At 64.3% G+C, this 53,495-nt stretch carries 62 protein-coding genes and 3 pseudogenes (2 of these 65 cut by a window edge); 34 read left to right on the top strand and 31 right to left on the bottom strand.

Going from position 1 to position 53,495, the window contains the following annotated elements:
• The 4 genes and pseudogenes from I6F24_RS09350 to I6F24_RS09340 all read left to right on the top strand — a co-directional run.
• A protein-coding gene (locus I6F24_RS09350) for an epoxide hydrolase family protein (protein ID WP_225149522.1) crosses the window boundary here: on the top strand, positions 1-1,250 show its 3' portion. Its footprint begins 64 nt before the window's first position; 1,250 of the gene's 1,314 nt are visible here — the last part of the coding sequence; the start codon falls outside the window, past its left edge; the stop codon is at positions 1,248-1,250.
• Positions 1,251-1,360: 110 nt separating this feature from the next.
• Positions 1,361-2,029: pseudogene (locus I6F24_RS37450) on the top strand (type 1 glutamine amidotransferase domain-containing protein); the annotation flags it as partial.
• Positions 2,015-2,863, top strand: coding sequence for an enoyl-CoA hydratase/isomerase family protein (locus I6F24_RS37445; RefSeq protein ID WP_050995869.1), 849 nt, complete (start codon positions 2,015-2,017; stop codon positions 2,861-2,863). The pseudogene I6F24_RS37450 and the gene I6F24_RS37445, both read left to right, overlap by 15 nt.
• A gap of 75 nt (positions 2,864-2,938) precedes the next feature.
• Positions 2,939-3,517 (top strand): cupin domain-containing protein, encoded by a 579-nt coding sequence (locus tag I6F24_RS09340; RefSeq protein WP_225149523.1) that lies wholly within the window; start codon positions 2,939-2,941, stop codon positions 3,515-3,517.
• A 157-nt stretch (positions 3,518-3,674) separates the two neighbouring features.
• Here I6F24_RS09340 and I6F24_RS09335 read toward each other — a convergent pair whose 3' ends face one another.
• Positions 3,675-4,427, bottom strand: a complete 753-nt coding sequence (locus I6F24_RS09335) for a hypothetical protein (protein WP_050995868.1) — start codon at positions 4,425-4,427, stop codon at positions 3,675-3,677.
• Between the two features lie 433 nt (positions 4,428-4,860).
• On the opposite strand from I6F24_RS09335, the gene I6F24_RS09330 reads away from it, so the two are divergent.
• A complete protein-coding gene (locus I6F24_RS09330; RefSeq protein WP_225149524.1) occupies positions 4,861-6,264 on the top strand; it encodes a DUF305 domain-containing protein in 1,404 nt (467 codons plus the stop codon).
• Between the two features lie 179 nt (positions 6,265-6,443).
• Here I6F24_RS09330 and I6F24_RS09325 read toward each other — a convergent pair whose 3' ends face one another.
• Positions 6,444-7,178 (bottom strand): DUF3750 domain-containing protein, encoded by a 735-nt coding sequence (locus I6F24_RS09325; protein ID WP_225149525.1) that lies wholly within the window; start codon positions 7,176-7,178, stop codon positions 6,444-6,446.
• A gap of 163 nt (positions 7,179-7,341) precedes the next feature.
• On the opposite strand from I6F24_RS09325, the gene I6F24_RS09320 reads away from it, so the two are divergent.
• Positions 7,342-7,596, top strand: coding sequence for a hypothetical protein (locus I6F24_RS09320; RefSeq protein ID WP_036022803.1), 255 nt, complete (start codon positions 7,342-7,344; stop codon positions 7,594-7,596).
• Positions 7,597-8,171: 575 nt separating this feature from the next.
• Here the strand turns inward: I6F24_RS09320 and I6F24_RS37760 are convergent.
• The 3 genes and pseudogenes from I6F24_RS37760 to I6F24_RS09310 all read right to left on the bottom strand — a co-directional run bounded on the left by I6F24_RS37760 (position 8,172) and on the right by I6F24_RS09310 (position 10,458).
• Entirely contained in the window at positions 8,172-8,927 is a 756-nt protein-coding gene (locus I6F24_RS37760) for a glycosyltransferase (RefSeq protein WP_346656904.1), read from the bottom strand.
• 289 nt (positions 8,928-9,216) lie between these two features.
• A pseudogene (locus tag I6F24_RS37755) lies at positions 9,217-9,420 on the bottom strand (glycosyltransferase); the annotation flags it as partial.
• Between the two features lie 258 nt (positions 9,421-9,678).
• Complete coding sequence (locus tag I6F24_RS09310) at positions 9,679-10,458, bottom strand: class I SAM-dependent methyltransferase (RefSeq protein WP_225125631.1); 780 nt, start codon at positions 10,456-10,458, stop codon at positions 9,679-9,681.
• 87 nt (positions 10,459-10,545) lie between these two features.
• Between I6F24_RS09310 and I6F24_RS09305 the strand changes: the two genes are divergently transcribed.
• A complete protein-coding gene (locus I6F24_RS09305) occupies positions 10,546-11,004 on the top strand; it encodes an Rrf2 family transcriptional regulator (RefSeq protein WP_036022809.1) in 459 nt (152 codons plus the stop codon).
• Between the two features lie 74 nt (positions 11,005-11,078).
• Here I6F24_RS09305 and I6F24_RS09300 read toward each other — a convergent pair whose 3' ends face one another.
• From I6F24_RS09300 to I6F24_RS09280, 5 genes are all read right to left on the bottom strand, one after another.
• Positions 11,079-11,249 carry a hypothetical protein gene (locus tag I6F24_RS09300; protein ID WP_157284651.1) on the bottom strand — a complete coding sequence of 57 codons (171 nt, stop codon included), beginning with the start codon at positions 11,247-11,249 and terminating at the stop codon, positions 11,079-11,081.
• Positions 11,246-12,646, bottom strand: a complete 1,401-nt coding sequence (locus tag I6F24_RS09295) for an amidase (RefSeq protein WP_036022810.1) — start codon at positions 12,644-12,646, stop codon at positions 11,246-11,248. The genes I6F24_RS09300 and I6F24_RS09295 overlap by 4 nt, the downstream gene beginning before the upstream one ends.
• A gap of 31 nt (positions 12,647-12,677) precedes the next feature.
• Positions 12,678-14,027, bottom strand: a complete 1,350-nt coding sequence (locus I6F24_RS09290; RefSeq protein ID WP_036000352.1) for a TRAP transporter large permease subunit — start codon at positions 14,025-14,027, stop codon at positions 12,678-12,680.
• Complete coding sequence (locus I6F24_RS09285; RefSeq protein ID WP_025035930.1) at positions 14,024-14,626, bottom strand: TRAP transporter small permease subunit; 603 nt, start codon at positions 14,624-14,626, stop codon at positions 14,024-14,026. The genes I6F24_RS09290 and I6F24_RS09285 overlap by 4 nt, the downstream gene beginning before the upstream one ends.
• A gap of 114 nt (positions 14,627-14,740) precedes the next feature.
• Positions 14,741-15,868: a TRAP transporter substrate-binding protein gene (locus I6F24_RS09280; RefSeq protein WP_036000349.1), complete on the bottom strand. Its 1,128-nt coding sequence runs from the start codon at positions 15,866-15,868 to the stop codon at positions 14,741-14,743.
• Between the two features lie 415 nt (positions 15,869-16,283).
• Between I6F24_RS09280 and I6F24_RS09275 the strand changes: the two genes are divergently transcribed.
• Positions 16,284-17,564: an amidohydrolase/deacetylase family metallohydrolase gene (locus I6F24_RS09275; protein ID WP_225149526.1), complete on the top strand. Its 1,281-nt coding sequence runs from the start codon at positions 16,284-16,286 to the stop codon at positions 17,562-17,564.
• Positions 17,565-17,624: 60 nt separating this feature from the next.
• Here I6F24_RS09275 and I6F24_RS09270 read toward each other — a convergent pair.
• A pseudogene (locus I6F24_RS09270) lies at positions 17,625-17,729 on the bottom strand (DUF3750 domain-containing protein); the annotation flags it as partial.
• A gap of 117 nt (positions 17,730-17,846) precedes the next feature.
• On the opposite strand from I6F24_RS09270, the gene I6F24_RS09265 reads away from it, so the two are divergent.
• A complete protein-coding gene (locus I6F24_RS09265; RefSeq protein ID WP_225149527.1) occupies positions 17,847-19,469 on the top strand; it encodes an ABC-F family ATP-binding cassette domain-containing protein in 1,623 nt (540 codons plus the stop codon).
• Between the two features lie 70 nt (positions 19,470-19,539).
• Here I6F24_RS09265 and I6F24_RS09260 read toward each other — a convergent pair whose 3' ends face one another.
• From I6F24_RS09260 to I6F24_RS09250, 3 genes are all read right to left on the bottom strand, one after another.
• The gene (locus I6F24_RS09260) at positions 19,540-19,950 is read right to left on the bottom strand and encodes a hypothetical protein (protein ID WP_225149528.1); all 411 of its coding nucleotides are present in this window, start codon (positions 19,948-19,950) and stop codon (positions 19,540-19,542) included.
• A gap of 24 nt (positions 19,951-19,974) precedes the next feature.
• Positions 19,975-21,027, bottom strand: coding sequence for a type II asparaginase (locus tag I6F24_RS09255; protein ID WP_225149529.1), 1,053 nt, complete (start codon positions 21,025-21,027; stop codon positions 19,975-19,977).
• A gap of 292 nt (positions 21,028-21,319) precedes the next feature.
• Complete coding sequence (locus I6F24_RS09250) at positions 21,320-21,568, bottom strand: hypothetical protein (protein WP_036000331.1); 249 nt, start codon at positions 21,566-21,568, stop codon at positions 21,320-21,322.
• Between the two features lie 202 nt (positions 21,569-21,770).
• On the opposite strand from I6F24_RS09250, the gene I6F24_RS09245 reads away from it, so the two are divergent.
• Positions 21,771-22,232 carry a cupin domain-containing protein gene (locus I6F24_RS09245; protein ID WP_036000328.1) on the top strand — a complete coding sequence of 154 codons (462 nt, stop codon included), beginning with the start codon at positions 21,771-21,773 and terminating at the stop codon, positions 22,230-22,232.
• Between the two features lie 6 nt (positions 22,233-22,238).
• On the opposite strand, the gene I6F24_RS09240 is transcribed toward I6F24_RS09245, so the two are convergent.
• A complete protein-coding gene (locus I6F24_RS09240; RefSeq protein WP_225114114.1) occupies positions 22,239-23,201 on the bottom strand; it encodes an alpha/beta hydrolase in 963 nt (320 codons plus the stop codon).
• Between the two features lie 115 nt (positions 23,202-23,316).
• Here I6F24_RS09240 and I6F24_RS09235 point away from each other — a divergent pair, with 115 nt between their 5' ends.
• Together I6F24_RS09235 and I6F24_RS09230 are read left to right on the top strand one after the other, a co-directional pair.
• Positions 23,317-23,994, top strand: coding sequence for a nitroreductase (locus I6F24_RS09235; RefSeq protein WP_225114113.1), 678 nt, complete (start codon positions 23,317-23,319; stop codon positions 23,992-23,994).
• A gap of 133 nt (positions 23,995-24,127) precedes the next feature.
• Complete coding sequence (locus I6F24_RS09230) at positions 24,128-24,331, top strand: hypothetical protein (protein ID WP_036000317.1); 204 nt, start codon at positions 24,128-24,130, stop codon at positions 24,329-24,331.
• Between the two features lie 26 nt (positions 24,332-24,357).
• Here the strand turns inward: I6F24_RS09230 and I6F24_RS09225 are convergent, their stop codons facing one another.
• The 3 genes from I6F24_RS09225 to I6F24_RS09215 are packed head-to-tail and all read right to left on the bottom strand — an operon-like array spanning position 24,358 to position 26,969.
• The gene (locus tag I6F24_RS09225; protein WP_225114112.1) at positions 24,358-25,476 is read right to left on the bottom strand and encodes an HD domain-containing phosphohydrolase; all 1,119 of its coding nucleotides are present in this window, start codon (positions 25,474-25,476) and stop codon (positions 24,358-24,360) included.
• Positions 25,477-25,527: 51 nt separating this feature from the next.
• Positions 25,528-25,860 (bottom strand): PilZ domain-containing protein, encoded by a 333-nt coding sequence (locus tag I6F24_RS09220; RefSeq protein WP_036000311.1) that lies wholly within the window; start codon positions 25,858-25,860, stop codon positions 25,528-25,530.
• On the bottom strand, positions 25,857-26,969 hold the full coding sequence (locus I6F24_RS09215; protein ID WP_225149741.1) for a DUF2336 domain-containing protein: 1,113 nt from the start codon (positions 26,967-26,969) through the stop codon (positions 25,857-25,859). The genes I6F24_RS09220 and I6F24_RS09215 overlap by 4 nt, the downstream gene beginning before the upstream one ends.
• Before the next feature lie 296 nt (positions 26,970-27,265).
• Between I6F24_RS09215 and I6F24_RS09210 the strand changes: the two genes are divergently transcribed.
• Together I6F24_RS09210 and I6F24_RS09205 are read left to right on the top strand one after the other, a co-directional pair.
• Positions 27,266-28,213: an AraC family transcriptional regulator gene (locus I6F24_RS09210; RefSeq protein ID WP_225149530.1), complete on the top strand. Its 948-nt coding sequence runs from the start codon at positions 27,266-27,268 to the stop codon at positions 28,211-28,213.
• Positions 28,214-28,263: 50 nt separating this feature from the next.
• Entirely contained in the window at positions 28,264-28,854 is a 591-nt protein-coding gene (locus I6F24_RS09205) for an NAD(P)H-dependent oxidoreductase (protein ID WP_036022824.1), read from the top strand.
• 103 nt (positions 28,855-28,957) lie between these two features.
• On the opposite strand, the gene I6F24_RS09200 is transcribed toward I6F24_RS09205, so the two are convergent.
• The 3 genes from I6F24_RS09200 to I6F24_RS09190 form a co-directional block, all read right to left on the bottom strand.
• Positions 28,958-31,039, bottom strand: a complete 2,082-nt coding sequence (locus I6F24_RS09200) for a HAMP domain-containing methyl-accepting chemotaxis protein (protein ID WP_225149531.1) — start codon at positions 31,037-31,039, stop codon at positions 28,958-28,960.
• A gap of 85 nt (positions 31,040-31,124) precedes the next feature.
• A complete protein-coding gene (locus I6F24_RS09195; protein WP_225128566.1) occupies positions 31,125-31,910 on the bottom strand; it encodes a fumarylacetoacetate hydrolase family protein in 786 nt (261 codons plus the stop codon).
• A gap of 14 nt (positions 31,911-31,924) precedes the next feature.
• Complete coding sequence (locus I6F24_RS09190; RefSeq protein WP_225149532.1) at positions 31,925-32,512, bottom strand: helix-turn-helix domain-containing protein; 588 nt, start codon at positions 32,510-32,512, stop codon at positions 31,925-31,927.
• Between the two features lie 135 nt (positions 32,513-32,647).
• Here I6F24_RS09190 and I6F24_RS09185 point away from each other — a divergent pair, with 135 nt between their 5' ends.
• Positions 32,648-33,121: a tautomerase enzyme gene (locus I6F24_RS09185; protein WP_225149742.1), complete on the top strand. Its 474-nt coding sequence runs from the start codon at positions 32,648-32,650 to the stop codon at positions 33,119-33,121.
• 35 nt (positions 33,122-33,156) lie between these two features.
• On the top strand, positions 33,157-33,933 hold the full coding sequence (locus I6F24_RS09180) for a crotonase/enoyl-CoA hydratase family protein (RefSeq protein WP_225149533.1): 777 nt from the start codon (positions 33,157-33,159) through the stop codon (positions 33,931-33,933).
• A gap of 10 nt (positions 33,934-33,943) precedes the next feature.
• Here the strand turns inward: I6F24_RS09180 and I6F24_RS09175 are convergent, their stop codons facing one another.
• A complete protein-coding gene (locus I6F24_RS09175) occupies positions 33,944-34,384 on the bottom strand; it encodes a DUF1810 domain-containing protein (protein ID WP_036000275.1) in 441 nt (146 codons plus the stop codon).
• Positions 34,385-34,589: 205 nt separating this feature from the next.
• Between I6F24_RS09175 and I6F24_RS09170 the strand changes: the two genes are divergently transcribed.
• From I6F24_RS09170 to I6F24_RS09135, 8 genes are all read left to right on the top strand, one after another.
• Entirely contained in the window at positions 34,590-35,540 is a 951-nt protein-coding gene (locus I6F24_RS09170) for a DUF2778 domain-containing protein (protein ID WP_225149743.1), read from the top strand.
• Between the two features lie 66 nt (positions 35,541-35,606).
• Positions 35,607-35,864, top strand: a complete 258-nt coding sequence (locus tag I6F24_RS09165; protein WP_036000273.1) for a hypothetical protein — start codon at positions 35,607-35,609, stop codon at positions 35,862-35,864.
• 94 nt (positions 35,865-35,958) lie between these two features.
• A complete protein-coding gene (locus tag I6F24_RS09160; protein WP_225149534.1) occupies positions 35,959-36,459 on the top strand; it encodes an SMI1/KNR4 family protein in 501 nt (166 codons plus the stop codon).
• Between the two features lie 185 nt (positions 36,460-36,644).
• Positions 36,645-37,736, top strand: coding sequence for a substrate-binding domain-containing protein (locus I6F24_RS09155; protein WP_036000267.1), 1,092 nt, complete (start codon positions 36,645-36,647; stop codon positions 37,734-37,736).
• A gap of 259 nt (positions 37,737-37,995) precedes the next feature.
• Positions 37,996-38,694 (top strand): septum site-determining protein MinC, encoded by a 699-nt coding sequence (gene minC / locus I6F24_RS09150; protein ID WP_036022835.1) that lies wholly within the window; start codon positions 37,996-37,998, stop codon positions 38,692-38,694.
• A 21-nt stretch (positions 38,695-38,715) separates the two neighbouring features.
• Positions 38,716-39,531: a septum site-determining protein MinD gene (minD, locus tag I6F24_RS09145; protein WP_036022837.1), complete on the top strand. Its 816-nt coding sequence runs from the start codon at positions 38,716-38,718 to the stop codon at positions 39,529-39,531.
• Positions 39,528-39,809 (top strand): cell division topological specificity factor MinE, encoded by a 282-nt coding sequence (minE, locus tag I6F24_RS09140; RefSeq protein ID WP_036033781.1) that lies wholly within the window; start codon positions 39,528-39,530, stop codon positions 39,807-39,809. The genes minD and minE overlap by 4 nt, the downstream gene beginning before the upstream one ends.
• 177 nt (positions 39,810-39,986) lie before the next feature.
• The gene (locus I6F24_RS09135; protein WP_036000257.1) at positions 39,987-40,172 is read left to right on the top strand and encodes a hypothetical protein; all 186 of its coding nucleotides are present in this window, start codon (positions 39,987-39,989) and stop codon (positions 40,170-40,172) included.
• Positions 40,173-40,193: 21 nt separating this feature from the next.
• Here I6F24_RS09135 and I6F24_RS09130 read toward each other — a convergent pair whose 3' ends face one another.
• Together I6F24_RS09130 and I6F24_RS09125 are read right to left on the bottom strand one after the other, a co-directional pair.
• The gene (locus I6F24_RS09130) at positions 40,194-40,442 is read right to left on the bottom strand and encodes a hypothetical protein (protein WP_057029327.1); all 249 of its coding nucleotides are present in this window, start codon (positions 40,440-40,442) and stop codon (positions 40,194-40,196) included.
• Positions 40,443-40,549: 107 nt separating this feature from the next.
• Positions 40,550-40,942, bottom strand: coding sequence for a hypothetical protein (locus tag I6F24_RS09125; protein ID WP_036000295.1), 393 nt, complete (start codon positions 40,940-40,942; stop codon positions 40,550-40,552).
• A 127-nt stretch (positions 40,943-41,069) separates the two neighbouring features.
• On the opposite strand from I6F24_RS09125, the gene I6F24_RS09120 reads away from it, so the two are divergent.
• A complete protein-coding gene (locus tag I6F24_RS09120) occupies positions 41,070-41,852 on the top strand; it encodes an SDR family oxidoreductase (protein ID WP_036000254.1) in 783 nt (260 codons plus the stop codon).
• A gap of 1 nt (position 41,853) precedes the next feature.
• Here the strand turns inward: I6F24_RS09120 and I6F24_RS09115 are convergent, their stop codons facing one another.
• Positions 41,854-42,084, bottom strand: coding sequence for a hypothetical protein (locus I6F24_RS09115; protein ID WP_057029028.1), 231 nt, complete (start codon positions 42,082-42,084; stop codon positions 41,854-41,856).
• A 489-nt stretch (positions 42,085-42,573) separates the two neighbouring features.
• Entirely contained in the window at positions 42,574-43,647 is a 1,074-nt protein-coding gene (locus I6F24_RS09110) for a hypothetical protein (RefSeq protein ID WP_225149535.1), read from the bottom strand.
• Between the two features lie 343 nt (positions 43,648-43,990).
• Here I6F24_RS09110 and I6F24_RS09105 point away from each other — a divergent pair, with 343 nt between their 5' ends.
• Positions 43,991-44,587: a L,D-transpeptidase gene (locus I6F24_RS09105; RefSeq protein ID WP_167361659.1), complete on the top strand. Its 597-nt coding sequence runs from the start codon at positions 43,991-43,993 to the stop codon at positions 44,585-44,587.
• Positions 44,588-44,629: 42 nt separating this feature from the next.
• Here I6F24_RS09105 and I6F24_RS09100 read toward each other — a convergent pair whose 3' ends face one another.
• Both I6F24_RS09100 and I6F24_RS09095 read right to left on the bottom strand, forming a co-directional pair.
• A complete protein-coding gene (locus tag I6F24_RS09100) occupies positions 44,630-45,061 on the bottom strand; it encodes a hypothetical protein (protein ID WP_036000243.1) in 432 nt (143 codons plus the stop codon).
• Between the two features lie 118 nt (positions 45,062-45,179).
• Positions 45,180-45,644 carry a MarR family transcriptional regulator gene (locus I6F24_RS09095; protein WP_225125612.1) on the bottom strand — a complete coding sequence of 155 codons (465 nt, stop codon included), beginning with the start codon at positions 45,642-45,644 and terminating at the stop codon, positions 45,180-45,182.
• A gap of 101 nt (positions 45,645-45,745) precedes the next feature.
• On the opposite strand from I6F24_RS09095, the gene I6F24_RS09090 reads away from it, so the two are divergent.
• The 3 genes from I6F24_RS09090 to I6F24_RS09080 all read left to right on the top strand — a co-directional run bounded on the left by I6F24_RS09090 (position 45,746) and on the right by I6F24_RS09080 (position 48,511).
• On the top strand, positions 45,746-47,668 hold the full coding sequence (locus I6F24_RS09090) for an FAD-binding monooxygenase (protein ID WP_225149536.1): 1,923 nt from the start codon (positions 45,746-45,748) through the stop codon (positions 47,666-47,668).
• A gap of 225 nt (positions 47,669-47,893) precedes the next feature.
• Positions 47,894-48,175: a hypothetical protein gene (locus I6F24_RS09085; RefSeq protein WP_036000293.1), complete on the top strand. Its 282-nt coding sequence runs from the start codon at positions 47,894-47,896 to the stop codon at positions 48,173-48,175.
• Positions 48,176-48,304: 129 nt separating this feature from the next.
• Complete coding sequence (locus I6F24_RS09080; protein WP_036000235.1) at positions 48,305-48,511, top strand: hypothetical protein; 207 nt, start codon at positions 48,305-48,307, stop codon at positions 48,509-48,511.
• Between the two features lie 42 nt (positions 48,512-48,553).
• Here the strand turns inward: I6F24_RS09080 and I6F24_RS09075 are convergent, their stop codons facing one another.
• Positions 48,554-48,898, bottom strand: coding sequence for a multidrug efflux SMR transporter (locus I6F24_RS09075; protein WP_036000232.1), 345 nt, complete (start codon positions 48,896-48,898; stop codon positions 48,554-48,556).
• Between the two features lie 124 nt (positions 48,899-49,022).
• On the opposite strand from I6F24_RS09075, the gene pdxY reads away from it, so the two are divergent.
• Positions 49,023-49,838 (top strand): pyridoxal kinase, encoded by an 816-nt coding sequence (pdxY, locus tag I6F24_RS09070; RefSeq protein ID WP_225149537.1) that lies wholly within the window; start codon positions 49,023-49,025, stop codon positions 49,836-49,838.
• A 4-nt stretch (positions 49,839-49,842) separates the two neighbouring features.
• On the opposite strand, the gene I6F24_RS09065 is transcribed toward pdxY, so the two are convergent.
• Entirely contained in the window at positions 49,843-51,174 is a 1,332-nt protein-coding gene (locus I6F24_RS09065) for a hypothetical protein (RefSeq protein ID WP_225141739.1), read from the bottom strand.
• Between the two features lie 241 nt (positions 51,175-51,415).
• Between I6F24_RS09065 and I6F24_RS09060 the strand changes: the two genes are divergently transcribed.
• Positions 51,416-51,619 (top strand): hypothetical protein, encoded by a 204-nt coding sequence (locus I6F24_RS09060; RefSeq protein WP_025035973.1) that lies wholly within the window; start codon positions 51,416-51,418, stop codon positions 51,617-51,619.
• Positions 51,620-51,790: 171 nt separating this feature from the next.
• Complete coding sequence (locus I6F24_RS09055) at positions 51,791-52,042, top strand: hypothetical protein (protein ID WP_036000218.1); 252 nt, start codon at positions 51,791-51,793, stop codon at positions 52,040-52,042.
• On the opposite strand, the gene I6F24_RS09050 is transcribed toward I6F24_RS09055, so the two are convergent.
• Positions 52,039-52,599 (bottom strand): Ada metal-binding domain-containing protein, encoded by a 561-nt coding sequence (locus tag I6F24_RS09050; RefSeq protein ID WP_074447944.1) that lies wholly within the window; start codon positions 52,597-52,599, stop codon positions 52,039-52,041. The genes I6F24_RS09055 and I6F24_RS09050 overlap by 4 nt on opposite strands.
• A gap of 129 nt (positions 52,600-52,728) precedes the next feature.
• Here I6F24_RS09050 and I6F24_RS09045 point away from each other — a divergent pair, with 129 nt between their 5' ends.
• Positions 52,729-53,145, top strand: a complete 417-nt coding sequence (locus I6F24_RS09045; protein WP_225149538.1) for a nuclear transport factor 2 family protein — start codon at positions 52,729-52,731, stop codon at positions 53,143-53,145.
• 85 nt (positions 53,146-53,230) lie between these two features.
• Positions 53,231-53,495 carry the start of a DMT family transporter gene (locus I6F24_RS09040; RefSeq protein ID WP_057029033.1) on the top strand. Its footprint extends 650 nt past the window's final position, so only the first 265 of its 915 coding nucleotides appear in the window; it begins with the start codon at positions 53,231-53,233; its stop codon lies off the right edge, out of view.

Below are 53,495 nucleotides of genomic sequence, written 5' to 3'. Positions count from 1 at the left end.
CCATGGGCATCGTCGCCGCGGGAGCCGTCAGCCTTCTGCCGTTGCAGCCCGCCTCGGGCAAGACCGCTGGCGAAATCCGCCCCTTCCACGTCCATGTTCCCGAGGCCACTTTGATCGACCTTCGTCACCGCCTCGGCGCGACGCGGTGGCCGGAGAAGGAGACCGTGACTGACGACAGTCAGGGCGTGCAGCTCGCGACCGTCAAGAAGCTGGTCCAGTACTGGCAGACGGACTACGACTGGCGCAAGGTGGAAGCACGGCTCAATGCACTGCCGCAATTCATCACCGAGATTGACGGGATTGACATCCACTTCATTCACGTTCGGTCCCGGCACGACAATGCGCTGCCGCTGATCGTAACGCATGGCTGGCCCGGCTCGATCATCGAACAGCTGAAGATCGTTGATCGCCTGGTTAATCCCCTTGCCCACGGGGCGGCAGCGTCGGATGCTTTTGACGTGGTGATCCCGTCGATCCCCGGCTACGGGTTTTCCGGCAAGCCCGAGACCACCGGCTGGGATCCGCAGCGCATCGCGCGCGCCTGGATCGTGTTGATGAAGCGGCTCGGCTACATGCGGTTCGTCGCGCAAGGCGGCGACTGGGGCAACGCCATCACCGAACAGATGGCGCTTCTCGGCGCACCCGAACTTGTTGGCATCCACACCAACATGCCTGCAACTGTTCCTGACGACGTTGCGGCTTCGCTCCAGGCCGATGGGAAGCAGCCGTCAGGTCTCTCCGGCGAAGAGCAGAACGCGTGGAACCAGCTCGACTTCTTCTACAAACACGGCCTCGGCTACGCTATCGAAATGGCCAACCGGCCGCAGACGCTGTACGGCATCACGGATTCGCCGGTCGGCCTCGCAGCATGGATCCTCGACCACGATACACGCAGCCATCAGCTTATTGCCCGAGTCTTCGGCGGCGAGACCGCCGGGCTCACGCGGGACGACATCCTCGACAACATAACGCTGTACTGGGTGACGAACACGGCAATGTCATCGGCGCGACTTTATTGGGAGAACAAGCTTCAGTTCTTCCAGCCGAAGAATGTCACTATTCCGGTCGCAGTGAGCGTGTTCCCGGACGAGATCTACGCCGCCCCACGGAGTTGGACGGAACGTGCCTATCCCAAGCTGATCCATTTCAACCGGCTTGATCGCGGCGGACACTTCGCCGCCTGGGAGCAGCCCGAGCTGTTCAGCGCGGAGATGCGCGCCTCGTTCCGCTCTTTGCGTCAATCGTCCTGAAAAAGGAGGCGCGCGAGGATATTGCGCGCCCCCATCAGCACCTGACGCCCCTTGCCACTCAAACCAAACACGGCGTGTTCACCTGATGGCGCCGACAATGGGAGTTTCCAATGAGAATCCTGATGGTCATGACTTCGCACGATCAACTCGGTAACACCGGCCGCAAGACCGGTTTCTGGCTCGAGGAATTTGCGGCGCCCTACTTCACCTTCCTTGATGCCGGCGCGGACATCACCGTAGCTTCGCCCCGGGGCGGTCAGCCGCCGCTCGATCCCGTCAGCGATACGCCGGAAGGTCAGACCGACCTGACCAGGCGATTCAAGCAGGATCCCGCAGCGCAGGCGGTTCTTGCCAATACGCGCAAGCTGTCGCAGATGAAGCCCGCAGACTTTGATGCGGTATTCTATCCGGGTGGTCACGGCCCTATGTGGGACCTCGCCGAGGATCCGGATTCCGTCGCGCTGATCGAAGCCTTCTACAACGCCGGCAAGCCGGTGGCGGCCGTCTGCCATGCGCCGGGCGTGCTCCGGCACGTCACATACAACGGCGAGCCGATCGTGAAGGGCAAGCGCGTGGCCGGATTCACCAACAGTGAGGAAGAAGCGGTTGGGTTGACGAAGGTCGTGCCGTTCCTTGTCGAAGACGAATTGAGGCGGCTGGGCGGGCTATTTGAAAAGGCGCCGGACTGGCAGAGCTTTGTCATCACCGACGGAAGGCTCGTCACCGGCCAGAATCCAGCCTCGTCAAAGGCCGGCGCCGAGGCGCTGCTCAAGCTCCTGAAGCCTGCAGCCACCCGCGGCATCAGGCTGCAACGCCGCACGCCATCTTATTGGCGCGTCACCTTCGACCTTCCGCCGCTGAATATCTTTGGGCCCGAGAACATTCCGCAGCTCAACGAAATCATCACGGCGATCGAGACCGACCCGCAGGTCAAGGTGGTCGTGTTCGACAGCGCGGTCGAGGGCTTCTTCCTGACGCACTACAATTTCTTCGCCCCACTGGAGGAGTCGACGAAGATTCCGCCGGGGGCCACCGGACTGCAGGCGCTACCTGACCTGCTGGTCCGTCTGAGTCGCGCGCCGGTCGCGTCAATCGCCATGGTCCGTGGCCGCGCCACCGGCGTTGGCAGCGAACTGGCGCTGGCAAGCGACATGCGCTTTGCGAGCCGCGAAAATGCGATCCTGTCGCAATGGGAAGTCGGCGCTGGCCTCGTGCCGGGCGGCGGCCCAATGGCGCGGCTCCCGCGCTTGATCGGCCGGGGTCGTGCCCTTGAGGTGCTGCTAGGCGCCGATGACATCAGCGGGGATCTTGCGGAACGCTACGGTTACGTCAATCGATCGCTGACGGACGCAGAACTCGACGGCTTCGTTGACGCCCTGGCCAGACGAATCGCCTCCTTCGACAAGCAAGCGATCGCCGAGACAAAGCGGCTGGTCAACGTCGCGAGCCTGCCGTCGGATGCGGACATCGCGCCCGAATGGGACGCTTTCCTCGCGTCGGTCCAGCGTCCGGCCAGCCAGAGCCGAATCAAGATCCTGCTCGATCGTGGCTTCCATCGGCCGGGCGATGTTGAGAACCGGCTCGGATATCACGTCGGCCGGCTGAACAACTAACCATCCGGAGAATCCGCGACAAGGGGCTGCCCCGAGGCGGCCCCCTCTCAGGTCTTCGCTAGCAGAGGAGAGGTTATGATCCTCGAGCATCAATTGGATGAGGATACATTCCGAGCGATTCTGCCGGAAGAAATTACGTGGGAGCCGTTCCCGGCGTTTCCAGCGGGCGCACGTCTAGCTGTTATGATTGGTCACCCCGCCGAACCGGGGCCGTACCTAATTTGGGTTAAAGTACCGCGCGGAACGAAGCTTATGCCGCACAAGCATCCGGAGGACCGGATCTACACGGTCATATCCGGGGTCTTCTATATCGGCCTTGGAGAAGCCTTCGATGACGACAAGCTCAAGGCCTATCCACCTGGGAGCGTCATTGTCCTCCCGGGCGAGACCTGGCATTTCCACTGGGCGAAATCAGGTGAGTACGTCACGCAGGTCTCGGCGCTCGGTCCGCTCGGCCTCGAGTATCACGACTCGCGAGATGATCCGCGCGGCAGTGCGGGGGCCGCAATCGGAAGCGAGAGGAGCAATGGTCGTCTCTGCGACCACAGCAACTCCGCTTCGGGTGAATTCGCCTATCACATCGATAAGCAGTTCCGTCATACTGCAGTCATCGATCCGCGACGACTGTTCGTCAGCAGGGAACGGATTGAATGAGCGGGTTGTCGCATGACCGCAACGGGTCACAAGCTGCGGTCCGACCGCTCTGCTCGTCCGGTCCGGTTTCTCTCCGAGAGCAGCCGTCGCGGCAGTTCATGGGCAGTTCGGCTGAGGGCCAATGACCTGACATTCGATGCAAAAGCGCTTCGGTCGCTCACGGCGGCGGAAAGGCTCCTGCTATTGGCCCGACGACGTCGCGGCCAGCTGCCGGTCGATGGGATCGAACGAAAATGAAACGAGATGCTACGGGTATATCCGCTTCGGAGCGACCATCCTGGCCGATGAGTATCAATCCGGCGCCGCCATTTGCCACATTCAGAATGATCGGCTCGCCGCTCCATGTCTTGATCGGGTCCATTCCGATGATGAGAAATTCGCCGATAGGCTGGTCGAAATATTGAAGACGCAATTGCGGGCCGACTTCGGCCGCAGCGAGTTCGAGGCCGAACTGCTGGGCGCGTGCGTAAACGTTAGCCAAAGTCACGGTATCGGACGTGAATCCAAGCTGCGCAGGCGATAGATCGAGAAGCTCCACATATGTCTTCCGAGAGCTAACGGTGAACGTCGACCTAGCAAGGATTTCAGCGGCTTGACCACCGACATTGCAGCCCTTGCTATCGAGTTCGTTGCGCAAGGCAAGAGAGTCGGCGAAGGTACCTATTGTGATCGTTTTCCATGTCGCAACGTCGCGCGCGGACTTAATAGGCTGTTGCGACGCCGGAGCCGAGCGCGTCTTGAGCTTCAGCTTGTTTTGCAACACGTCGCGCGCCGCGCATTGAGCGGACGCGGCGCTCGCAAAGGAAATGACGCAGGCCGCCGAGAGTATGGAAGCCAAAAGGTAGAGGAAAGGTCGGCTTGCTTGGTTATGACCTGCCGCGCGCCGGGCTCGGCTTGTGAAAATACACATGGCAAATGACTTTTCTGAAACGTTTGGACCGAAAAAGCCCAATTCCGGCAGCGGACGCTGCGCCGACGCGATGCCCTTCTCTTATCCGGCTTCTTCCAACCGTACTCCGTTTAACTAAGACAGCATGTGAACCAGCTCACAGCCTCCTTCGACGCGTGCTTACGCGCTTACATCACCGGCGCCGAACTTGTGATCAACGGCGGCTACCTGCCGCAATAGCCCGCTGCCACGGCGGTACGCGCGCTCAGCATTGCACGGCATACAGCGCGCGTCCGCCGTGATGCAGCTCGATTGAAAAAAGAGTAGGGAGCACGCTTGGCAACGTCTAAACTATCACAAGAGCCATCGCCCTGACATCATGCTCTGGCGTTCTCGTCTCCTACCGCCCCGCCTCAATCACGCTTTAGTCACCTCACCACCTGAGGAGCAGAAATTGAACCATCCCGCGCCGCCTCGCTCCTCTGGTTGCCTGCTGGCCCTGATCATCCTCGCATCGGTGGCGGCGCCGGTGCCGGCGCACGCACATGTCAAATGGTTTGCGCCCTATATTGTCGGAGCGCCACCACAGTCGATCGGGGCCACGTTGACCAATGTATGGTTCTGGACCGGCATTGCGCTCGTGCTGGCATTCTTCCTCGCGTCACGAGCCATCGAGAAGTCGAGCGCCGGCGAGACGATCCTGCTGGCCATGGATCGCATCACCGACCCTCTCTGGATGCGCCTCGACGACTTCGTGCGCGTCGTCATCGCCGCCTTCTTCGTGGCGATCTTCGCCGTCGGCGGCGTCTACCTGACGCCAGATCTCAAAACGCCGGCCGAATGGGTGTCCTGGACCCAGCTCCTGATCGCCGGGTTGATCTTCTCTCGCAAGACCCAGCCACTTGCGGCTCTCGGGATCATCGCCTTGTGGCTACTCGCGCTGCGCGACTATGATGTCTTCCATTTGCTGGACTACCTGGCGCTTGGAGTCGGTGTCGCCGCCTATCTGGTGTTGGAGGCTTCATCCAATCCGGAATGGCGCAACCATCGCTTCGAGGCGCTGCGCTGGGGCGTCGCCATCGCGCTGATGTGGTCGAGCCTCGAAAAGTTTGCCTATCCCGACTGGTTCTACCCGCTCGTGCAGGAAAAGCCCTTCTTGACCTTCGGCATGCCGCGCGACGTATTTATTCCGATGGCAGGCGTCGCCGAATTCACGATGGGATTCGGCTTGATCTGGACGCCGCTTGTCCGCCGGCTGTCGGCCATCGCTCTTTTCATCATCTTCAACGCAGCCGTCTATCCGTTCGGGCGAACCGACCTGATCGGACACGCGCTCATCATGGCGGTCGTCGTTGCCATTGCTGCCGATCATAGTCGTGAGGTGCATTTCCTGCCCGCACTCAAGCGAAGGCTTGCCGGCGTCCCGGCCGGACTTGCGGCGGCGCTAGTCATTTTCACAACGGGTTACTGGGGACTGCACATTGCGATTTATGGCATCGAAGGAGACATCGGAACGCTGGCTGGAGAGCGGCTGACCCATACGCCGAACCCCGAACATCCGCATGGCATGCACGGCGCTGCGGCGATAGGGTTGACGGCTCCGGATGCCTACCGCGCCGCCATGGACCGCATGCACGGTCCGATGATGCGAGGCATCACCAATGCTGATCCCGATACAGCCTTTGTGCTCGGCATGATCCCTCACCATCAAGGCGCAGTCGACATGGCCGAGATCGTCCTCAAGTTCGGCAAGGATTCTCGAAACCAGCACTTTGCTCGCGAGATCGTCGACACCCAAAGGCGAGAGATCGGCGAGATGCGGACATGGCTCAGTCAGAAGAACATTCCGCAACCGTGAGGAACGGCGATGAGCGCGACAGGCTCCGTCGTCCTGATTGGTCCCGCTTGAGCGCAGCAGATGCTCGGCAGGAACAAACATCACGTCAGTAAGCAGCCAGCTCTTCTATCGATCCAAGCTCTTACGAAAGGACTGAGCAGTCCACAAACGGTGCGGCCAACCCAGCAGTTCGCTCTCCATCACGACAGGCCGGGGGTTACCCCAAGCCGACCGAGGCCAGGTAGCTTGAGCGCCGGGCGTCGGATGTCGATGCCGAGAACGGCGCCGAAGAAATTGATCTCCAGACCTTCGACCCAGCCGAGCGAGAAGCCGATGTATCCGGCAAGCGAGGCGTAGATGCCCGTGCCGGACGCCGTTACGCCGAACCATTTGCCGGTGTACGGGAAGTCCTTGCCGATCGCGGTCGGCGGCAGGACGGCCCGGAGCTCAGGGACGGAATCGAGTGCGGCCTGCACAAAGGTGTTCGAATTGGGCCCAGGCCAGACGCTGTAATCTCCATAGGATCGAAACCTGTAGTTTTCGACCACATGCCTGATCTTCGGGATCAGCGCCTCCGCACGCTCGCCATCGACGGCCACGACGATTTCAGGCACAGCGCCGAACCATCGCCCGTCCGGAGCGAAGCCGTTGGTGCGGATCGGCTCGCCCCAAGCCGTGTAGTCGTACCTTGTGTAGGTCGGCGCATCTTTCTCTTTGACGACGATCCAGGTGTGAATCGCGAAGATGCCGCGCCATCTCACCGTTCTTGCTCCGAACACCCGGATGACGGCCTCACGGTGGTCGGTCGCGGAGGTCAATAGACCCGCGCTGGAGCGGTCGGCCGTCTGCCAGCTCTGGCGGCCATCATCCAGCCAAAAATATCTCGCCGCCGATGCGGCAAGCGGTGCGAAGACGAGGAACAGAAAGATGAGCAACGGCTTTTTCAAGGGAGTGGTACGGCGGGGATCTTCGGCAAACATATAGTTCGCATCGATGTCGACGCCATAGCCGCCGCCCCCGGTCGCCGAACGAGCCTGTCACCTCGGTCGGGCGGGCACGAGATCGATCGAGTTGTTCCGCAACGGATGGAGCACACGCATGGACATGAAGGAAGCCGCGGCAATGACGGAAGCCTCCGGGCTGACGGACGATCAGGGCGGCATGGAGCGGACTTCAGGCCCGCGGCCGGGTTCCGGAGAGCAAGGAGGAGCTTTTGCTCCGCAGGCCCGCACGCCGTCGCCAGAGCCGGCGAAGCGATGGGCCGACCAGTTGCGCGAGGTGACGGTGAGGGCGCCGTTACGGTCCTTGCTCGTCGCTTTCCTGGCCGGAGCATGGATCGCTCGCCGCCGCTAGGAACTGTGACAAGAAGCAAGCGGTTTCAGGCGCTGGCATAGGAAAGGGTGGACGATGAGACTTCTGGTTTTGGCCGCGACTGTCCTTCTGGGCACCATCTCGTTTTCCATGGCGCAAAGCTCAGGAGGCGGTTCGGGAGGTGCTTCCTCCGCTGGAGGGGCGGGCGCAACCGGTTCGGGCGGCGCTGGTGGCTCGACGCTCTCGAACGGGACGACGCTGAGCGGAACCGGCGGTTCGCCGGGGCCCAACACGCTCAATGCAAAAGGGCAGGGAACGACGGGCCAGAGACTCGGCGTGACCCCGTCCGGTCAGGAGGGCGGCGGATCTCGACCGTCTTACAACACGCCAGCCGCAAACGCCGCCGTCCAGCAGCTTGGAAACACCAACACGGGCATCCTTAAGAAGTAGCGGTGATCAAGGCGGCGTGCCCACTCGCTGTGGCGGCGGCGCTTTGACGTTCGCCCTGCAGTGGACCAGGAGCAGGCACCTGCAGGTCCAGATCGTTGAGCGACCGCAAGGGCTGCTCACCTGCATTGCAACTCGAGCCTTTTGAATCGGCCTGTGCAATTTCGGGCCTAATTGAGAAGGTGTTGGCTTCGCAGGAAGCCAATCGCGCTTGCGACGCCGTCTTCGACGCGGATCGCTTCGCCAAGGCGGTTCGCTCGCTGCTGAATCAACGGATTTCCGGTGGCCTCTGCGATCGCGGCGGCCAGCCAATCGGCTGAAAGGTTCCTCACTCCTCTTGATCTTGGTCCGACGCCCAGACCATCGATGCGCCTTCCCCAGAACGGCTGGTCGCCAAAGAAGGGACAAATGATATTCGGCTTGCCAGCTCGAAGCGCAGCCCCCGTAGTGCCGGCCCCGCCGTGATGGACGCAGGCCGACATCAGCGGGAACAACTGCGCATGCGGTGCGCCTTGGATGAAATGGACGTGACTGGCTCCGAGATCGCCTCGAAGAGCACCGCCGCCGACCGCTAGAACGCCGCGTTTCCCAGCCTTGGCCAATGCCTCCAGTACGAGTTTCGTCAGGGACGTCGGGTCGACACCTGGCATGCTGCCAAAGCCCACATAAACAGGCCGCTCATCGCCCTCTACGAAGCGCTGGAGTTGCGGGTCAGGCTGCCAAACGTCGTCGCCTCCCAGGAACCAGTACCCAGTCACCGCGACAGTATTCGGCCAGTCCGGCGGAACGGGCACGACATGCGGACTATAGGCGTAGAGCGTCGCGCGAGGCCGCAGCTTCTTCTCCGGCGTGTTTGCGAGGTGGAGCTCGGTGGCCCGCCATTCCCCGATCATCCCGCGAAAGAGGGCGTAGGCGCTGTGAGCCATCGCGCTGTGCGTGAGTCTGTTGAGGGGGCCAAGCGAGCGGAACGGCACGAGCGGGCTCGCGAACGCTGCTGTCGGTGTGAAGCCAGGCAGGGGAGAAGCCAGAACGGCAGGGCAGGATAACTTTTCTGCGATATGCGCCGCGGCGATGGCCTTCGGGTGATAGATGATCAGTTCTGGACGAAAATCGTCGGGCGGCTTGCCATTCGGCGCTGAGCTGTTGGCGGCCGATCGGCCTGAACTGCTTCAGCATCCTGAAGCCAGCCATAAACCCCGCACCGCCCGCCATTGCCGCCTTGGCTTCCGGGGTTTCCAGGAGGGCGAGATATTCACTCGGAAGATGCGCGAAAGCGATGCCGCGGCTCACGACGAACGATTCGAACTGCGAGGGCGCGGCGATCAGCACTTCGTGCCCGGCCTGCTTCAGACCGAGCGCCAAGGCGAGATAGGGTTGCACGTCGCCGCGGGTGCCTAGTGTATGGATTGCGACTCGCATGCTTCTGACCATTGAGAAATGGATTGGGACGACAACCGCTGCTCAGACAAGCCGCTTCTGATGAAGCTTTGATCTCCCGGAAGGATCAAACTTGCTGGCGGCTCGATAGTTGTTTGTCCCTCCCCAGTTCACTGACCACACCCCACCCATGTGTCGCAATCGGGCGCGAGTTTCTGCTCACTGGTCAGACGCTCCGGTTTCGGGAGATCGAGAGATCGGCCGATAGTGTGACGGCCCGCCAGGCTTTATGTTTGAGCCTCATCGTTCAGCGACGCCAATGAGTGCGGTCGAGTTTATCGGCAGCACCGGACGACCATCGGCCCTGGCCCGCACCTCGGCAATCACCGCAGCCTTTTCGATGTCGTCCAGGCTGGTCCAGTCGGGCGACATGCCAAAGAGCGTGTCAGGCGCGTCGAGCGCCGCGACGTCGAGCAGATAATCATGAGTCACCGTGTCGATCCGGGGATTGCGATAGCCGGCACTGACGAGGGCGCGGGCGAAATCGTCCGGATCGCTCAGGGCCTGAACGGCTTCAGGCATTGCCATGCCCGGCCGATCAGGGAACAGCTTTTGCCGCACTTCGCCCAACAGGAGGAAGGTCGCCGCGCCCCGATCCTGCCAGGTCGCGACCACGCCATGCCCGCCGGAGCGCGTCACCCGTCGCATCTCTGCCAAACCCTTGCGCCAATCGGGGAACATGATGACACCGAAGATCGAAAAGACGGCATCGAAATGCGCGTCGGGCAGGTCGAGCGCCTGTCCGTCCATGACCCGCGCCTCCACATTGGGCAGACCAGCAGCTGCGATGCATCCGACCATGCCGGGCGAGAAGTCGGTCGCCAGGACTCGTGCGCCGGTGCGAGCGGCGGCCAGCGCGAGCGCGCCGGTGCCGGCTGCCACGTCGAGAACATGACTCTGAGGCGTCAGGGTTACGCGCGCCAGCGCAGCCTCCGCAAACAGCGCGGTGAAAGGGTGCGCGGTCTCTCGATAATGCCTGGCTGCGCTGTCCCAGTGGTCCGGATCCTCGAACTGTCGCACTTCCGATCGCTCCCGTGTCATGTAACTTTATATGTAGCATGACTGCGTGCCCTTGCCAATGATGGGATGCATGCGAAAGATCAGCCGATGCGAAACGACAGCCGCCTTTCCCGAATGCTGCATGTGCTGCTCCACATGGCGCGACATGACGGCCCCATGACCTCGGAGGCGATCGGCACGATGCTGGGGACCAATCCGGTCGTCGTTCGCCGCACATTGGCGGGGCTGCGCGATGCGGGCTATGTCCGGTCGGACAAAGGGCATGGCGGTGGGTGGGTCATCGCGTGCGACCTCGAGCGCGTGTCACTTCTCGATGTCTATCGTGCGGTTGGTGGTCCCCGGCTATTTGCGATCGGGAACGAGCATTCCAATCCAGACTGTGCGATCGAGCAACTCGTCAACGCAGCGGTGGACGATGTCCTTCGCGATGCCGAAGCATTGCTGGTCGAACGGTTGGGCGCGGTGAGCCTCGCAGACTTGAGCAAAGGTGTCGACGCGCGCTGCGCAGGCGATCCCAGGTGGCAGCTCGAACGGGTTGGCCGCTAAAGCTCTCTTCTTGTCGTAATTCCGGCTGCTCCGGCCAATGCCGAGAAGTGAAGCGTCTTCTTGCCATGGGGCATTCAGCGAGGCGCGCCGTTCGTCCGCAGGGATCGCACGAAATCGATCACGGCCAGCACCACGACGCAGACAACGATGATGATGAGCGGAATGGCCTTGATCCAGACCAGCAGGATTCCAAGAAATGCGATCATGAGCGCGAGGCCGATGAGTCCGGTGATCAGATTGGTCATCGCACTTTCCTTTTCTCCGCGCCCGGAGCCGAGTTCGATCCGGCGCTCGGGGCGTTGCGCCGACCGCTACCACGCGTGCGCCCGATGGACTTGATCAGCCAGTGCGCCGTGCGCAAGAGGCGGGCGTCGTTGCCGCGGCGGCCGACGAGCTGGACCCCCAGCGGAAGGCCCGTTTCGGAACGCATCAAGGGCAAGCTGATCGCGGGCACGCCGAGATAGGTCCAGAGCGAGCAGAAAGCCGGGTTGCCGGTCGTTTCGATTCCGGGCGCCGCGCCCGGCGCGGCGGGCGTCAGGATGGCGTCGTATTCATCGAAAACGTGGTCCAGGGCCTGGTTGAGCGGCGCAATCCCAGCCAGAGCGTTGCAATAAGCCGCCGCAAGATGCGCGCGGCCGCGCTCGATCGCCTGGCGTAGCCGCGTGCTCAGCCTGTCGCCGCCGCGCTGGTCATCGCGCCGCAGATTGTGCGCCATATCAACTTCCATGATGATGCGGTGCATATCGACGGCCCCGTCGAAGCTCGGCCCAAGCTCGACCTCGCTGCACGCTTCGCCCAAAGCGGGGACGAGCTCGGCAAAGGCTTCACGCGTCTCCGGCTCGGCCTGATCCCAGACCGGAGAGCGCACGAAGGCAAATCGCGGCGGCAACGGCGGCTCGCTCGCCGCGACCGCAGAGAATGGCGGGCGCGCAACAGGCCGGGTGTCCGGATCCTCCGGGTCGAAGTCGACCATGACCTCCGCCAGCAGGGCCGCGTCCTCGACGCTGCGCCCGAACACGCCGACATGATCGAGCGTGCGCGACAATTGGAGCGCGCCGCTGCGTGGAATGAGGCCGTGCGTGGGCTTGAAGCCGACCACGCCGCAGAAGGCGGCAGGGCGGATCACCGAGCCGTTGGTCTGCGAGCCGATGGCACCCGGCACCATCAGCGCCGCGACGGCCGCGGCGGAGCCCGAGGACGATCCGCCGGGGGTGTGATTTGGGTTGTGCGGATTTCGGGTCTTGCCCGGATTGTAGTACGCGTACTCGGTGGTCACCGTCTTGCCGAGGATCACCGCTCCAGCCGCCCGCAGACGCGCCACGGCCGCCGCATCGCGCCGCGGCGTGCGTCCGGCCCACAGCTCCGATCCGAATTCGGTCGGCATGTCGCCGGTGTCGAAGATATCCTTGATGCCCACGGGCACGCCATGCAGCGGGCCTGTGGCCTTGCCGTGCTTGCGATGATCGTCAGCCGCCTCGGCTTGCCGCATCGCGTGGTCGCGATCGAGAAACGCCCACGCCTGGATATCGCGATCGACCTCATCGATGCGCCTGAGGCAGTCGCCGACGAGCTCCACCGAGCTGAGCCGGCCGTCGCGGATGCCTGCCGCGGCGTCCGCGAGGCCGAGCACGTTGAGGCTCATGCGCAGCCTCTCGTCGGTTTGCCGGGTCCGCTCATCGCGCCCCATAGAGATAGCTCGGCAGCCACAATGCGATCCCCGGGAAGATGTAGACCAGTGCCATGGTGAGGAAGACCAGGCCGACGAACGGAAGCGCGCCGGAGAAGATGTCGGTCAGCTTGACCTCGGGCGGCGCCACGCCCTTCAGATAGAAGGCCGCCATCGCGACCGGCGGCGTGTTGAACGCGGTCTGCGTGTTCAGTGCCACCAGGATGCCGAAGAAGATCGGATCGATGCCGTATTGCGGAAGCAGCGGCAGGAAGATCGGCACAAAGATGATGATGATCTCGGTCCATTCCAGCGGCCAGCCGAGCAGAAAGATGATGATCTGGGTCAGCAGCAGGAACTGGATCGGCGAAAGGTTCATCGAAGTGAAGAACTGCTCGACCACCGATTGTCCGCCAAGGACGGCAAACACCGCCGAAAACGTCCAGGATCCAATGAAGAGGTAGCAGACCATCGCCGTGGCGCGCACGGTCAGGTACACGGATTCGCGTATCATCTCGTAGTTGAGCGAACGATAGGCAGCCGCCAGCACGATGCTCATGAGGGCTCCCACCGCGGCCGCTTCCGAGGGCGTCGCCAGCCCAAACAGGATCGCGCCGAGCACCGAAACGATCAGCAACGCGAGCGGCAGGAACGACGTGGCAAGCGCCCAGATGACCTTCGAGGTCGGCACGTCGGTCTGCTCGCGCGGCAGCTTCGGCGCGAGCGCGGGATTGATGATCGCGCGCGTCATCGCATAGAGGACATACAAGCCGGCCAGCATGAACCCCGGAAAGAACGCCGCCGCGTAAAGCTTGACCGCCGAGACGCCGGCAGTCGCCGCATAGACGATCAGGAGAATGCTCGGCGGAATCAGGATGCCGAGGCAGCCACCGGCGCAGACGACGCCCGCCGACAGCTTGGCGTCGTAGCCCGCTCGCAGCATCGCCGGCAATGCCAGCAGCCCCATCAGCGTGACGACGGCACCGACGATGCCGGTGGCGGTCGCGAACATGGCGCAGGTGATCAGCGTGGCCACGGCAAGTGCGCCCGGCACGTTCTTCATCGACAGCTGCAGCGAGTAGAACAGGCGGTCGAGGATGTTTGCGCGCTCGATCAAATAACCCATGAACAGGAATAGCGGAACCGCCACCAGCACGTCGCTGGATGTGACCTCGAACGTCTTCTGCACCAGAAGCGTGAAGATACGGTTCTGAAAGAAGTCCTGACCGGGGGTGTAGTAGGCATAGTAGCCGAACGAGACGCCCATCGCCATCAGCGTGAAGGCGATCGGGAAGCCGAGCATGATGATGAAGATGAAGAGGCCCAGCATCAGCATGCCGAGTTGAGGATCGGTCATGCGCCTGGTCCCTTCTCACTCTGCGGCTCAGCCGCGTGCTGCTGATGTTCGCGGATGACGAGGCTCTCGGTCTCCTCCACGTCGTGCAGGCGCTGCGGCCATCGACCGGTGCGGATGCACAGCACGCAGCGGATGATCTCGGCGACCCCTTGCAGGAACAGAAGGAAGCCGGTGAGCGGGATCAGCGCCTTCAGTGGAAACACGGGAACGCCGGCCGGACTGAAGATGCTGACTTCGCGGAAGCGCACCGACATCTGGGCGTAGTTCCAGCCCGAATACATCAGCGCCGCGATCGCCGGCAGGAAGAACAGGATATACAGGACGAGGTCCATCGTCGCCTGGGTGCGCGGCGACCAGAGGCGGTAGACCACGTCGGCGCGGACATGGCCGTTTCGCGAGAGCGTGTACGCGCCGGCCATCAGGAACATCGCGCCATAGGTGATGTAGCTGATGTCGAAAGCCCAGGTGGTCGGCGCACGCAGCACGTAGCGCACGAACACCTCGTAGCTGACTCCCAGGGTGAGAACGAGGATCAGCCAGGCGAACGCCTTGCCCACCCACGTGCTGAGCTCATCGATGAAGAACAGGAATTTCGTCATGCGAGCTGAACTCGCTGCGAGCAGTCCATCCGGATGTCCCCCTCCAACTCGTGGGCGGCGCTTCAATTGCGCCGCCCTCGCGATAAGACCTGACGCGATCCCCCGCGACAGCCGTCAGACCTTGAGCACGCCCGGGAAGTGATGCTCGAAGGCGCCGCGGTAGTCCGTCGCGTTGTTCATGTTGTAGTAAACCACGCGGCGCACCCATTCCTTCTGCGAATCCATCACCTTCTTCATGAACGGATCCGAGCCGAGCTGGGCGATCAGACCGTCCCACGCCTTGATCTGCGCGTCGAACACAGACTTCGGTGTGCGCTGGACGTTGACCTTGTCCTTGTTGATCAGCTCCTGCAGGTCCTTCGAATAATAATCCATGGCCTTCCATTCGTTGGCGGAGGACACGGCTTCGGCGGCGTATTGCAGGATCGCCTGCTGTTCCTTCGGCAGCGCGTTGAATTTCGTCCGGTTGAACATGATCTCGAAATATTCCGTCGCCTGATGATGGCTGCCCATCATGTAGTTCTTGGCGACATCCTGCGCGCCGAAGCGCCGGTCCGAGGTCGGATTGTTGAACTCGAACCCGTCGATCACGCCGCGCTCCATCGCGGGTACGATCTCGCCGCCGGGCAGCTGCGCGACCGATGCGCCCATCGCCTGGAAGAGATCGGCGGCCAGACCCACCGTGCGATATTTCAAGCCCTTGAGATCGGCGTCGCTGGTGATCGGCTTCTTGAACCAGCCGAGCGGCTGGGTCGGCATCGGCATGGCGAAGAAGCTCTTGATGTTGACGTTCATGATCTTGGTCTGGAGCTCCTCGAACAGCTCCTTGCCGCCGCCGTTGTGGATCCAGCCAAGGCCTTCGTTGGCGTTGAAGCCGAACACCGGGCCGGTGCCGAACAGCGAGGCGGCCTTGTGCTTGCCGTACCAGTACACCGTCACCGTGTGTGCCGCGTCGATCTGGCCGCCATGAACGCCGTCGAAGACCTGGAACGGATGCACGACCGAGCCGCCGACCAGATAGTCAATGCGCAGCCGGCCTCCGGCCATATCGTTGACGCGCTTCACATAATCTTCGGCCATCTCGTTGAAGACATCGGCCTTGCCCCACGAGCCCTGCATCTTCAGGGTCGCTGTCTGCGCCCGGCTGACTTGCGGCATGGCGATGGTGGCAGCGCCGGCCGCGCCGGCGGTCAGCAGGAATTTGCGACGAGTTGTTCTGGTCTTTTCAGACTTTGCAGTCATTGACGTCCTCCCTGGCGGCCTGATTGTTCGAACGCGTTTCGACGCGCTTGTCGTTGTGAACCGCTGGAGGTATGCCGCATTCCAGCGACTTTGATCACAGTTTGGACGCATTGCCGGCATCCGACAAGCCCCGGTGTCGCATTATTGGTCTTAGACGTTCGACTCCAAGCAGCCGGATATTCACGCGCATGTCGCGGCGCAGCAAAGATGCAGCCGGACTTCTGCCAGTGGTGCCCGCCCGATGCGATTCTGGAAAATTTCGCGGCTCCTCAGGGCTCGCGTGCCGTCATAGGATCGGATCATCCGGGCTTCATTTCCAAGCCCGTTCGTTGTGAACTCGACCTTGGCGGCGAAAGCAGATCTGGACATCCAGCCCGGCCGTTGCCGCGAACAAAAGCACAGAGGGGGGATCATCATGCCTGCGTTGTCACGCCGCGATTTCCTGGCACTCTCGACGGCGGCCGCCGCCGTCGGCCTCGCCGCGCCCGCGCGCGGGGCGATGGGGCCGAACGACAAATACGATCTGGTGATCCGCGGCGGCGAGGTGCTCGACCCCAGCCAGTCGCTGCGCGCCAGGCGCGATGTCGGCATCCGCTGGGGCACGATCGAGGCGGTCCAGGAGGCGATCCCGGCGGAGCGCGCGCTGAAGAGCATCGACGCCTCGGGCAAGCTGGTGATGCCCGGCCTGATCGATCTGCATTGTCACGTCTATCCCTACGGCTCGGCGATCGGCATTCCCGCCGACGAGCTGGTCCAGTTCCAGGGCACGACGACCGTCGTGTCGGCGGGCGATGCCGGCGTCAACAATCTGGCGGCGTTGCGCCGCTTCATCGTGGCCCAGACTCGGGCGCGGATGTACGCCTTCGTCCACATCGCCAATAACGGCCTGTCCGCGTTCCCCGTCGCCGAGCTCTACAACATCGATACTGCGCAGACCGAAGCCTGCGCGATGGCACTGGCCGAGAATTCGGACTTCCTCCTCGGGGTAAAAGTGCGCATGTCGGAGAACGTGATCTTCAAGCACGGGCTCGAGCCGCTCAAGCGCGGCATCCAGGCCTGCGAGATGTGCGGCTGGCCGGCGAAGATGATGGTGCATATCGGCGGCGTCGAATCCAAGGAGCTGATGTCGCAGATCCTCGATTTGATGCGCCCGGGCGACGTGCTGACACATGCCTATTCGGGCGCCCCGAACCTGTCGAGCGTCTTCACGAATATCATTCAGGACGGCAAGCTGCTGCCTGCGGCACTCGCGGCCAAGCAGCGCGGCGTCATGTTCGACGTCGGGCATGGCGGCGGCAGCTTCGACTTCACCGTGGCGGAAGTGGCAATCCCCGGCGGATGCGCTCCTGATACCATCTCTTCGGACATCCACGTCTTCTCTGGCAATTCGCCGGGCATTCCCTTCCTTCCCAACGTCATGAGCAAGTTCATGTTGCTCGGCTTTACGCTGGAGCAGGTCGTCGCAATGGCGACGACGGCGCCGGCGAAGATCATCAGCCGCGCGCCGAAGATCGGCACGCTGCAGGTCGGTGCGCCCGCGGACGTTGCGATCATGGAGCTGGTGGAGGGGCCGGTCAGCTTCGTCGACACGCGCAACAATAGGAGGGAAGGGAAAGCCCACCTCAAGCCGATCCAGACCGTCATCAACGGCGTGCCGTTCGGGCGGCCCTATCAGGCGCCGTTCTCAGTAAGATAGAGAGGCGGCGCCGGTCTCAGGTCTCTTCGAGGTTCGGCGAAAAGTTCTTACAGGCCGAGCGTTGATCTCCAGGCCTTCGACCCAGCCGATGGAAAAGCCGACATATCCGGCAAGCGAAGCATAGATGCCCGTGCCGGACGCAGTTAGCCCGACCCATTTGCCCGTAGGCCCCGCACCGAGCGGTCACGAGCGAATGGGCTGAATCCCGGCCTGTCCCGGGCTTCCCCTCACGCCCCGCATGGCCTATGACGCTGCAACGCAAAAATCCCCCAAAAGACACGCATGATCCGCCTCGACAACGTCAGCAAGCAAGCCGGCCACCAGATCCTGTTCATCGAAGCCTCCGCGGCCCTCAACAAGGGGGAGAAGATCGGCCTTGTCGGGCCGAACGGCGCCGGCAAGAGCACGCTGTTCCGGATGATCGCCGGCGAGGAACTGCCCGACGAGGGTCAGGTCTCGATCGATCGCGGCATCACCATCGGCTATTTCAACCAGGACGTCGGCGAGATGTCTGGCCGCAGCGCGGTGGCCGAGGTGATGGATGGCGCAGGCCCCGTCAGCGAGGTTGCGGCCGAGTTGCGCGAGCTCGAGGCCGCCATGGCCGACCCCGACAAGGCCGACCAGATGGACGAGATCATCGCCCGCTATGGCGAGGTGCAGCACCGGTTCGAGGAGCTCGACGGCTATGCGCTCGACGGCCGTGCGCGCGAGGCGCTGGCGGGGCTCGGCTTCAGCCAGGAGATGATGGACGGGGACGTCGGCAAGCTCTCCGGCGGCTGGAAGATGCGCGTGGCGCTGGCGCGTATTCTTCTGATGCGGCCCGACGTGATGCTGCTCGACGAGCCGAGCAACCATCTGGATCTGGAAAGCCTGATCTGGCTGGAAAAATTCCTGCACGATTACGAAGGCACGCTCTTAATGACCTCGCACGACCGCGAGTTCATCAACCGCGTGATCTCCAAGGTGATCGAGATCGATTCCGGCTCGCTCACCACCTACACCGGCGATTACGAATTCTACGAGCAGCAGCGGGCGCAGAACGAGAAGCAGCAGCAGGCGCAGTTCGAGCGCCAGCAGGCCATGCTCGCCAAGGAGATCAAGTTCATCGAGCGCTTCAAGGCGCGCGCCTCGCATGCGGCCCAGGTGCAGAGCCGGGTCAAGAAGCTCGACAAGATCGAGCGGGTCGAGCCGCCGCGCCGCCGCCAGAGCGTCGCGTTCGACTTCCTGCCGGCGCCGCGCTCGGGCGAGGACGTCGTCGCACTCAAGAACGTGCACAAGGGCTATGGCTCAAAGCGCATCTATGACGGGCTGGACTTCATGATCCGCCGTAAGGAGCGCTGGTGCGTGATGGGCGTCAACGGCGCCGGCAAATCGACGCTGCTCAAGCTGGTGGCCGGTGCGAGCGAGCCGGACGAGGGTACGGTGGCGCTGGGCGGCAGCGTCAAGATGGGCTATTTCGCCCAGCACGCGATGGATCTGCTCGACGGCGAGCGCACCGTGTTCCAGTCGCTGGAGGACGCGTTTCCGACCGCTGGGCAGGGCTCCTTGCGCGCGCTCGCCGGCTGCTTCGGCTTCTCCGGCGACGACGTCGAGAAGCGCTGCCGCGTGCTCTCGGGCGGCGAGAAGGCGCGCCTCGTCATGGCCAAGATGCTGTTCGACCCGCCGAACTTCCTGGTGCTGGACGAGCCCACCAACCATCTCGACCTCGCCACCAAGGAAATGCTGATCAATGCGCTGTCGGATTTCGAGGGCACCATGCTGTTCGTCTCGCACGACCGGCATTTCTTGGCGACGCTGTCGAACCGCGTGCTGGAGCTGACGCCTGATGGCATCCACCAATATGGCGGCGGCTACACCGAATATGTCGCGCGCACCGGCCAGGAGGCGCCGGGGTTGCGGAGCTAGTGGTGGGCGGTAGCCCGGATGGAGTGTAGGGCGATTTAGGATTGAGCGTAGCCAACGCTGTTGCTGCGTTCTACGTCAGGTTTTGCCGAAACCAATCCAACCGCTGTGCTTCCTCTTCAGGGGATCGGCGCTCTACGAGCACGTACCCAACAAGTCGATTGGCTTGGTCCGACAAAAATGTGCCGTACCATCCGGCGGTAGCAAATGCCGTGCTTGTCAGGAGCGCTGTCGGACGCAATTTCTCCAGGGCAGACAGCAATGAAGGAAAGCCGTACGTGACAAACCCGGCTTCTGCCGTGGTAGTTTGCCTTATCCTGCAAAGGCGCAAGGACTCCTCTGCCGGCCCAAAGCTAGATTCTTGTCCTGATGGAGCGATTTTGATCAGGTCCGGCTGTTTCAGGAAGCCAAGAGCTGCTTCGGTGTCTTCACTTGCCGGTAGCGAGCCGATGGTCTGAGCTAGCAATTCAACTGTGACAGTCACGGCATGTCTCCGTCCGGATCATGCTCAATAGGTGTAGAACATCCGCTGAATGTCCTTGGTGTCGGTCGTCTTGGTCAACGCCAGCATCAGCAAGATGCGCGCCTTCTGGGGATTGAGCGTATCCGAGACGACGAAGTCGTGCTCATCGTCCTTGGCCTCGCCATTGCGCGCGACGATGCCGTTGCCGACACGGCTGCTGCGAAGGATCACCACGCCCTTCTTGCGGGCATCGTCGAGCGCCGGCTCGACCGCCGGGCGGGCGAGGCTGCCGTCGCCTACGCCGGCATGCACGATCCCCTTGGCGCCGGCGGCGACAAAGGCGTCGATCGCGACCCGGTTCATGTTGGCGTAGCCGTAGACGATGTCGACCTGCGGCAGGACATCGAGCTTGGATACGTCGAATTCGGAATCCGCCGTGTGCCGGCGGGTCGTTTGGCGATAGAAATACGGCTTGTTGCCCTGCATGTAGCCGAGAAAGCCGAGTTCAGGCGTGCGAAAGGTGTCTGCCGTGGACGTGTTGTTCTTGGTGACGTCGCGCGCGGCGTTGATCTGATCGTTGAGGGCGACGAGCACGCCCTTGCCCACGGCCTCTTCACTGCCTGCGAGGATCACCGCATTGAAGAGGTTGATCGGGCCGTCCGCGCTGATCGCGGTCGACGGCCGCATCGCACCGACGACGACCACGGGCTTCTTGCTCTTGACGACCAGATTCAAGAAATAGCTGGTTTCCTCGATCGTGTCGGTCCCGTGCGTGATCACGATCCCGTCCACGTCGTCCTGCGCGAGGAGCGTATTGACGCGCTTGGCGAGCTTCAGCCAATAATCATTGTTCATATTCTCGCTGGCGATCTGGAAGACCTGCTCGCCCTTGACGTTGGCCACCGTTTTCAACTCGGGGACGGCGTTCAAGAGGGTCTCGATGCCCACCGTGGCTGCGGTATACCCGATGACGGTGGTGCTGCTCGCCCCGCTGCCGGCGATCGTGCCGCCGGTTGCGAGAACCATGACGTTGGGCAGGCCGGGGCCTCTCGCGTTGGCAACGTCAACGATCATGAGCAGCGCAAAGAGCACGCTCATTATCGCCATCATGTGATCACGCACGCGGAACTGCAACATCTCGTCCATCCTTTGCTGGAAGCCTCGTTGATGCGCCCCGGTTCGCTCAGCGTCGCATCATCTGTCAGCCGCTGCGTTCTGTCTAGGGTCGCCGCGCGTTTGCTTTACGCGCTCGGCGCGTGTCGGAAACTGGCGGTGCGGAGGCACCAAAAAGCAAATGGCCGGGACATTCTCGCGCGAAGACGCGCTTCTGCCCGGCCATGACGGCATTTCGGTTGTGGCTTTGCTGAAAAAGCCGGGAACGGACTGCGCGTTACGCGCTGGTCTCGCACTTCTTCATGAAGCTGTTCTTGGCGGCGCCGGCGAGCGGCTTGCCGTCTGCGCTGACGGCCTTGGGCGCGCAGGCGTCTTCCTTGCACTTCTTCAGGAACGAGGTCTTGGCGGCGCCGGCCAGCGGCTTGCCGTCCTTGCCGACGGCCTTGCTCTCGCAGGTTTCTTGCGCAAGGGCCGAGCCCGCTGCGAAGGTGGCAACGATCGCAGCGAGGAAAATCCGTTTCATCATGGGGGTCTCCTGAACCAGAAATGGCCGGGAGAGTGGAGCCGGGAATCGTGGCGCAATCAAGCAGGATGAGCACTGGGCCGCCCGGTCGCCCGCTGATTTTTGCGCGCCAGCTCGGAAGATGTCGCCTCTGTTGCAGTGCTCGCTGACCGCATCGGGCGATCCTGCTAGCGTCGGTCCCTTGAGATGGAGAGGAAGCATCGTGATGGACGCCGCGATCCCGCACGACCAGGCAGCCGATCGGCATTCCCACCTGGTTCGACCCCAAGACATGGATTGGCAGAAGACGCGCTTTCCGGGCTGCGAGGCCAAGACGCTACTGTTCGATCGCCGTACGGGGCTGATGACCGCCTTGATGCGTTTTGCGCCAGGATCGGTGCTGCCCGATCACGAACATGTCGGCATCGAGCAGAGCTGGGTGATCGAAGGCGCGCTCGTCGACAAGGAGGGTCCGGCCAAGGGCATTGCCTGCAAGGCCGGCGAATTCATCTGGCGCGAGGCGGGGAGCCGGCATGCCGCTTGGTGCCCCGACGGCGCGTTGATTCTGGCGATCTTCCAGGTGCCGAACAAGTTTTTCGAGGCCGACGGCCGCGTGGTCGATGCCGCTGGCCAGGACTGGGATGAGACCTGGGGGCACACCGCGGCGCAGCGGGCGCAGAGCGCCTGATCGCCTTCACGCGCCGCGCATCAGCAGCGCCTTGAAGTCGGCCCGCGCGCGCTGCGCCTCAGTGCGCGCGACGTCGGAGGCGTCGCCCATGCCGAAATAGCCATGGATCAGGCCGGGGCCCTCATGGTGCTTGACCTTCACGCCGGCGGCCTCCAGCGCCCGCGCATAGGCGGCGCCTTCGTCGCGTAGGGGATCGAACCAGGCGGTGGTCACGACCGCGGGCGCGACGCCGGCCAAGGAGGCGGCCCGCAGCGGCGAGACGCGCCAGTCGCCGGCGTGTGCGGGATCGGCGAGATAATGGCCGCAGAACCATTCCATCGTCGCCCGCGTGAGGAAGTAGCCCTCGGCGTTCTCGCTGCGCGAGGGATAGCGCGCGTTCTCGCGCGCATCGGCATAAGCGCCGACGACGTCGGTGACCGGATAGACCAGCAGTTGCGCGGCGAGCTTGATGCCGGCCTCCCGGCAGGCGATCGCGCTCGTCGCTGCGAGATTGCCGCCGGCGCTGTCGCCGGCAACGCCGAAGCGCGTTGCGTCACCGCCAAATTCCGCGACGCGGCCAAACACGTCGCTGACCGCGGCGAAAGCATCCTCGAAGGCGCCGGGAAAGCGCGTCTCGGGCGGGCGGCGATAGTCGACGGAGACGACGACCGCGCCGGTCTCGATCGCAAGGTTGCGCGCCTGCCGGTCGTGGGTTTCGAGATCGCCCGCAACCCAGCCGCCGCCGTGGAAGAACACCACCGTCGGTGCCGGCGCGGCGCCGACCCGATAGACCCGTGCGGGAAGCAGACCGGCGCCGCCTTTCACCCTGATATCCTCGACGCTATCGACCGGCGGCGGCGGAATGGCGGCACGCGAGGCAGCGAGTGCGCGCAAGGAATCGCGGGCGCTCTGTGGCGTCATGACCGTGGGATCGCGCATCGGCATGAGCGGAATGATCTGGGCGATGACGGGATCGAGCGGTGCGGCCATGGACTTTCCTCACAGGGTTCTTGGTCTTGCTTGGTCCTTAGCATAGGTTTTGCGGGCCGCATCGGCAACCGGCGTGCGTCGCAAGGCCGGACGAACGGGCAGGGAGGTTCACGAGGTGGAATTCGAGACGCTGGTCCAGTCGCGCCGCAGCGTGCGTGGCTTCAAGAACGAGCCGGTGCCGCGCGCGGTGATCGAGGCGATCATCGAGAGCGCCAAGCGCGCGCCCTCGTCGATGAACACCCAGCCCTGGCATGTCCATGTGCTCACGGGTCATCCGCTGGAGGAGGTGCGTCGCCGCAACATGTCGGAGATGGCCGGCGGCGCCAAGGTCAAGCGCGACATCGTCAGCCATGGCGAATACCAGGGCGTGCATCGCACCCGGCAGGTCGACATCGCCAAGAAGCTGTTCGGCGCGATGGGAATCGCACGCGACGACAAGCCGATGCGGCAGGACTGGGTGCTGCGCGGCTTTCGCCAGTTCGACGCGCCGGTCTCGCTGGTGCTGACCTATGACCGCGTGCTCGATCCCGGCGCGGTCTGCCACTTCGATCTCGGCGCGCTCTGCTACGGCATCGTGCTCGCGGCGTGGGACCGCGGGCTCGGCTCGGTCATCAACGGGCAGGGCATCATGCGCTCCGACATCGTGCGCGAGGTCGCCGAGATTCCGGAAGACGAGGTCATCATGACCTGTGTCGCGATGGGCTATCCCGATGACGGCTTTGCCGCGAACGCCGTGCGCTCGGACCGCGAGCACAACCACCAGTTCGTGCGTTACGTGGGTTTTGCCGATTAGCACGAGCAAGAGGAGATTATTCTCTGGCGGAAAATTTTTGGTGCGGTGTCGCGAGTGGCCTCTTGCATTCTCGAAGTCGCGGGAGGAACAATATGCGGACTGAGAGGTTTGTTGCTGGCGCGAGGGAATTGATATGCGGCGGCTGGCTAGCCTGGTTCGGCGGTTCTTCGGTCCGCGACTGCGGCCCAAGATCGACGATGATCCAAGTCTTCCTTTCACACCCGAAGAGTTCGGCCGGCTGATTCGCAGCGGCCGGCACGAGGACATGAAGCTGCTGGCCGACGGGCTGGCCTGCCGCTCCATCCCGCGCCGCGCCAGCCATCGTGCGACGCATTAGGCTGCGCTCGAGACGGGTCACAGCGCTCACCGCGTGAGCGCGACCTGCTTGAACGCGCGGACTAGCGCCTTCTCCAGCTTGCCTGTCATCTCGCACAGAACGTCGTAGGCCTCCGCGCGCGGCATGGTCGGCTTGTAGTGCCGGTGCTCGATCAGGGCTGCGAAGATGTCCGAGATCGTTAGAATCCTGACGATATCGCCAATGCTCTCGGCGCAGAGCGCATCGGGATAGCCGCTCCCGTCGAGGTACTCGTGATGATGGCGGACGGCATCGAGAATCTCCGGCGAGATCCCGTCATGGTCCTTGAGAAACGTATAGCCGGCGGCGGGATGCGTTTCGATCAGCGCGCGCTCGGCGGCATCGAGGCGGCCCGGCTTGTCGAGGATGGCGAGCGGAATCTGCGCCTTGCCGATGTCATGGAACATGGCCGCCGAGTAGAGACGTTCCAGGTCGGCCCTGCCGACGCCAAGGCTCAGACCGAAGTCGATGGCGACACCGGTGACGAGCAGGCAATGCTGATAGGTTCCTTCGTGGTGCCGCCGCACCGTCATGAGCCACTCCGTCAGGCCATGCCGGGTGATGCGATCGGCGATCTGGCGCCCCGCTTCCTTGGTGGCGTTGACGTCAAGCGGCTGGCCCAGGGTGACGGAGGTAAACATGGATGCGATCGCGGTCGCGGCGGTCTCGACGGCAGTGTCGGCCTGCGCGCTCTCGCGCGACGCGGCCGAGAGCGGATCAGGCGGATCGGACAGCGCCGCCAGCAGCCTCGCCCGGTTGATGGTGCCCGGAAGGACCAGTGTCGCTCCAAGCGCATAGGCCTGCGAAACGGCGACATGCGAGGTGTGCTCCAGCAGGAAAATCCGCTTCTTCGCCTTTGCGAGCTTGCCCGCCCGTTTCTTGATCGCCGCGATGTTGTCGACATCGCGAAGCTCGGCGCGAATGACGATGGCGGACGGCACCTCTGACAGCTTGGCCTCGGCGTCCAGCCGCTCGCCCGCGACGGCGAAGCGTTGCTCGAGGAGCGAGCACACACCGGCCAGCTTGTCGGACGTGTCGGCCAGCACATGAACGAATGGGCGCGGCGCTGCAGCGACCGCGACGCCGCCAAGGCTGGTGGGTTTGAGTGTGGTTTGCGCGTTCTGCACGGATATGCCCCGGAATAGCGCGGGCTCCAATCGATGGGTCGAATTCTCGGTCTATTTGGCCTGATCGGAGCTCTGCGCTGCGGCAGCCGGCGCAATCGCCTGCTTCTTCTTGCTTTGTGCGGTGACGAAGTGGATGCCAGCGGTGGTGCCGTCGATCCAGACCAGCTCGCAGCGCCGGTAGGCCAGGCCCGTCGACGACAGCAGCATGAAGAATTCCTTGGCCTGGAGCACGTCCAGCGTGCCCTCGACCTCGACCTTCGCGCCCGTCTGCGAGACGTCGAGCAGGACGCAGCTGCGCCGCCAGGTGCCGTCGGATCCCATGAGATTGACCGGTTGCCTGTGGTCCATTTTCACGCGAAAGGCTTTGCGACCGTCGAACTTCATCGGCTAACCCCCATCTTTTTTGCGTCGCGATGTCCCCGGCCGCACTCCTTGGCGTTTGCGGCAATTTCGCCCCACCGCACCGTCCACTGGCTGGTCGACAGCAGCAGCGTCTCGAAAATGTGCTGCGCGCGTTCGCGCTCGGCGAAAGAAAGCCGTGTGCCGCAGCGGTTGCTCAGGATGGCGAGCGTGGTCTGCCAGTTCAGCCGCGAGGCGCGGCAGGCCATGACGAGACCCTCGCAATCCTCGTCGGTCATGACATGTTCGACGATCTCGATGGGAGCGCCCGAAAGCACCGATAGCGCGGTGATGAGGTTGGCGGTCTCGCCGCGGATGGCGAAGCGGTTCACCGTGGAATCGTTCAGCTTGCCGATGCGGCTGAGTGCAACGATCTCCGGTCGCGCGATCGCATAGGCCGCCGCGGAGGGTAGCTTGGTGACGATGGGTGCGGCCGTTGCGGCTTGAAGCGAGACGGTGGCGTTCGGGCCGATGCCGGATTTCGGCGCCGGTGAGGCCGACAGCAACTTCCGCATGACTGTGTCGGGCGTGTCGGGCCTGAGCGCCAGTGCCTTGGTGAGTTCGTCATCCACCAGGCACTTCTCAACCAGCGCAACGTAAGCGGCTTCGGAGAATCTTGCCTCGCTGTTGCCGATCAGCGCAAGACAAACGCTGGAAGTGCCACCCTTGATCAGCGTCTCCATCACCCGTGGATCGATCGGCGCGCGGCCGGCGATGGCACATTGCTGCCGTACGCCGCTCGCGGCTGCGATCAGTGTGAGATCGGCCGTGGACAGCGACCGCGAGCGGAGCAAAACGGGGCAGGCGACTTCCGGGTCGCGGTGCGAGGCGAGACGTCGCACGGTGTCCGGCGGAGCCGCCCTGAGCTCTGCGAGCGCCGCGCTGACATCGATCAGCGCGCTGGCCTCAACCCGCTCGATCAGTCGCACCAGGACGCCGTCGACCACACCGGCGAGCAATTCCTGGGATCGACCGCGGCTGCTTGTGAGCAGTTGCAAAAGGCCGAAGAGAATGCGGGCGCACCGGTCCAGCGGACACGTTGCGACCGCGTTCTCCAATTCGGCCAGATTGTCGGCAGGCGAATTTGCCGTCATGGCAGGAGCCTGAAATGAAATAAATTGCACAATCAAACGACGGTTATTCCGCCGCAAAGGCGTTAATTTGAATCTTAAATGGCAACGGCTTCGGTATTGGCGCACCGCCTCAATCGCAGGAAACGCTATCGAAATTCGGCGAGACAGGGTTGTCCCGGATTGTTCTTTCAACCGGCCCGTCTCCAATTGATCAGGGCCCGTTAGGATCGATTCTAACGAAATAACCGAAGGAGGCAGCGAACGGCACCCCGCGGCCGGACGCACATTCAGAGCGGCGCGGCATTTTTCATATTTCCATGAACAGCATTGACGATGTGCCGAGGTCGGCACTCAAAACATTTCGTTTTTCAGACGTCGACGAATTTCGAAGCGCCATACGCGGGCTGAATTTCGAATTCACCCCTTTTGTGCGGAAGATTTCGGCTGAGCAGACGATCCTGGCCCTACCGGGCTGCGACGTGAATTTGACGCGCGCGTTTCCGCGGGTGGTTGACGCACAACTCGTGGAGAATTGCACGGCGATCGGCTTCACGATGGATGATCTCAACGTGCCAATTCGCTTTAACGGCTCGCAACGGGCGCGACCCGCCGTGGTCATTGGCAGCGGCGGGGCGGCCTACACCACCATCGAGGAGGTGCAGCGGCAAATCGCCTCGGTGATTTTCCGGCCCGAGGTGAGGGATCGTGGCTGGCCGCCCACGCTCTCGAGCTTCAAGATTTTTGAAATCTCCACGGCCGGCTTGCAGCGGTTGCGCGGCGTGGTTAGGGAGGTGCTGGCCGAGGCGACCGGGCCGATTTCGGCACCGGAGCTCTTGTTGAAGGGCGCGGCGATGAAGGAGTCCCTGCTCGGAGCCGTTGACGAGGCCTTTGCGACGATCGTTCCGGCCCGCTGGACCTTTGCACCCAACGACGGACGGAATTTCAGGCTATTCCAGGACATCCGCGCGCTGCTGTCTGACGACCTGTCGGAGCCGATTTACAGCGATGAGATCGCGCGCAAGCTGGGGCTGTCCGTTCGGACCATGCACGACGTCGTGCGCCGCTATCGCGGCATGAGCCTGCACCGCTATTTGCGTCTGCATCGGCTGTGGCTGGTGCGTCGGCGCCTTCTCGCCGGGGCCGATAGCGTCAAGGCGGTCGCGCTGGCGTATGGCTTCTGGCACCTCAGCGATTTCTCCAGAAGCTACCGCGACCAGTTCGGCGAGACGCCGTCGCAAACACTGGACCGCGGTCGCGGAAGGTAGAACGATAAATCGGGTAGGGCTGGACGCCGGTTTCGTGCTACCGTCCGGCCATGAGCAATCGCATTCTCGTTCTCTACGGTTCTTACCGTTCCGACCGCATGGGCATCCGCCTTGCGAATTTCGTCATCAACCGGCTGCGCGATCGCGGCGAGGACGTCGAATTCATCGACGCCAAGGCGATCGGGCTGCCGATGCTGGACCGGATGTACAAGGAACATCCCAAGGGCTCGGCGCCGGAGGCGCTGGAGAAGCTGGCCGGGCAGATCCGCGGCGCCGACGGATTCGTCTTCGTCACCGGCGAGTACAATTGGGGCATGCAGCCCGGGCTGAAGAACCTCACCGACCATTTCCTGGAGGAATGGTTCTGGCGCCCGGCCGCGATCGTGAGCTATTCGGCCGGCCGGCTATCCGGCGCGCGCGCAGCGACCGCCTGGCACGGCACGCTCTCGGAGATGGGCATGGTGGTGATATCGAGCACCATCGGTGTCGGCCCGATCGCGCAGACGCTGTCGGACGCCGGCGAGCCGATCGGCGACGGCGGCAAGGCTCTGGAGCGCTCGTTTCCGCGCTTCGCCGACGATCTGACCTGGTGGATCGAGGCGGCGAAAGCACAGCGCGCGCGCAAGGCGCCGCCGTATTGAGGTCGCGTAGCCTGGATGGAGCGACAGCGTAATCCAGGGTCTCGCGCGTCAACGGCACTGTCCCGGATTGCGCTGCGCTCGATCCGGGCTACGACTTCGCGTGCTACGCCGCCCGGACCTCACCGAGGAAGCGCTCGAACTGGCCGGCGAGATCGCGCGACTGGGTCGAGAGCTGCTCGGCCGCGCCCAGCACCTCTCTTGCCGCGGCGCCGGTGTCGTCGGCGGCGCCCTGCACGCCGGAGATGTTGCTGTTGACCTCCTGGGTGCCGCGGGCAGCCTCCTGAACGCTGCGGGCGATCTCCTTGGTCGCCGAGCCCTGTTCCTCGATCGCCGCGGCGATGGCGGTGCCGATCTGGTCGATCTCGGCGATGACGTCGGCGACGTTGCGGATTGCCGCCACCGTCTCGTCGCTCGCGGTCTGGATCGCGGTGATCTGCTCGGAGATCTCGGTCGTGGCCTTGGCGGTCTGCCCGGCCAGCGACTTCACTTCGGAGGCGACCACGGCAAAGCCGCGGCCGGCCTCGCCGGCACGGGCGGCTTCGATGGTTGCATTTAGCGCAAGCAGGTTGGTCTGCTCGGCGATGCTCTGGATCAGCGTCACGACGTCGCCGATCTTCTGGGCGCCTTCGGCGAGCGTCCGCGCGGTGTCGCCGGTGCGGCGGGCATTGTCGACGGCACGGGCCGCGATCTCGGTGCTTTGGGCGACCTGACGCCCGATCTCCGCGATCGAGGAGGTCAGCTCTTCGGTGGCGCTCGCGACCGTCTGCACGTTGGTCGAGGTCTGTTCGGAGGCGGCGGCGACCACGGCGGCCTGGCTGTTGGTCTGCGCCGCCGTCGAGGTCATCGACTGCGCGGTGCTTTCCATTGCAGCAGAGGCCCGCGACAGGCCGCCGACCAGCTCGGTCACCTTGGCCTCGAAGGCGCGGGTGAGATCGTCGAGCGCTTGGGCGCGGCGCATCTTGCCGTCGTTCTCGGCCTGCTTCTCGGCCGCGAGCCGATCGGCGCGGATCATGTTGTCCTTGAACACCTGAACGGCCGCGGCCATCGCGCCGATCTCGTCGGAGCGCTCGGCGCCCGGAATGCTCTCCGCAACCTCGCCGTCGGCGAGCCGCGACATGCGCGTCGTCAGGCCGACGATCGGCGCGCAGACGCGGCGGCGAACCGTCACGATGAGGCCGGCGCTGGCGATCAGCACGGCGACAAGGCCGACGAGCGCGATCGTGAAGCTGGTGTGCGCGGCCGACGAAGCGCCGGCGAGAATCTGCTCGGCGTTGTCGTAGAAGGCGTCGCGGACGCCGATGATGGTGCCGAGGCCGCGCTGCGTGGCGGCGTAATAGGTGTCCATGTCGTGTTCGTATTTGCCGGTGATCGCGCCGTCCTTCACCAGCTTGAGCTCGCGGCCGAACTCCTCGACATAGATCGCGTTGAACTTCTCCAGGGCCTCCGCGACATTCGCCGGCGTTGTTGGATTGCCGCGCAATTCCTGCAGCGACATCACGATCTGATCGTTGCGGCCCTGCGAGCGGGCAATGTCGGCCTTCTCGGCGTCGGTCGCCGGCTTCTTTCCGCCGAGGAGGTTCTTGTGCAGGCTGGAATTGAAGCCGCCGACGTCGCGCAGTGTCATCGCGACATTGGCGTAGCTGGCCTGCCGGTAGGCGTCACCGTTCAGGATCGCCATGCGGCGGACCTGCTCGTTGAGCAGCGCAGTCACGCCGCCGTTGAGCACGGCATTGTCGGCGACGATCTTCTTGGCCGCGTCTTTGCGCGCCTCGGCGGGACCCGCCAGCGCCTTGTCGATGGCCTCGCGCAACGCGGTGAACTTCGCGTTGATGCCGTCGATGTTGCTGCCGATCGTGGTGCCGTCGTCGAGCGGGCCGGGCAGCTCCTTGCGCAGTGCATTCATCTTGTCGCGGGCGCGGTCGGTCTGCTTGCGCAGCTTGTCCTGCTCGGCCAGCAGCGCAGGGTCGATGGCCGCGGGTCCGTAAAGGATGTTGGTGGAAAAGCCGCGCTCCGGATTGAGATAGCGCGGGATGTCGCTGACCGCACGGACGATTGCGAGCCGCCCCTGCGCTTCAGTGATCCGTTCCATGGTCTGGTACTTCGTCGCGGCGACGTAGACGGCGAGACCGCCGCCGACGGTCGAGAGCGAGACGATTGCGCTGGTCAGGAGCGTACCGATTTTCATGATCTGTCCGGCAAATAACGGAGAAGTATTTTGCCCGGACGATAGGGCGGCCATGTTAATCTGCGGTTTACGCTCCCTGGCCGGCTCAGCTGTAGGTCGCGCTGACCGATCCCAGCGGACCAAAATCGGCAACGTAGGTCTCGCCAGCCTTGGGCCGGAGCATACCGGTCAGCGTGCCCGTGCTGATCGTCTGGCCGGCCTTGAGACCGATGCCGGTCCGCGACAGCTCGTTGGCAAGCCAGGCCAGCGGCACCAGCGGATGGTCAATCGCCTCTGCAGCGGAGCCGCGGCGCCTCTCGATGCCGTTGCAATTGAGGACGACATCCTGAGTGGCGACGTCGCGGCTGCGCCAGTCGGCGATGGGCTCTCCGAGCACGATCGTTCCTGATCCGGAGCCGTCGGCCATGATCGCCGGCATCGGTGGAAACGCCGCATCGTGAATGAAGCGGCACTCCGCGAGCTCGATGCCGGGATGCAACGAGACGACGGCGTCGCCGACCTCGTCCACCGTATAGGGCTTCGCGCGCGGCGGCAGATCGGCGCCGAGACGCGCCTGGAACTCGACTTCGGGGATCGGGCTGCATTGTCTGGCATGCTCGACGCTAGCGGGCGAGCTCTTGATCAGGGGCGCGAACACCCGCCCATAGATCGGCGCGGAGATGCGAAGCTGACGCTGGAGCCCCGACTTCATGCCCGCGATCTTCCAGCCGACGACATCCCAGCCGAGTTCTTCTTCCACCATCTGCGCGACTTGGTACGCCGTGTCCGCATCCGGTGGGACCAGCCGTTCGTCGAGGCCGCTCTGTTGCCGGCCCTCGCGACGCAAATCGGCGAGCTGACGGGCGAGTTCGCGTTGCCGGGACAAGTCCATTGCGCGTCTCCAATCTATTTGCTTGTGCGGGCGAGGGCGGTTGCGAGGACGATCTCCAGTTCCTCCTGAACCTGATCGAGCGCGTCGGCGCTGCGGCTGGCGCGACACATCGCGACCGTGCCTTCGATCGAGGCGACGACGAGCGTTGCAAGCCGCTCGGCGCGCTCGGCAGCCAGTCCTTCGCGCAACAAGGCTGCCAGCATGATCCGCCGCCAATCGGCGAACACGCCTTCGGCGAGATCGAGCAGGTGCTGCTGCGCGGCCGCGTCGTCCTTGTCACTGGGCTCACCGACATAGCGATCGACCGCCACGGCGAGCACAGGGCAGCCGGCCTCGAAGCCGGTTGCCTCCAACTGGCGGCGCCATGATGCGACAAAAGCCTTGAGGCCGCCGATCACGCCGCGTTCGTTCATGGCTTTCTCCAGAGGAATGGATACCTGCCGGCCGGCGAAGGTCACGGCTTCGGCGATCAATTGCGGCTTGCCGTCGGGGAAGTGGTGGCTGATCGAGCCGCGCGGCGTCGCTGTGTGGCGGACCACGTCGCGCATGCTGGTGGCGTTGACGCCGCGGCGGCTCATCAGGTCGGCGGCGCCGGCGATCATCCTGTCGCGTGTGGTGGCAGTCATCGGGAATCCTGCAATTGGCCATCTCCATCTAGACTATGACACTTGACATAGGCAAGCCGTGCTGAGATATGACGAGTGTCATATTCGTGGAGAGGTGCCGATTTGACCATCATGACCGTCACCGCACCGGCCGGACGGCTCGGCCTGCCGCAGCGCCGGCAGCTTGCGGAAAGCCTGACCGACGCCGTGCTCGAGCCCGAAGTCGGCCAGAAAGCGCCGGCGGCCCGAATGGGGTTCCAGGTGCATTTCCACGACCTGCCGCCCGACAGCATGGCGATCGGCGGCCGGTTGCTGTGCGACCAGGACAAGCCGCGCGACATCATCACCGTCAACATCGCCGTCATGAACGCGGCCTGGCCGGCGGAGGTGCGCGCCGAGGTGATCCGCAACGTGCTGGCGCGACTTGCGGAGGCCTGCGGCATGCCGGCGCCGTCGCCGACCTGGTGGGTCAATTTCGAGATCATCGATGAGGGAAGCTGGGGATCGCGCGGCGGGGTGCTCTCGATCCTTCAGCTGCTGGATTCCGGCGTGTTCACGCCGGCCCGGATCGAGGCGATCCGCGCGGCGCTTCAGCAGCCGGCCTGACTTGCTGCCAACACCAACAATCGGGAGACGAGCACATGAGCGAAGGTCAGATCGGCACCGAGGTGCACGGCCACGTCCTCAAAATCATCATCGCCAACGCCGCGAAGAAGAACGCGTTCACGCCTGCGATGATGGAGCAATTGTCCGATGCACTCACCGAATTGCACCACAACGAGGCCTATCGCGTCGGCGTGGTCTGCGCCGAGGGCGGGGATTTCACTGCAGGTCTCGATATGCCCAAATTCTTCGGTCCCACCGCGGAGAAGCGCAACACCAAGGACGGCAATGTCGACCCGTTCGGGCTCAACAAGCGCTGCCGCAAGCCGATCGTGACGGCAGTGCAGGGTACCGTCTACACCATCGGCATCGAGCTGATGCTCGCCGGTGACATCGTGGTTGCGGCCGACGATGCACGTTTCTGCCAAATGGAGGCGAGGCGCGGCATCGCACCGCTGGGCGGCGCGCATTTCCGTTTCCTATCGCGGGCCGGCTGGGGCGATGCGATGTATCATCTGTTCCTCTGCGACGAGTTTTCGGCGCAGCGCGCGCATGCGATCGGTCTCGTCCAGGAGGTCGTGCCTGCAGGCGAGCAGATCGAGCGGGCGATGACGCTCGCCGCCATGATCGCGCGCAATGCGCCACTCGGCATCCAGGTGACCAAGGAAGCGGCGGCGAACTATGTCGAAGCTGGCGAAGCGGCTGCGATTGCCTACATTCCGAAAATTCGCGATCGTGTGCTCGGCAGTGCCGACGCCAAGGAGGGCATCCAATCCTTCATCGAGCGTCGCGCGGCCATCTTCCAAGGACGTTGATCGGCGCCTGCTAATGCCGAGCCTGATCCAGCCTTTCGAGGATATCCAGCGTAGCGCCATCGCGTTCGCCTGCGAAATATCGGGCGAGCGCCTGATCGAAGACGGGCTCGTCGGAGACCGCGCCGAACAGCGTCATCGACGAGCGGAATTTGGCGTCATCCGGCGCGCCGAGGATCGCGTTGATGGTCCGGCCCTCGACCGCGAGCACCAGCCTGGTGCATTCGATCAGCCGGCCGCCCAGGATAGGGTGGACGAGATAGGCCTCGGCCTCCGCGCGGGAGCCGATGGCATATCGCTGCGACATGGCGCTGGCGCCGAGACCTGCGACCTGGGGGAAGATGAACCACATCCAGTGAGTCTGCTTCCGGCCCCTAGTCAGCTCGCCCAAGATGTCGCCATAGACCGGGTCTTGGGCCTGGACAAAGCGATCGAGATCGAACGGATCGGTCATTGGATACCTTAGGGATACCTTTGGAGGGCCTTGGCGGCCCCGATTATGCCTAACTTTTGGCTCCCAATGTGGTAGCTGGTATAGAGTCTCTCCGGGTGGGGGTGGGTAAGCCCCCGGGGGTCGATTTGGGGATCTGATGGTTTCCGACGCAGCACACGCCGAGAGGCTGTTGTCGCGCCGCCGTGTCGGGCGGGCTGAAACGATTCTGCTGTCTGTGGCCGCGATGGCGCTGGCGCTCGGCGCCGCCGCGTGGGTCGCCGATATCAGCGATTCGACCCCGCTGGTCTCCGCGGCGTTGCCGCCGGCCAATGCCCCCTCATTCGAGGACCGTTTCGCCTCGGCCTCAGCCGGCCCGTCGCCGCGCGAGCTTGGTCTGCGGGTGCTGGAGCGCTCCGCGGTGAATGCGGCCCAGCTCAAGCTGCTGGATGCCAAGGCGATGCTGGCCCAGAAGCTCCAGGGCGACGACTGGCGCTCGATCCTGACCGAGGACGACCGGTACATGACCGAGGAGGCGAGGCGCTCGCAGCGCGCCGACGCCATCCCCATGCCGCGCGCGCGTCCAGTCCAGGCGGACTTCTCCGCTCAGATCGCCTCCAGCCAGGCCTATGCGGACACCAATCTCAGGGTCGACAACCGCAATTTCTTCGAAAAATTCACCGACAAGATCAAGCTGGCCTCGCTGACGCCCGGCGACGGCCTGCTCGGCAGGGGGCCGGACCTCGCCGCGCTCGGCTACGATTCGCGCACCGCGGTCTATGACATCTCGGCCAAGGCGGTCTATCTGCCGAGCGGCGTGGCGCTGGAAGCCCATTCCGGCCTGGGCGCCCTGATGGACAATCCTGACCATGTCGACCGGCGGATGGTCGGCGCGACGCCGCCGGCGATCTACGATCTGAAGCCGCGCGAAAAGCCGTTCCACGGCGTCCGTGCGCTGCGCATGACCCCGGTCGAAGGCACCAGCGCGCTCGGCCGCGTCGGGCTGCTCACGCACAATTACCTGCTCGGGCCGCGCGGCGATTCCAACGGCTGCGTCTCGATCAAGGACTATGATCGGTTCATCAAGGCCTACGACAATGGCGAGTTCAACCGCCTGGTCGTGGTGCCGAGTCTGCGCGGCGCGGCGACCGCCTCGCAGCGCGCGAGCACCGATTCCTGATATTCGCCTGCGACGGCGGGGCTGCCGTTTCCCCTTCGTTAAGCCGTCCTCGTCCAGAAGCAGCCCATGAGCGATCCATCCAATTCCGAGACCCCGCTGCGCACGACGTTCAAGATCAAGCTGAACGGCGACACGCTGGCGATCGCGACCGTCGGTCAGGCCTATCAATTCCTGACCAACTTCAAATCGGTCGAGTGGATGGAATTTCGCTCGCTGCACGAGGACGCCGTCGCGGCCCTGGAAGGCGCCGCCGGTAACGCCATGCTGGCGGTGCAGGCAACCAACGCCGTGCGCGCGCTGTTCGTCAGCGCCAAGCTGCTCTGAGAGAATCTCTCCCTCTGGCCTGATCCGTCGCCCTCGAACCCACTGCAAGGCGGGTGCGACGAAGGCTTGCGCGTCCGCGCCAGGGAGAGGGAATATGAAATTGGCAGAATTCATTGCAGGCATCGACGTTGGCGCGGAGCAACCAACCGAAGCCGCGCTCACCGCCTTCGAGACGTCCATCGGCTGTCGCTTGCCGGACGACTATCGCCGCTTCCTGCTGGCCTGCGCCGGCGGCTATCATCAGGGGGGCGCCGACTTCAACTGGCCGCATGGGGACTGGGCGGGTTCGGTGCAGGAGGTGCTGGGATTGCGGTCCGACGAGTGCTCGCTGGTGCAGACGCGCAAGACGCCGCAATGGCCGACCGTCGATGAGCTGTTGTGGATCATGAGCGACCACGGCGGCAATCCGATCTGCATGACGATCGACAAGGCCCATTTCGGCGAGATCTGGTTCATGGACCACGAGATGGCCGAATACGAAAAGCCCTGGACACTGGCGCAGGCGATGTCCGATCAATGGGGCTATGTCCTGCCGCTAGCACCGACGTTCAGCGATTTCATCGCCGGCCTGTACGAGGAAGCAGCGGCCGCCTGAGGCGAGGCCGGGCCGAGCGGGCGGGTCCGCCGCGACATGCTGGGTCCAGCTGGTCCACGGTATCCGGTGCAAGCCCGACCTTTCTTTTCCGTCGCTTGAACTCCGCTCCCGGAACGGGCAAACGGTTCGCCAAGAAACCGTGGCCCAGGCCATCCATTCGACGCTGAGTTCAAGGGAGACCCATCATGAAACGCCGTACATTCCTCCAAGGTGGTGCGGTCGCCGGCGCGACCACGCTGGTTGCGGCCCCTGCGATCGCGCAGAGCATGCCCGAGATCAAATGGCGCCTGACGTCGAGCTTCCCGAGATCGCTCGACACCATCTACGGCACGGCGCAGACCTTCGCGAAATATGTCGCCGAGGCCACCGACAACAAATTCCAGATCCAGACCTTCTCGGCGGGCGAGCTCGTGCCCGGCCTGCAGGCGCTCGATGCGGTCAGCACCGCATCAGTGGAGATGGCGCAGACGCCGCTCTATTTCTACATCGGCAAGGAGCCGGCGCTGGCCTATGCCACCGGCGCGCCCTTCGGCATGAACCATCGGCATCAGGAATCATGGTGGCACTTCGGGGGCGGCGCCGACCTCACCAACGAAGCGCTCAAACCCTTCAAGGCGCACGCCATCCTCTGCGGCAATTCCGGCACCCAGATGGGCGGCTGGTTCCGCAAGGAGATCAAGTCCGTCGACGACCTGAAGGGCCTGAAATTCCGCATCGCCGGCATGGGTGGCCATGTGCTGGCAAAGCTCGGGGTCGTCCCGCAGCAGATCGCGGGAGGCGATATCTATCCGGCGCTGGAGAAGGGCACGATCGACGCGGTCGAATTCGTCGGTCCCTACGACGACGAGAAGCTCGGCTTCTACAAGGTCGCCAAATACTACTACTTCCCCGGCTGGTGGGAAGGCGGTGCCATGTTGCACATGATCGTCAACGACGAGAAATGGAATTCGCTGCCTAAGCAATATCAGGCGATCGTCAACCAGGCGGGCGCGGCGGCCGGTGCGTGGATGCTCGAGAAATACGACAGCGTGAACCCCGGTGCGCTAAAGCGGCTGATTGCGAACGGCACCGAGCTGAAGGCGTTCCCGCAACCGGTGCTGGAGGCCTGCTACAATGCGACTCAGGACCATCTGAACGAGCTCGCCGCCAAGAGCGACCTGTTCAAGCGGACCAAGGAGAGCCACGACGCGTATATGAAGGAGGTGCTGTTCTATACGCAGATCGCGGAGAATTTCTACGACAACTATCTGCTCAGCAAGACGCGCAGCAAGACCTGAGCGGAAGAGGCGAGGGCGCGGTGTTTACGCCGCGCCCAGCTTCGTAGCCCGGATGGAGCGCAGCGCAATCCGGGAGAGTGCCGGGTGATGCGCGAGACCCGGATTGCACAAACGGGCGGCGCTTTCGCGCCGACCGTTGGCTCCATCCAGGCTACGGGACCGCGCATCCACTCACGTAACCCCACGGAGACATTAACCAGCCATTAACCATATCGGCCGCATCGTTAACCATTCAATAACAGGGAACGAGTCGGCCGCCATGGAGGCTGCAGCAAAGGTTCAACGTCAGATGGTGCGCCTGCGCGGGCGCTCCTATGTGGCTTTCGTGTTCACGCCGACGGTTCCCGTGCAGGACTGGCTGCACGAGATCGACGCCACGATTGCGCGCTCGCCCGGCTTTTTCGCCGGCCGGCCGGTGGTGATCGACCTGTCCTCGGTCGATCTCAGCCAGGCCGGCATCGGCCATCTGCTCACCAGCCTGCAGGACCGCAACATCCGCGTGCTCGGCATCGAGGGCGTGGAGGAGGGAAGGCTGACGCCGATGATGCCGCCGCTGCTGTCGGGCGGACGCAGCTGCGTGGTCGAGCCGAGCGCGCCGAAGAAGGCCGAAGCGAAGGTCGAGACCAAGCCGACGTCGCTGCTGCTTGAAAACCCCGTGCGCTCGGGCCAGACCGTGATCTTCCCGGAAGGCGACGTCACCATTCTCGGCTCGGTCGGCTCGGGCGCCGAGGTCGTCGCCGGCGGCTCAATCCACGTCTACGGCGCGCTGCGCGGCCGCGCCATGGCGGGCGTCAATGGACACACCAGCGCGCGCATCTATTGCCAGAAGATCGAAGCCGAACTGCTTGCAATCGACGGATTTTATCAGACCGCCGAGGACATCGACGAGGCCCTGCGCGGCAAGCCGGCGCAGGCCTGGCTGCAGGGGAATACCATGCGAATTACAGCACTGAACTGACCAGCAAAGGAGACATTTCAGATGAGTAAGGTACTGGTCGTGACATCAGGCAAGGGCGGGGTCGGCAAGACCACGACCACCGCCGCGCTGGGAGCAGCGCTCGCACAGCGCGGCGACAAGGTGGTCGTCGTCGATTTCGACGTCGGCCTGCGCAACCTCGACCTCGTGATGGGCGCCGAACGCCGCGTCGTGTTCGATCTCATCAACGTGGTGCAGGGCGTCGCCAAACTCCCGCAGGCGCTGATCAAGGACAAGCGGCTGGAGAATTTGTGGCTGCTGCCGGCGTCCCAAACCCGCGACAAGGACGCGCTGACGGAGGAGGGCGTCGGCAAGGTCATTGCCGAGTTGCGCAGCCGGTTCGACTGGGTGATCTGCGACAGCCCGGCCGGCATCGAGCGCGGCGCTTCCATGGCGATGCGCTTCGCCGACGAGGCCGTGATCGTCACCAATCCGGAAGTCTCCTCGGTGCGCGATTCCGACCGCATCATCGGCATGCTCGATTCCAAGACGGTGCGGGCCGAGAAGGGCGAGCGCGTCGAGAAGCATATTCTCATCACTCGCTACGATCCCTCACGCGCCGCGCGCGGCGAGATGTTGACCATCGACGACATCCTGGAGATCCTTGCCACGCCCTTGCTCGGCATCATCCCCGAGAGCCAGGACGTGTTGAAGGCCTCCAACGTCGGCACGCCTGTGACTCTGTCGAATGCCGATGGAGCGCCGGCACGAGCCTATATGGACGCCGCCAAGCGCCTCTGCGGCGAGAACGTGACAATGCACGTTCCTGCCGAGCGCAGAGGATTTATGGACCGGCTGCTGCGACGGAGGGCTGCATGAGCATGGGTCTGCTTCGACTCCTCCGCGGCAAGAAGGCCACAGCACCCGTCGCGCGCGAACGGCTGCAGATCCTGCTTGCCCATGAACGTGGAATGCGCGGCCAGCCCGACCTGCTCGGTGTGCTGCGTGAGGAAATTCTCGCTGTCGTGTCCAAACATGTGACGCTGGACCCGACCAAGGTCATCGTCCGGCTCGAACGCGGCGACGAGGTCTCGACCCTCGAGGTCGACATCGAGGTGCCCAACGATTTCGAGGGCAAGAAGGTGGCGGTCGCGTAGGGGACGCGGCCCGCAGACTGCCGTTTTGGGGTGGGTGAGAAGGCGGTCCGCCGGGCATGGCGGGCCGCCTTTGTCTTGCCGTTCACATCGATTGGGACGGAACGCGCCCCGCGCCTCGATCGTTGTGAACCACCCGCGGCAGCGTTGCACCGCGGCAGGTCAGACGGGAGAGCGCCCATGATGTCCGAGGTCCAGGTCCATACACTTGCCCGGCAGATGCTCGAACAGCACGGCTTTGCTGCCATCGCGAAGGCCGCTGAGCAGGCCCAGGCCTGCGAGGGCCGCGGCGAGGCCGATGAGGCCAGGGAATGGCGTCACATCGTGGACGCCATGAAGATCATGCGCGGCCCGCATCAGAGCTGACATCCGAAGGCGCGAGCCCCTTCAACGCTCGCCGCGATCGCCGCCTTGGGAGGAATTGCGGTTCTGTGTCTGCGGCTGCGCGCGCTCGCCCGATTCCTTGCAGGGCAGGGGTTCCCACGAGCCGTCCGGCGCCTGCTGATAGGCACTGCAGGACGGCGAGGTGGACTTTTCCCCACCCTTCTGGGCGTCGGAATTTCTCGCCAGTGCGGGCGCAGTCAGCACCGCGGCGGCTGCAATCGCGCCGGCGAAAACGAAATGGATACTCCGCATGAGGACCTCCTGTTCGAATTCGGAAGGAGGCCGCATGCTGTGAAAAATTATGACGATTTTGGGCCGCGGCAGAGGTTCCGTCGCGGCGTGCTTAACGGGGCGGCGCGCTAGCCACCCTTGCTGCGGATCAGGCCGGCGAGATTGGTCTTCTGGGCTTCGCACCAGCCGGACATGCCGAGGCGGCGCTGGTCCATGTCGGTCGCCTGGGTCGCGATCGCGACCTCCGCCATCAGGTCATCGTCCTGCTTCTCGCCCATCTTGCCGCCGGTATGCAGCCAGGCGATCGCCTTGCGCACCTTCTCGGTGGTGCCGTCGGGCAGGTGCATCTGCTGCGCCCTCTGCACGAGGTCCTGATAGGCGAGATCGGTGTTGGGGCACTCGACCTTGGCGGCGAAGGCCTGCAAGACCATCGTCACATAGGTCGATCGCGGCGGCGCATCGCCCGCGAGGGCCGGCGCGGCCAACAGCAACAGGCCCGTCATCAGAAAACCGGTGCGCATCCCTGGGACCTCCTCCATTTTATCGAGAGGCTAGCGTCCGGCGCGCCGCTCGGCAATGGGATCGGGACACAATTGTCGCCGATCGGCCCAGTAGGCTAACCTGCGCTCCCCAGCATCGGAGCGCGATATGAGCCTGTTCAGCACGCCGTTCGATCCCACACGCGACACCGCGCTCGTCACCGGCGCAGGCAACGGCATCGGCCGCGCGATCGCGCTCGGCCTGGTCGGCGAGGGCGTCCGCACCGTGTTCGCGGATGTCAGCGCGGAGCGGGTGCGTGCCGCGATCGGCGCGAGCGAGAGGCCAGGTCTCGCCGTGCCCTGGGTCGGCAATCTTGCCAGCCTCGAGGCCTGCGATGAGCTGCTGACATCAGCGCATTCCGCGCTGGGCGAGGTCACGCATTTGGTCCACAGCGCCTCGCCGCCGCGGCGCGAGGCGGATCACTTGCTCGCAGTCGATCGCAACACCTGGCAGGAGATGCATGCCGTCAATCTCGATGCCGGCTTTCACCTGGCGCGCGGGCTCGCCAAGCGGCTGATCGCGGCGAAGCGGCCGGGCTCGTTCCTGTTTCTGACCTCGCTACATGCGGGCACGCCGCGCAACCTGGCGCATTACTCGACGGCAAAGGCCGCCATGGCGATGCTGGTGAAGGAGCTGGCCAAGACGCTCGGACGCTACGACATCCGCGTCAACGCGCTGGTCCCCGGCGCGATCGCAGCCGGCGGGTTCGTCGCCGATCCCGCGCTGGCGCGGCACATTCCGCTCGGACGCCTCGGTGAGGCCGGGGATCTCGCACCGATGGCGCTCACGGTGCTGTCGAACAAGCTGTCCGCTTACGTCACCGGCGCAGCCTTCGTCGTCGACGGCGGATTGTCGCTGACGAACTGGTTCGAGGCGCCGGTGCTGGATTAGCCTAGCGCTGCCAGGCCGGCACCGGATCGAGCGGCGTGCGATAGACCTCGTTGTGATCGCGATCGGTGACGCGCACCGCGCAACCTTTCTGCTGCAGTTCGGGCTTCACCTGCGACAGCTCGCAAGCCAATTGGTCGGCGCGATCGGAGGCAACCTCGATGTCTTCGAGGATGATTCCACCCTGGTTCTTGAACTCACCACCAACCACGAGATCGAAAGAATAGTAGGGCATGCGAATTCCCCGGTGTGACGATCTGAGCTTCAGTGCAAGTCTCAACACATGTCGGATGGTACCACTGAGTCGACATCTATCGAATGAACAGAGCGCGCAATCTCTGGGCTTATGGCGCAGAAATGATGTGCAACGTGCGGGCTCGTTAAGAGTTTATTAAATATACCCGCGCGATCATTAGGCATGGAATTGCAGCAGAACCGGGCTCCGGGAACCGGCAGCTGCAAGAGAAGGCCGCCGGCATAGATCCCGACGGCCTTTTCTCTTGAGCGAGACGTCGCTCACCGTAATCGCCCGGAGTTAACGCTTCACATCGACTCGGACAGCGTGCGTGAGCGCGTGACAGCAAGGCTGCGTCGTTGCTCTAAAGCGCGATGCGATCAGGATGAATCGTCATCGCGCTTCAGGTTGTTGTTGTTTGAGCATGATCGTTTCGGAAAACCGCTGCGCACTTTGCGCTTACGCGGCCCTTCGGGTTCGGATCATGCTCTAGCGCAGCGGCATCGGCGGGCGCACGATAGGTCCGTCGTCATCAGCAACGGCTTGCGTCGTCGTGGTCGGCGCAGCCGGCGGCGTGGCGGCGGCGGCCTGCGATAGCGGCGGCGGAGGCGCGAGCGGCGCGGGCGAAGAGGCCGGCATGTAGGTCCGCGTCACAGGCGGCTTGGGCTTGCGAACCGGCGGCGCCGCAGGCTGCGGCGGGAGGGCGGCAGCACGTGCGCGCGGATCGACCGGCGGCCTCGCCTCGGTGACCGGCTTCGGTGCGGGAGGCCTCGCCATCTCACGCGCCATCTGCTCCTGTCCGGCTTTCAACTCGGCGAAGTTGGCCTTGAGCTGCTCGATCTGCTGCGCCATGGCGGCGAGATCGCGTGTCATCGATTGCACCGATTGCGCCGCGTCGACCGACTGTGGTGCCGCGGGCGCAGTCGCAGCTAGCTGAGCCGCGGGCGGCGTCGCAGCTTGATCTGCGGTTTGGTTAGGCGTGGCTTCCGCTGCGGGCGGCGCAGCCTGGGCGGCGGCGACCGGCGCGCTTTGCTGCGGTGTCGCAGACAACAACGAGGTCGTCGGGAGCAGCGAGGTCAGCACCGGCGTCCATTCGGCCAGTAACTGCTTTGCTGTGTCGCCGTGCTTCTCCCAGGCGATGCTGGCGGCCACGCTGGCGCCGGCAAGCAGGAACGTGACGAACGCCCCGCGCAGCCACTTGCCGACCGAGGACCGCTTCTTCATCACGGGACCATCGCTGGACGTGACGCGGACAGCGGTGTCGATCGACGGTGCCGCAGTGGATTTTCCGTAGACGACGTTGATGCTTGGCTCGGGCGCGCGCGCCGGCTCCAGAGTGAACTTCGGCGTGACCTTGGGCTGCGGGGCAAACTTGGGTTCCGGGGCAAACCTGGGCTCCGGACGCGGCGCGATCTCTGGCGCCAGCGCAGGCGACACGCTGGCGGGGCGCGAGGCCCGCACGATCTCGGGCGAGATCTGGACCGCGTCGTGAGGATCGTTGTCCTTGACCGTGTCTTTCACGATCTCATCGACGATTTGCTTGGCGTTCAGCGTCGCGAGCATCGCAGCTCCTTTGAAGCCCAGTGTTCGAGGTTAAGGCATCCGCATTGGCGCGGGGCTGATCCGAGGTGAGGCCATACCCGGTCCCCATGTCGCACGAGTCCAGCCGGGTTTGACCAAAGCAAGGCGAGGGGATGGAGATGATGCGACACTCTTCCGCCCTTTGTGGTGATGGAACCCAATTTGCCGAACACGCGCATGTGTTCCTGCACCGCCTTGTTTTCAGCACGATTTTGGCAATATCTGGTGACGGCGGGGGCGTCGTTATTCCGCTATCGGGGGGCCGGCGGTGCCAAGATCTCTACTCGTTTTGTTCGTCGCAGCCCTGCTGCCGCTGGGCGGCTGCATGCAGACGACACTTTCGCCATCGACGGATGCGAGCATGACGCCGCGCGACCGTCAGTTGCTCGCGCACGCGCCTTACGCCAAGGCGAACGTGCCCCAGCAATATCTGCGTCACATCGTCGATTACCACCGCAAGGAGCAGCCGGGCACGATCCTGGTCGATACCGACGCGCGCTACCTCTATTACGTGCTGCCCGAGGGCAAGGCGATCCGCTACGGCGTTGCGGTCGGCGAGGAAGCCATGGCGTTCTCCGGCGTCGCGCGGGTCGGCCGTTTGGCGGAATGGCCGGACTGGGTCCCCACCGCGGATATCCAGGCGCGGCTCGGTCCCTATCCCGCGCGCGTTCCCGGCGGTCCCGCCAATCCGCTGGGCGCGCGGGGCATCTATCTCTATGTCGGCAACAAGGACACGCTCTATCGCATCCACGGCACCAACCAGCCCGAATATATCGGGCAGGCGATCTCGTCCGGCTGCATCCGGATGCGCAACGAGGACGTCATCGATCTCTACGACCGGGTGAAGCTCAATTCGATGGTCGTGGTGCTGCCGCCGGGGCAGAGCGCGCAGGCCGCGGCGGGCGGGCGCTGGCGCGGCTGAGGTCTGCGCCGGTCAGTTCGAATTTAGGTGCGTTGTCACGCTCTAGTTCTCAGGCCGGGCGACCCGCCATTGCAGCGTCGTGGCGTTGCCGTTGGCGTCGCCCGGCGCCTTGTCGGCGGGCGAGGTGTAGAGCGGGCGATAACGGTAGGCCCACATCTTGCTGCCGTCGTTGCGGTTGATCACGGTGAAGTCGCCGACGGCCCTGGCGTCGGCCGTTGCGGCGAGCGGCACCCAGCTCTCGATGCACTTGCCGTTGCAGTTCGACGTCTTTCCCGTGGTGTCGCGCTCATAATAGTAAAGCGTCATGCCGTTGAGATCGACGAGCTTGGGCCCCTGCTTGGTCAGGATCACCTTCGCGGGTGCCGTTGGCGCCTCGACCTTCGGCGGAGGAGGATCGCCGCCGCCATGGCCCCCTGCGACCGCCTGAACGGTCGAGAGCGCGACGGCCGCGGCCACAACGAGGAACCTGAACATCCGAAACTCCGCCCCGCAAAGTTAATCGCGCGTTAAGCGCCCCAATGCGGCCGAGGTTAGCAGCCGAAGGTTAGTTCCTGGTTTCGTGCGCTGCGACAATTACGGACATGGTCCGAGATCAGAGCTGCGCATCGCGCAGCGGCGCGCGGCTGAGCTCGTTGCCGGCGGCGATCGCCTTGCGCAGCAGCCGCATCAGCTCTTCACTCTCTTTCGCGCTGAGGCCGCGCAGCATGATGCGCTGCGCGGATTCGACGGCCGGGGTGATCTTGCGCAGCGTGCGGCGGCCCTCGTCGGTGATCTCGAGCTCACGCGCGCGGCGGTCGCGGCTGGAGGGGCGCCGCTCCGCGAGGCCCTTCTGGACGAGGCGATCGATCACGCCGGTGATGGTGGTGCGATCGTAGGCGATCAATCCGGCGAGCGTCACCTGATCGAGCCCCGGATTGGCCTTGATGGTTGCAAGCGCGGCGTATTGCACCGGAGTGAGATCGAAGCCGGCGTCCTCGACCTCGGCCAGGAACACCGCGACCGAGATCTGCTGGAAGCGGCGTGCCAGATGTCCGGGCATGTCGTTGTTGTCTTTCACCGAAATCTCCTCCGGGGCAGAGCGGTGCGGATTATTGACAAGTATACTGATAGTCAGCATACTGATCAATAACCAAACAGAATTTGGCGGGAGAGGTGCTCATGCAGTTCCATCTCAATGGATTTCAGCCGGGCGACCCTGAAATCGCCGATCCTGCCGCGCGCGTTCAGGCATCGGGAGCGGCGGGCGCCGTGCCTGGCGAGGTCGATGTCCTCATCGTCGGCTGCGGGCCGGCCGGCCTGACGCTCGCCGCCCAGCTCGCGCAATTCCCCGACATCAGAACCTGCATCGTCGAGCAGAAGCCGGACCGCCTGCTGGTCGGTCAGGCCGACGGAATCGCCTGCCGCACCATGGAGATGTTCCACGCCTATGGCTTCAGCGAGCGTGTGCTGAAGGAAGCCTGTTGGGTCAACGAGACCACGTTCTGGAAGCCGGATGAAGCGGCGCCGGAAAAGATCGTCCGCAGCGGCCGGGTGCAGGACGTCGAGGACGGGCTGTCGGAATTCCCGCACCTCATCCTGAACCAGGCGCGCGTCCATGATTGCTTTCTCGACGTCATGCGCAAATCGCCGGCGAAGCTCGCGCCGTATTACAGTCGGCGCGTGCTTGATGTGAATGTTGATCCGGCCGCCGGCGCCGACCATCATGCCGTGACCGTGCGCCTCGAACGCGTCGATGCCGCGAACGAGGGCAAGGTCGAGACGATCAAGGCCCGCTACGTCGTCGGTTGCGACGGCGCCCGCAGCACGGTGCGCAAGTCGATCGGGCGCGAGCTGCACGGTGATTCCGCCAACCACGCCTGGGGCGTGATGGACGTGCTGGCCGTGACCGATTTTCCGGACATCCGCTTCAAGTCGCTGATCCAGTCGGCCAAGGACGGCAGCCTGCTGATCATTCCGCGCGAAGGCGGCTACATGGTCCGCATCTATGTCGAGCTCGCCAAGCTCGATGTCGGCGAACGCGTTGCCAATCGCAACATCACCGCCGATGACGTGATTGCGAAAGCGCAGCGGGTCCTGAAGCCGCATCGGCTCGAGGTGAAGGAGATCGCCTGGTGGTCCGTCTACGAGATCGGCCAGCGCCTCACCGACAAGTTCGACGACGTGCCGGAGGGCGAGATCGAGACGCGCCAGCCGCGCATCTTCATCGCCGGCGATGCCTGCCACACCCACAGCCCGAAGGCCGGGCAGGGCATGAACGTGTCGATGCAGGATGCCTTCAATCTCGGCTGGAAGCTCGCCGCCGTGCTGCGGAGGCAGTGCGCGCCAAGCCTGTTGCATTCCTATTCGGCCGAGCGCCGGGCAGTCGCGAAGGAGCTGATCGATTTCGATCGCGAATGGGCTGATATCCTCGCCTCCGCCGCCAAGGCCGGCGGCGCCGATGCCGCCAAAACGCAGGACTATTTCGTCCGGCACGGACGTTTTACCGCGGGCACGGCAACGCATTACAGGCCGTCGATGCTCACCGGCGCGGCCACGCATCAGCACCTCGCGCAGGGCCTCATTATCGGCACGCGCTTCCATTCCGCGCCGGTGATCCGGCTGGCGGACGCCAAGCCGGTGCATCTCGGCCATGCCGCACGGGCCGATGGCCGCTTCCGCATCTACGCGTTCTCGCCCGATGAGAACCCGGCAGCGTCGGGCTCGGCCATTCGTGCCTTGTGCAATTTCCTCGCGGAATCCCGGAAGTCACCTATCCGTCGATATACGCCTGTTGGAGCTGACATCGACAGCGTGATCGATCTGCGCGCGGTGTTTCAGCAGGACCATCGCGAGCTCGCCATCGAGGCAATGCCGCCGATGTTGCTCCCGAGCAAAGGCCGTTACGGCTTGTACGACTACGAGAAGATGTTCTGCCCGGATCTCAAGAGCGGCCACGACGTCTTCACGATGCGCGGCATCGATCGGACAGCCGGCTGCATGGTCGTGGTGCGGCCCGACCAGTATGTCGCGACCGTGCTGCCGCTCAACGATTTTGCCGGGCTGGCCTCGTTCTTCGACGCATTCATGCTGCCGGCGAGGTGACGCCGAAAGCGCCGCGCGGGCCGTTCCGCCCGCGTTTCCGCCGCCGAGCTCTGGCTAGCCGCAATGAAAGCCCGGCCTTGGTGCCGGGCTTTCCGCTCCCGCGCGATCGGGTTCCGTGCGCGTACAATTTAAGAAAGTTCTTCGCGGGCAGATTTCATCGATCGTAATATGTCTATCCAAAGCTGTAAGCATCCACTCGGGGCAGCGGGGCACCGGAGGATGACGATGAGACAGAACCAAGCGGAGACGCGCCGTCAGCAAAATGTCGCGAAGCGGTCGATGACCAAGGAGGCCAAGCAGCTGGCCGGCCTGATTGCCGGACTGCGCGAATCCCTCGAGGAGATCCACAAGGAGCGGGCGGGCACCAAGCTGTCGGGCGCAGAAATGGGACTACTCGATGAGCGTCGCAACAATCTGCTGCTCACCATCGCAGCCCTCAATGACCGCCTTTCGGCGGTGCAGGGCCTGATCAATCTCGGCCGCCCGCACATTATCCGCGTGCACTAGCGCCGATCCGAGGCAACGAGATCGGCTCTGTTGCGACGGCACGGGGCCGGCCACAGGCCTCGTGGATGGCACCAAATTGCCACGCTCCCGGCGAATTGCCGCCAAAGCCCGCTGCCACGACAAGGCCGGGTGCAGGGCGACGCAAGGGGATGCGAATTGGCCTACAAGATGGTCGCAGAACGCGACAACGAGAAGTACAGTTTCGCCCGCGAGAGCCGGTTGCTCATCGTGGCGAAGGCGAAAGTGTGGGCGAGCGAGGGGTGGCGGGTGGTCGTCACCGACCAGGATGGCAAGGCCTACGCGCCGTCCGAGCTCGATCAGCTGTCCGCAGCGTGATGGTGGGGCGCGACCTCTTGCTCAGAGTCGGCACCGCGCGCATCAACGCACGGTGGTCTCCGAGAACAGGTTGATGATCACCACCCCTGATACGATCAGCGCGATGCCGACGAAGGCTGCGGCGTCCAGGATCTGACGGAACAGCACGAAGGAGACGGTGGCGGTCAGGATGATGCCGACCCCGCCCCAGATCGCATAGGCGATGCTCAACGGGATCACCCGAATCGCCACCGAGAGCGCGTAGAACGAGGCGACGTAGAACAGCACCATCGCCAGCGTCGGCCAGGGACGGGTGAACTGCGCGGACTGCTGCAGGAACGCCGACGCGGTGACCTCGAACACGATGGCGAGGGCGAGAGCCGTATAGGCGTTGAAGACGGAGGTCATGCGGAGGCTGTGTCCGGGCCGACGGATGGCTGACGTGCGACCGCAAATATCACGCGGGAATGACGAGTCCGCGACAGGACGCAGCGCTTGCGTCGCCCGAAGTTTGACTCTACGGACCTCTTTCATGCTCGTCATCTCCATCCAGAGCCAGGTGGTCCACGGCCATGTCGGCAACAGCGCGGCCGCCTATGCCATGCAGGCGGAGGGCGTGAACGTCGCTGCGGTGCCGACGACGCTGCTGTCCAACCATCCGCGCTATCCGAGCCTGCGCGGACGGGTGCTGGAGACCGAGCTCGTCGCCGATCTCCTGAGGGGAGTCGAGGAGCGCGGCCTGTTCGACGAGGCCGCGGTGGTCGTCACCGGCTATCTCGGCTCGCCCGGCAATGCCGCCGTCATCGCCGATTTCGTCGAGCGGGCGCGCACGCGCAATGGGAAGCTCGTCTATCTCTGCGATCCCGTGATCGGTGACGACGGCCGCGTCTATGTCGCGGACGGCATCCTGGACGTGCTCCGCCACCGGCTGCTGCCGACGGCGAACCTGACGACGCCGAACCAGTTCGAGCTCGAGCTGCTCTCTGGGGCCGCAATTGCCGACGCCGAGAGCCTCAGCGCGGCCTGCGCGGTGCTGGCTGGGGCAGGCACCGACGTCGTCGCCACCGGCTGCACCCTCGCTGACACGGCGGCGGGGCAGGTGGAGACGATCCTGTGCACTGATGGGCGATTGTCGCGCTTTGCGACGCCGCGCCTGCCGATCCGTCCCTACGGCACCGGCGATCTCCTCACCGGTCTGATCGCGGCTCATCTGGCCAAGGGCGAAGCAATGGAGTTGGCGGTACGGCGCGCGGTCGACACGGTCTTTGCCGTGCTGGTGCGCACGCAGGCCGCCGGCTCGGCCGAGATGCGGCTGGTGCCGCTGCCGACGGCAGAGCGCAAGCCGTAAACCGTCAGGTCGCGCGCTTGCCGGCCGATTGCGCCGACTTCTGCGGCTTGGCCGCCGGGCCCTTCTGCTCGCGCGCGACGTCGGCCTTCGGCGGCTTGGCGCTCGCAAGGCCCTGTGTCTTCTTCGGCTTAACGCCGGCAACGTCCTTGCGGTCGGAGGTGCCGCGCTTCGAGATATATTCCTGGCCGTCGATCGGGCCGACATGGGGCGGATCGCGGCCGAGATAGGGTCGGCCGATGCCGTACGCCTTGCCGTTGGCATCGACCCACTTCCACAGGATTTCGGTCGAGACCCAGCGCTGCGCCCTGTTGCTGCCTTGCGTGCTGACGATGTCTGCCGCCATGCCGTGACCGTAGCCGCCGCGCGTGCTGCCGCCGTGATAGGAGCGGTTGGAGGCGGCCTTCAGGCCGCTCGCGATCGACTGGCGATAGTCGTCGCGGAACGCGCTGGTGATGCCCGGCGACAGGCCGGCGGCTTCGGCCGCGAGCATCATGCGGAACAGCTTCTGCTTGAAGCTCTTGTCCATGCCGCCGATGACGTAGTCCATCATCGACATGCCGGCGCGCTCGGCCGCATGCGGATCCTTCCAGGTGAAGTCCTGATCGACCAGCTTGGTGAAGCTGCGCATCACCGTGACGGTCTTGCCCTTGCGCTTGATGGTGACTGCGCGCCGCTCCTGCACCTTCATCGTGTCTTCCTTGGCGGTGCGCTGATAGAGCGCCCAGAGGTAGCGGTCGATGCAGGCCTCCATGACGAAGCATTCGTCGAGCACGGCGATGTTGTCGGCAGGCGGTGACGCCTTGCGCGCAGGCGCAACGGGGTCGCTCGCGATCGCCGCGGCCGACAATGTGTCCGTCGTCACGATCTCGGTGGGATCGGTGGATGCGAGCTTGACGGGCTCCGCCACAGGGGCGGGGGCAACCTCGCTGACGACGGGCTCCGGTTCAGGCAAGATCGGCGGCGCGGGCACGGCTTCCACCGGCAGGATCAGCGCCGGGTCGGCCGAGGCAAGCTTGATGGTGGAGGCGGGCTCTTCCGGCGTTGCCTCTGCCGGCGCGGGAGGGTCGGGCAGCGCAGTGACGGTGGCTGCGATGTCGGCGGTCAAGGCGAAGCGGTCCTCAAGGGTCGCAGCGCGCGGCACGTCGGCGAGGTCGATGCGGCCGAGATCCTTGGCATGATCCTTGGCACGATCCTTGGCGCGCGAGATGGCGGCCGCATTGGCGGCGCTGTTTTCGATGAGCGCAGGCGCATAAGCGGAGAGAGACAATGCCAGCCAGCCGGCGAGAACGGCCGAGGGACACGACACCGCCACCAGAAGAGACCGCCGATCGTTCATGATCCCTGCCTCCAAACGGTCTGCTCGAACAATCTTGCCCGAACAGTGATGATGCAAACAGTCTGTCGAAACAGTCGCACGGAAAGGCACGCAGCACGTCGATTGTTCGGGCCACGGTGTGGCGGCGCAATGGCGCAAATCGGGGAGTGCGGGCTTTTCGGGGCAACTGTGGCCGAGGTGCAACGCCCGGTTCCATTTGACGTTGCCGCAACTTTGTTGCGGCTGGTGCGTTGGAGGCGCCATGACGCATCCCTCGCTTCGTCCCATGGACGCCTTCGACCCCACCGAGCCCGCCATCCTGCACGATCGTCTCTCCGACACGATCATCACCTGGACCGCCGACCAGGCCGAGGACTACCGCCGCGCCAGCCGGCCCGGCGCTGATGGAACCGTGGCCTGGAAGACCTATCTCTTCGACGGCTGGGGCAACGTGCTTGGTGGCTGAGCGGCTCCTCTGGAGGCGCCGCGTCGCAGCCGGCGTGATTCGCCCAAATCCCTGGACGCATTAGGCATAACGTCATGCATTGCATGCGATGTTGCAATGCGGCGGTGTATGTCGCACTGCAGCAAAATACGCCTAAATAGGCTCCGACTATCAAACCTCGGAGCATCACCAATGAACAAAAAGACCTTGTCGATCGCCGCCTTCCTGACGATCGCGGGCGGTACCGCGGCTTTCGCCGCCGAGCTGCCGACCTATGAGGCCAACGGATTCCCGGTTTCCCCGCTGCAGTTGCGCGTGCTCGGTGCCGCACATGTCGAGCAGCAGGTCGCAGCGCCAAGCGCAATCGCCTCGGTCCACCAGGCGAAGGTGCTCAGCCCGCGCAAGGTGAAGACCGCGGACGTGATCACTGGCGCGGGCCGCTAAGCTCGCCGCGCGCGCAGGCTTGACGGCGAGCGGCCGTAGAGTTCGGCGAAGGCGGCGTTGAACCTGCGCAGGCTGCCGAACCCGGCCTGGAATGCGATAGCGGTCATGCTGTCATCGCCGGCATCGAGCAGGCGCTTGGCGCGCTGGACACGCAGTGTCTTGGCGAGCTGCTGCGGCGTAGCGCCGACATGGCGCTCGAACAGGCGCGCCAGGTGACGCGACGAGATGCCGAGCCGCGTCGCGAGATCGACCACCGAGCCTTCATCCAGCGCGCCGTCATCGATGAGCCTCATGGCCCGGGCCACCGTGGAGCGCGTGCCGTTCCAGGCCGGGCAGAAAGGAGCGGTCTCGGGACGGCAGCGCAGGCAGGGCCGGAAGCCGGCGGCCTCGGCAGCCGCAGCCGTCGGATAATAGACCACATTGCGCGCCAGCGGCTGCTTGGCCGGACAGACCGGCCGGCAATAGATGCCCGTGGTCTTCACCGCCGTGAAGAAGCGGCCGTCATAGCGGGGATCGCGGCGCAGGCGCGCGGCGTTGCAGACATCAAAGCTCAACATGATCGCATGGTAGCGCATGGGGGCGGCGGCGGAAGGGCTGCCGGATGACCGAGTCTGATTGTGGCGAGCCGCGGCGCGCCTCGCGGCCTAGAAGGCGGTTCTCATCGCAACACGGCCGGAGACCCCATCGTGACCAGCCCGAGAGACGTCGTACTGAACGCCTGGAAGACCTTTTCGTCACGCGATCCCGAGCGCATCGCGGCACTCTTCACCGAAGACGCCGAATGGATCGCGCCGAAGGGAAATGCCACCGCCGTCGCGCTCGATCATACCGATCACATGGTGGGAGCGCACCAGATCGCCCGCTTCATCGCCAAGGAAATGCACAGGCTGTTTTCGAGCATCGATATCACGTTCCGCGGCGTCTATGTCGACGGCGATGTCGTGATCGTGGAGGAGCGGATGCGCGCCACGCTGCCGGGCGGCAAGCCGTACGAGAACGAGTATTGCTTCGTGTTCGAGGTGGTGGGCGACCGGATCAGGCAAGTGCGGGAATACATGGATACGCGCAAGGGATGGCGGATGGTCTTCGATGAGGGGCTGTAACACGCGTCGTCGGCATCGCCCTCGCGTGACAGCCCTGCAGCCGCGTGGGTTGAGCGGCTCAGCGAGCCGACATATCGAGTGATCCATGGATCAGCGGACGAGCGGCGCCGACGCTCAGAAGAAGGATACCGCGCCGGCACTGCTCGGCGTGGTCTGCGGGCTTGCCGCAGCGCTGTTCTGGGCGCTCGGCTTTGCCGCCACGCGGCACGGCCTCAAGGCCGGCTTCACGCCGGTCGATCTGCTGGTGCATCGCTATGTCTGGTCGGGGATCGCCTTCCTGCCCCTCGTGTTGCGCGCCGGACTCTCCGATCTCTGCGGCATCGGCTGGGGCAGGGGGCTCGTGCTGATGG

Source organism: Bradyrhizobium sp. BRP23 (assembly GCF_020194135.1).
GTDB lineage: Bacteria > Pseudomonadota > Alphaproteobacteria > Rhizobiales > Xanthobacteraceae > Bradyrhizobium > Bradyrhizobium yuanmingense.
This window is presented reverse-complemented; position numbering and strand designations above follow the sequence as displayed.

Excerpts from the sequence above, each read along its gene's own strand:
- I6F24_RS09165 (WP_036000273.1), top strand. The coding sequence starts at position 35,607 with ATGAGCGATCCATCCAATTCCGAGACCCCGCTGCGCACGACGTTCAAG.
- I6F24_RS09110 (WP_225149535.1), bottom strand. The coding sequence starts at position 43,647 with ATGCTCGCGACGCTGAACGCCAAGCAAATCGTCGATGAGATCGTGAAA.
- I6F24_RS09290 (WP_036000352.1), bottom strand. The coding sequence starts at position 14,027 with ATGACCGATCCTCAACTCGGCATGCTGATGCTGGGCCTCTTCATCTTC.
- I6F24_RS09195 (WP_225128566.1), bottom strand. The coding sequence starts at position 31,910 with ATGGACTTGTCCCGGCAACGCGAACTCGCCCGTCAGCTCGCCGATTTG.
- I6F24_RS09300 (WP_157284651.1), bottom strand. The coding sequence starts at position 11,249 with ATGACCAATCTGATCACCGGACTCATCGGCCTCGCGCTCATGATCGCA.
- I6F24_RS09185 (WP_225149742.1), top strand. The coding sequence starts at position 32,648 with ATGACCGTCACCGCACCGGCCGGACGGCTCGGCCTGCCGCAGCGCCGG.
- I6F24_RS09245 (WP_036000328.1), top strand. The coding sequence starts at position 21,771 with ATGGACGCCGCGATCCCGCACGACCAGGCAGCCGATCGGCATTCCCAC.
- I6F24_RS09120 (WP_036000254.1), top strand. The coding sequence starts at position 41,070 with ATGAGCCTGTTCAGCACGCCGTTCGATCCCACACGCGACACCGCGCTC.
- minE (WP_036033781.1), top strand. The coding sequence starts at position 39,528 with ATGAGCATGGGTCTGCTTCGACTCCTCCGCGGCAAGAAGGCCACAGCA.
- I6F24_RS09285 (WP_025035930.1), bottom strand. The coding sequence starts at position 14,626 with ATGACGAAATTCCTGTTCTTCATCGATGAGCTCAGCACGTGGGTGGGC.
- I6F24_RS09055 (WP_036000218.1), top strand. The coding sequence starts at position 51,791 with ATGAACAAAAAGACCTTGTCGATCGCCGCCTTCCTGACGATCGCGGGC.
- I6F24_RS09320 (WP_036022803.1), top strand. The coding sequence starts at position 7,342 with ATGGACATGAAGGAAGCCGCGGCAATGACGGAAGCCTCCGGGCTGACG.
- I6F24_RS09200 (WP_225149531.1), bottom strand. The coding sequence starts at position 31,039 with ATGAAAATCGGTACGCTCCTGACCAGCGCAATCGTCTCGCTCTCGACC.
- I6F24_RS09155 (WP_036000267.1), top strand. The coding sequence starts at position 36,645 with ATGAAACGCCGTACATTCCTCCAAGGTGGTGCGGTCGCCGGCGCGACC.
- pdxY (WP_225149537.1), top strand. The coding sequence starts at position 49,023 with ATGCTCGTCATCTCCATCCAGAGCCAGGTGGTCCACGGCCATGTCGGC.
- I6F24_RS09255 (WP_225149529.1), bottom strand. The coding sequence starts at position 21,027 with ATGAGCGTGCTCTTTGCGCTGCTCATGATCGTTGACGTTGCCAACGCG.
- I6F24_RS09050 (WP_074447944.1), bottom strand. The coding sequence starts at position 52,599 with ATGTTGAGCTTTGATGTCTGCAACGCCGCGCGCCTGCGCCGCGATCCC.
- I6F24_RS09340 (WP_225149523.1), top strand. The coding sequence starts at position 2,939 with ATGATCCTCGAGCATCAATTGGATGAGGATACATTCCGAGCGATTCTG.
- I6F24_RS09210 (WP_225149530.1), top strand. The coding sequence starts at position 27,266 with ATGAACAGCATTGACGATGTGCCGAGGTCGGCACTCAAAACATTTCGT.
- I6F24_RS09130 (WP_057029327.1), bottom strand. The coding sequence starts at position 40,442 with ATGCGGAGTATCCATTTCGTTTTCGCCGGCGCGATTGCAGCCGCCGCG.
- I6F24_RS09280 (WP_036000349.1), bottom strand. The coding sequence starts at position 15,868 with ATGACTGCAAAGTCTGAAAAGACCAGAACAACTCGTCGCAAATTCCTG.
- minD (WP_036022837.1), top strand. The coding sequence starts at position 38,716 with ATGAGTAAGGTACTGGTCGTGACATCAGGCAAGGGCGGGGTCGGCAAG.
- I6F24_RS09100 (WP_036000243.1), bottom strand. The coding sequence starts at position 45,061 with ATGTTCAGGTTCCTCGTTGTGGCCGCGGCCGTCGCGCTCTCGACCGTT.
- I6F24_RS09175 (WP_036000275.1), bottom strand. The coding sequence starts at position 34,384 with ATGACCGATCCGTTCGATCTCGATCGCTTTGTCCAGGCCCAAGACCCG.
- I6F24_RS09105 (WP_167361659.1), top strand. The coding sequence starts at position 43,991 with ATGCAGACGACACTTTCGCCATCGACGGATGCGAGCATGACGCCGCGC.
- I6F24_RS09125 (WP_036000295.1), bottom strand. The coding sequence starts at position 40,942 with ATGCGCACCGGTTTTCTGATGACGGGCCTGTTGCTGTTGGCCGCGCCG.
- I6F24_RS09215 (WP_225149741.1), bottom strand. The coding sequence starts at position 26,969 with ATGACGGCAAATTCGCCTGCCGACAATCTGGCCGAATTGGAGAACGCG.
- I6F24_RS09190 (WP_225149532.1), bottom strand. The coding sequence starts at position 32,512 with ATGATCGCCGGCGCCGCCGACCTGATGAGCCGCCGCGGCGTCAACGCC.
- I6F24_RS09240 (WP_225114114.1), bottom strand. The coding sequence starts at position 23,201 with ATGGCCGCACCGCTCGATCCCGTCATCGCCCAGATCATTCCGCTCATG.
- I6F24_RS37760 (WP_346656904.1), bottom strand. The coding sequence starts at position 8,927 with ATGGCTCACAGCGCCTACGCCCTCTTTCGCGGGATGATCGGGGAATGG.
- I6F24_RS09085 (WP_036000293.1), top strand. The coding sequence starts at position 47,894 with ATGAGACAGAACCAAGCGGAGACGCGCCGTCAGCAAAATGTCGCGAAG.
- I6F24_RS09275 (WP_225149526.1), top strand. The coding sequence starts at position 16,284 with ATGCCTGCGTTGTCACGCCGCGATTTCCTGGCACTCTCGACGGCGGCC.
- I6F24_RS09220 (WP_036000311.1), bottom strand. The coding sequence starts at position 25,860 with ATGAAGTTCGACGGTCGCAAAGCCTTTCGCGTGAAAATGGACCACAGG.
- I6F24_RS09230 (WP_036000317.1), top strand. The coding sequence starts at position 24,128 with ATGCGGCGGCTGGCTAGCCTGGTTCGGCGGTTCTTCGGTCCGCGACTG.
- I6F24_RS09065 (WP_225141739.1), bottom strand. The coding sequence starts at position 51,174 with ATGAACGATCGGCGGTCTCTTCTGGTGGCGGTGTCGTGTCCCTCGGCC.
- I6F24_RS09205 (WP_036022824.1), top strand. The coding sequence starts at position 28,264 with ATGAGCAATCGCATTCTCGTTCTCTACGGTTCTTACCGTTCCGACCGC.
- I6F24_RS09135 (WP_036000257.1), top strand. The coding sequence starts at position 39,987 with ATGATGTCCGAGGTCCAGGTCCATACACTTGCCCGGCAGATGCTCGAA.
- I6F24_RS09115 (WP_057029028.1), bottom strand. The coding sequence starts at position 42,084 with ATGCCCTACTATTCTTTCGATCTCGTGGTTGGTGGTGAGTTCAAGAAC.
- I6F24_RS09335 (WP_050995868.1), bottom strand. The coding sequence starts at position 4,427 with ATGTGTATTTTCACAAGCCGAGCCCGGCGCGCGGCAGGTCATAACCAA.
- I6F24_RS09090 (WP_225149536.1), top strand. The coding sequence starts at position 45,746 with ATGCAGTTCCATCTCAATGGATTTCAGCCGGGCGACCCTGAAATCGCC.
- I6F24_RS09180 (WP_225149533.1), top strand. The coding sequence starts at position 33,157 with ATGAGCGAAGGTCAGATCGGCACCGAGGTGCACGGCCACGTCCTCAAA.
- I6F24_RS09295 (WP_036022810.1), bottom strand. The coding sequence starts at position 12,646 with ATGAGCCTCAACGTGCTCGGCCTCGCGGACGCCGCGGCAGGCATCCGC.
- minC (WP_036022835.1), top strand. The coding sequence starts at position 37,996 with ATGGAGGCTGCAGCAAAGGTTCAACGTCAGATGGTGCGCCTGCGCGGG.
- I6F24_RS09265 (WP_225149527.1), top strand. The coding sequence starts at position 17,847 with ATGATCCGCCTCGACAACGTCAGCAAGCAAGCCGGCCACCAGATCCTG.
- I6F24_RS09075 (WP_036000232.1), bottom strand. The coding sequence starts at position 48,898 with ATGACCTCCGTCTTCAACGCCTATACGGCTCTCGCCCTCGCCATCGTG.
- I6F24_RS09060 (WP_025035973.1), top strand. The coding sequence starts at position 51,416 with ATGACGCATCCCTCGCTTCGTCCCATGGACGCCTTCGACCCCACCGAG.
- I6F24_RS09250 (WP_036000331.1), bottom strand. The coding sequence starts at position 21,568 with ATGATGAAACGGATTTTCCTCGCTGCGATCGTTGCCACCTTCGCAGCG.
- I6F24_RS09160 (WP_225149534.1), top strand. The coding sequence starts at position 35,959 with ATGAAATTGGCAGAATTCATTGCAGGCATCGACGTTGGCGCGGAGCAA.
- I6F24_RS09305 (WP_036022809.1), top strand. The coding sequence starts at position 10,546 with ATGCGAAACGACAGCCGCCTTTCCCGAATGCTGCATGTGCTGCTCCAC.